Origin of the sequence: Microcoleus sp. MOSTC5 (assembly GCF_036701825.1) — a bacterium.
GTDB lineage: Bacteria > Cyanobacteriota > Cyanobacteriia > Cyanobacteriales > Microcoleaceae > Microcoleus > Microcoleus asticus.
Window position 1 is genome coordinate 1 of record NZ_JAUBRK010000048.1, and the last position, 57671, is coordinate 57671.

Sequence of the window (57671 nt, forward strand, 5' to 3'; positions counted from 1 at the left end):
TGAATATTTGCCAAAATGGAATTACCGTGCTGTTCCGACAATTGAGTAAATAGTGAAGTTATTAAATTTTCATTCCTAAGTTAGAAGAGAATGATTAGCTGCAACCTTGCCATTAACCATCTTACAAAATAGTCGCTGCCGTCACATACAACGTTTTTTGGCGTTGCTGGATTAAGGTATGATAAGCGCGATAGAGCAATCCTAAATGAGCCGTAATTTTTTTACCCCACCCCAGCCCACCCCTTACTAAGGGGAGGGAGTAAGAAATTCACAAATGATTTAGGATTGCTATATATCTTCATCTCACTCGATCGTAATGATTAATTGAATAGGGAACGGGAACACTATTAAACTTAAGATGTTGTTTCAACATCAATAAACTGACGACCGCAATCTACACAAATGTGATGAGTGTTTACCTCGGATCTTACCGTTCTTACGGAAGTCTTGGGAACAGCATTCAGGACATTGCATCAGGTTTGACCTCCATTTATAGCACCATTATGCAACCCCGAAAATATTTCCTTCTTGCTTCTTCCCTCTTGCTTGTTCCCTCTTCCTTCCACATCCGATATTAATCACCGACTTCCCCGACAACCTCCGCAGCAGCCTGAGTTTCGAGCCAGAGTTTGAGCAGCAAGAACTCCGCCCGATCGCCCAACACAGTCGCAAACACGCCGTCAGCCCCCTCAGACGCGTCAGAAATCCACGTACCGCGCAGAGTCACTTCTACAAAGTCAGCATCAGCAACACAAAGGGCGATCGCATCGTTGTCGTCTCGGTGGGCCTCAGATTCCAATAGAGACAGCGCCGACAAATTCGCCGGCAGCAAAAATGCCGCAGTGCTCGGTTCGACGCTGATGCTTTGACCAACTCGCATAGCCAGCACAACTCGCAGCGCCACTAACTGTTCGGGAGATTGAGCCAAACGCTCGAGGTTAAAGCCCGTTTCAGTGTAAGTCAACTTCAGCATATTGACAGCCCTAAATTTGAAATTGAAAGTTGAAAATTGGTAATTGAAAATTGGTAATCGGAAATTGGTAATCGGGAATTGCGCTGCATGGTATCATCACCTTGATTTTTTGCTCCAAAATTACCTAAAAGCGGAGTTTTTTTGTCAAAAAACCAGGTTGATTCGGTAATAAGTGCGTCCCTGAAAGTTGGTAATTTGTAATTTGTAATTTGTTTTAAGTTTTAAGATTGCCGCGCACAGCCCACAACCTAAATTTTGTTACCAATTACCCATTACCAATTACCACTTACCAATTACCTATTCCCCAATTTGGTATTCGTGCCAAAACAGTTCGGCAAAAGCAACAGTGGGGTGTATGGGGGCCTTCGGCTTAGTTCGCAGAGACATTCCAGCTTCTACGGGAGTTCGATCGCCCTTACGGGAGTTGCACCGTTCGCAAGCAGTCACCACGTTGTCCCAAGTATGCGGGCCGCCCTTCGATCGAGGCATCACGTGATCTAGCGTCAAATGTCGGTTGCTACCGCAGTATTGGCAAGAATGAGCGTCGCGGCGCAGAACTTCCCGGCGATTGACCGGGGGTACTTTCCACAGGCGTTCCCTGTTGCCAAAAGTCAAGCGGATTTGTTCGGGTACGTGGATGCTGCTGCTGGGCGATCGTACCAGCCAGCCGTTGCCAATGCTAAAATCCAGAGGTTCAGCCTTGCCTGTTACCAAAAGTACGATCGCCCGTTTGATGTTGACACGGCTCATTGGTAGGTAATTCTGAGAAAATACCACCACAGATTGCCTCAATACATCAGTTACTACGGTCACGGCTTGCTCCTCCTCATCAATTTGGGATTTTAGATTTGGGATTTTAGATTTGGGATTTTGAATTTTGGGTGCTTCATCAGCATTGGCTACATCTGGTTTTTTGCCAGTTCCCCAAGCCGATCGAATTTTTCAAATATCAAATCAAATGCCCCCGCTTCTCTTACTTAGAAGCGGGGGCTAGAAAAACTGCTAAAGGCAAATTTTCATCCTGTGTTGGTACAGTAGTTTAGCTGTACCTCCCGCTTCGCGTCTCTCGATATGGCTGTGCCACTTGCAGACCGTGCCGGTCTACCTCGTTGTAATTAATTTCTGCAATTTGTCCTAATCCACTATAACCGGGTTTATTTAGGCCCTGGCCCGCCCGCGAGGTCGCTGCAACAGTCGCAAAACCCGTCCTAAAGACGTGCCGTAACGACTCGGAGCGACCCGTGGGGCGATCGCACTTCAGTTGATAGGTGGAGTAGGTGGGGAGAAATTTCAAAGTCGGCAGAAGGTGGTTAAGAGGCTTTCAATCTAGCTGTAAACATACTACACTGATATTACACATATGTCCACCCGTCACGGAGAAAAAATTATGCATACCCTACCTAGAACCTCAACCACCGAAATGGAAGTCACCAGCATTCGACTAGAAAGAGAACTCAAAGAGAGACTTAAAGAGCTCGCGGGCAATCAAGGCTATCAAGCTTTGATTCGAGATTTGCTCTGGAATTACGTGCAGCAGAAGTCTGGAGAGTATCGGCAGATGTTTTCTCGATCGGATATTCGAGCTAGCATTAATGCCACAGCACAGCAGGAGGAACGCTGCGCGCTTACAGGAGAGTTGATTCGACCGGGCGGGCCGATGTTATTAGGCCTGACGATGCACGGGGAAATGGTGCCGCTGAGTATAGGGAGTATGGCTGGATAAACCAGTTTATCGAAAATTTGTCAGAGCGATCGGCCTGGGGCCTTCACCCCAGGCGCTGAAAATCATACTATTTTAGATTTTAGATTTTAGATTGGGGAATGGCTTATAAGATAAGAGTTGGAAGCTTGGCTAGAGTTGCATTGTTTTTGGGAAATGGTATAAAAATACTTCGGACAGTTTGTGATTGCCAACGGTAGAATAAGGGTTTCAAGACGATTCGGCAAGTTCGCTACCAACGGCAAATCGTGGGTTTAAGACTGCGAACTAAAAACAGTCCGGACTATTGTTATAAAATCCCGCAGTATTTAAACAATTTCTATTTAACCAACCACGAAGATGCGTTCGGCGCAGCCGTTCCCGTAGGGTAGAGCGCGAAGAAAGATGGAGAAGAAGATAGCTAATGTCAGCGGTTCGCAATTGTGGTAACGCAGATGCGGATGCTCCAAAACGGGCGGGCTAATGCTAAACTTTCCATCGGGCGTGCCGAACAGACGATCGTACATTTGATGAAAAAAATTAAAGTAATGCTGAAAAACCGCTACTTGACTGCTGCGAGTTCGATCGCCCTTCTCACAATTATTGCCGGCTGCGCAGCTACTGAATCGCCCCAACTTGCATCTCCCTCTCCTGTAGCTGAATCTTCCCCGCCGCCGGTTAAACCAAGTCAGCCTCAGCCCTTAATAATCTCTGTTAACAATCCAGAAACCCCCACAAATACCAAAATCCAGCAATATCTCAACGGGTTGACAGCACAAGGTTTTGCCAAAGAAGACCAAGGGATATGGATGCAATCTGGCAATACTTTGTTAGCCAATCATCAAGGTACAGTTCCTCTGTCAGCCGCTTCTATTACCAAAGTAGCAACATCTCTGGTAGCGCTGCAAGAATTCGGACCGGAACATCAATTTATTACCTTAATTGGTACAACAGGAAAAATTGAAAACGGCGTATTAAAAGGCGATTTAATTGTTCAGGGAAACGCCGATCCGTTGTTTGTTTGGGAAGAGGCGATCGCCCTGGGTAACGCCTTAAATCAAAAAGGCATCAAGCGAGTCACTGGCAGTTTGATAATTGTCGATAAGTTTTACATGAATTTTGAACTTGATCCCCTCAAGTCGGGAGAATTGCTCAAACAAGGATTGAACAGTCAAATCTGGCCGAGCGAAGCCGCCGCCCAGTATCAAACACTACCTCCAAATACGCCGAAACCCCAAATAGAAATTGAGGGTACTGTAAAAGTTTTGCCAGCACCTCCCAACGGCGTTCAGCCTTTAGTAAAACATTATTCTTTACCCCTCGCCGAACTGATCAAAAAAATGAATCAGTACAGCAACAATCTCATGGCAGATATGCTAGCTGATACTGTCGGCGGTGCTAAAACAGTCGCGGAAAAAGCAGCAGCAGCAACCGGAGTTCCTCCCGCAGAAATTAAACTCGTCAACGGTTCGGGATTGAGCGAAGAAAACCTCATTTCTCCCCGGGCTGCTTGCGCCTTGTTTATCGCTTTAGAACGCTATCTTCAACCTTACAGCATGACAGTTGCTGATGTCTTAACTGTAGTTGGAAAAGATAAAGGAATACTGTCAGAACGGCCGCTTCCCAAATTAGCAGTAGTCAAATCTGGCACGTTGGATAATGTTAGCGCTTTGGGCGGAGCGCTGCCAACTCAAAAACAAGAAACAGTGTGGTTTGTGATTATGAATCGCGGGGCAAATGTCGAGACATTTCGCACTCAGCAAGAGGTTTTGCTGAAAAGCTTTTTGAATGAGTGGGGAAGTGTTCAAGTTTCGCCACCCGAATTAACGCCAAATCCTGCTAGAAATAGTAAGGTATCTCGCAGCGAAATCATCAATTAATCGGGTTTGTAGTAAGGACTTTAGTCCTTGATTTTTAAGTAGCGTAAGGTGCGCCACAAGCACCTAGCCAGCTCAGGAGTGCGATCCTCTTCGAGGGCTGCGCTAACGACGTATTTGCGTCATTTTAGGTGTTGGCGATCGGCAATAAACAAGATTTATTACCGATCGCCAAATTCCGAGGAATGCCCTATTTAGAAAGGTGATGAAACACTCTCAGGATAGAAACACCAGATTATTATTACCCTAAAACTTCTCTGTCTCTACAGCTTGCGAAAATAGCCGTTGGAATACTCACAAGCATAGAGTACAGAGACTTTTTCAGGCTTGTCTACAAAAAACTCATCACAAGCACGTTTTACACCAGGCGATTTGAAAGGCTCAGCAGTATGTGGACGTGAAAACACCTTTTCATCATAATAAATGCCAAATAAGCAAATAGCTCCTGGCGTTAGACGCTCGTAAACATGGGGCAGTACATATTTAGTAGAGCTATATAGATCGCCGTCTACAATTGCAAAGCTGATCTTATCTGGAAGACATGAAGGAACAGTATCCTCAAACCATCCTTTATGAATATGTGGTAGATCCAGTCCAACAGCGGAAAAATTATTTTTGAATTCGTCGAGTCTCGCTGTCATCGAACCTCGATCGTATACTCCATCTTTAATATCGTCTCCTTGTAGTTTTGGAAGCCCTTCAAAGCTGTCAAACACATGAAATTGTTTCTCAGGCGCATACTCATGCAGAACTTCTTGGATCACAATGGAGCTTTCGCCAGCATTGCAACCGACTTCGACAACATCACCAGATACTTTGTATGCTGCTGTTTGGCTTGCCAAATGAAAAATATTCATTCGAGCTTCTATACTTGCCATACCAGGCGATTTGGGAATAACTTGACCGTTCAAATGCAATTTATTCAATACCCGATTAGCCAAACGATGGCGTTTGCGTGGAGTCCGGTGATCCCAATCAAAATAAGTTGCAATGAAAGTATTGTTCATTTCGTTTGCTAGATGAAATCGTGAATAGTGGTTTAGAGGATGGATGACTTCACTTAGAATCCTGGCATCAGCAGCATAGCGGTGGAACCGAATTACATAGTTTTGAATAGCGGTGGAAGAAACGTTTTGGAATCTGCTAATAGCAATGACTTTAAATAGAAGAACTGAAAATCCTATCTTTGCAAAGAAGTTGAGGAACACTCACTTCATTGAGACTAGAGATAGAGTACCGAAAGAAAATGTTGCTACCTGAGATACTCCAAATTGGTTTACTTCTATAGAATTGCACGCAATTATGAAATCAAGATGAAATGCCGAGCGCTGCAAAGCATGAAATCATCTCCCTTTCAGAAAAAAGAGGCAATTACTTGAATTCACATCTAAGCTAAAGCCTGATTCTGGGTAGGTTCTCACGTTTTGTCAATTCACCAGGAGGTAAATTATGACGACCAGCCCGCCGACTGAGTGCGATCCTCTTCGAGGGCTGCGCTAACGACGCAGTTGTGTCATCCCTGAGTAGGCGATCGGAAATAAACCTACTTTATTGGTAATCACTTGTTAAAAGAATGGGGAGTTTTCATGTTTAACTTGGCAATTGAATTTAGCCAACTGTGGCATCCTCGTTTTTGGCAATGGATTAGGGCTACATTATTCTGGCGTCTATTTATCGGTAGCGGCTTTGCTTGCGAGGATTTTATAGGCTATATTTTGGGATGTATTATGGACTGGGTTTTGGTGGTTTGCCTGAAGCATAAAATCCTGATAAGACACCAAAAATCCTAACAGGTTCGTAGTAAGGACTAAAGTCTTTTCTTTTGATAACCTCACATATCCTCTTTATCTGGGATCGATCGCCCTAGCGACTACAATGCCGATCGCACTTTCGCCTCTCCTAATATATCTCTGCAAGTCGTAAGCAACTGTTACCTCCCCAGCCGGCGAAGCGTGAATTAAACCCATATTGCCGTCAGCATTGCGGTAGACTAAACCCGTGTGGGTGACATCCAATCCTTTAACCTCCGTGGCTACCGCTACAACATCCCCCGGTTTTAACTGAGAATAAACACTTTTTATCCGATTTGTCGGGATGTAATTAACAGTAGTTTTGGCTAAGTCTGCTTCTTGGCTGACAATGCACTGATAAGTTGCTTCGTCTTTGACCATTTGCGGGTAACTGCTGCGGTGCTGGCTCATGAAATTTAGTGTTTTATTCATGGGCACTCCGCCTAATTCAGCGGTGATATTTTCCAATGTTTGCCGTTTTTGATTGTCGTTAATCCATTCGGAAAAATAATGCAATCTGCTGCAATAACCGTTGATTTTACCGTTTAAATACCGCTGTTCTTCTATGCGATTTACAAAATTTTGATAGTCGTAATCTTGTACTGCTACGCCCCTGGCGATCGCCAAAACGGTTTCTACAAACAAAACGCAATCAAATTTATTCAACGTTACAATCAACTTTTCTTCGCCGGATTTGTCCAGCAAACCCTCGGCGTAGGGCTTTCCTAGGAAATTATCCGCGATCGCCTGAACGATTTCTCCGATCGGTCGATCGTGCAAATTTTGTCGTTTTGCATACTGTACAACCTTTTCAAAACGTGCTATGTCTTCGGGTTGTGCAGCAGTTTCTCTCTCCGTATTATTGAAGTCAGGTCGTCTCGCCAGCACCTCCAGCAATTGGGAATAGGAAATTTCAGGTAAATTCTTGAAGTCCCAAAATATACTCGGGAAACTGGAAACAGTTTGGTTGTTTGTCACTTCCCGATTTGCGCTTTCTCCCGTCAAGGAAAACGCTACATCCGCGCCCTGTCCTGCTGTTTGTCGATCGACAACATATCCCGTAGCAGATAGAGACTGAAATGCCCAAACATCAGGTATCAAAGAATTATTCACGCCGACGATCGCAAATCCCAAAACAGCCAGACTCCAAAAATTTCTCATGTTTTTCAAAGGATTTTGCTTCAACTCAGTGCTATCCTGAAAATTTTACAATTACTCGAAGTCTCAATCAGCCTAGTAGACAGATAAAATTGGCAACAGCGGACTAGATCGATACACTTGTCATTTAGATGCCGCCCTATTATAAACTGATCGTGCGAGTTTGATAGCACAAAACTGTAATGCAAGTAGAACGCCGACGCCGCCCCATCGGGCCCCAACGCCCAATCGAGTCCCGACGCCAAAGCACCGAGCGTCCAGTCCAGTCCCGACGCCAAAGCACCGAGCGCCGAGTCCCATCTCGTCGCCCAATCCAGACCCGACGCCCCATAGACCTCTTGCAAAAGTCGCTCTCAATTCTTGAAATTATCTGGGTTAATCTGCGTTCATCTGCCTGGTATCTGCGGTTGACCGAGCGAGCAAAAATTCATGCAACAGGTCTAATCCAATCCCGACGACGCCAAAGCAGCGAAGGCCCAGTCGGACGCCGACGCCAAAGCAGCGAAGGCCCAGTGCCATCTCGTCGCCGAGTGAGGACGAAATTTTCTCGCTTAAAATACCGTAACATCATGTGCTTAATTGCCGGGGCGATCGCGATCGGTTGGATTGTCACAATACCGTTCAGAATTCGCCGTCCCCCAGAACCGCCAGTCATCTTGGCTCAACAGGCCGTCTCGCCTCAAGAAGCACTCTCGCCTCCGACAATTGAACCATCGGAAAATTTAGCCGATCGTCAAAGCGAGCCTACCTTTAGCTACAACATCAAGACACCTCCCAATCCAGTTTACTCTCAAGAATTGCAAGGGATTGTTGATGAAGCTGTGAAGATTGCAACCAGCAAAGGACTGCCTGCTGAACGGCTATCCATTAGCTTATTTGATGTCAGCAATTCCCAAAGTCACACCTTTGCCGGATATCAAAATCAAACTCTCCGATTTCCCGCTAGCGTTGCCAAATTATTTTGGATGGCAGCGTTTTACGCAGCCATAGAAAAAGGCATCATTACGCAAAGAGAATCTGCCTTTAAAAACGACCTTGAGCAAATGATTCGCATCTCCAACAACGATGCTGCCAGCCGACTTTTAGACAAAATCACAGATACAAAATCCGGCGGACGGCTCGCAGGAGAAGAGTTGCAAACATGGCTGAAAAAGCGCACTCAAATTAACACATTTTTCCAGTCAGCAGGCTACAATGATCTTCGTATAAGCACCAAAAATTATCCCATATACTATTTAAGACAAGAAGGGCCAATCGGTCGCGACTTGCAATTGCGGGGCGATGCTTCTCAGCCGATTCGCAATCAAGTAACTACCGACCAAGCCGCCAGATTAATATATGAAATCTATACTAGACAAGCGGTTTCTAGCGTCGCCAGCCGCAAAATGGCTTACTTGCTAACGAGAGACTTAGACCCCAAGGCGTGGAAAAAAGACCCTCTCAACTCGATACAAGGATTTTTGGGCGAATCTTTACCACCTAATATTTATTTTGGTTCCAAAGTTGGCTATACCTCCAAATCCCGCAGCGAAGCGGCATTTGTTAGAACTTTAGACGATCGCGCGATTTATATCTTAGTTGTTTTCGCAGACGATCCGGCTTATGCCAAGGACGAAACAGCTTTGCCGGCCATTTCCCGATACGTTTTCGATCGGCTAAACGCTCGCGGCCCCAGCACTTTGCCGTGAGATGGAATAGGGCGGGTTGACTGTTGACTGTTGACTGTTGACTGTTAGTCGAAAAACTGAAGGATGGTTGATATCCAATCCGGTAGTATCGGAATTATTCGTCTCTCTTTTCTCTTCCTCTGTTTTCTCGGCGTCAAGAGCGGTTTAATCATTCCAATACAACCGGATTTGATATGAGTATTGAATGTTGACTTGATTTTATAGCAACCGCCAAGACGGTTAGGACGTTGTTAATGGCTGAAACGATTGATTTTATTGCTTCTTCCTTCTTTCTTCTTCCTTCTTCCTTCTGCTATACAATTCCGGCGCAGTCAGAAGTGATCTTACGCACAAACAACGGTTTCTGCGAAAAATGGGTACTGGCGACCAAAGAAACCGATTTTTTGACCACAAATCTACGCTTTTAGGCAAAACCCGCAGCAAGAAACCCCGGCTTCTTATATCCTGTCAGCAAGTCTTAATTAGGTTTGTAGTTAGAAAGTCGTTTTTCTCTCGTCAGCCAAGCGCTGACTATCAACAATCAGTTAAATAATTGATTTACTGGACACAATTTAACTGGGGCGAAAGGATTCGAACCTCTGAATGGCGGGACCAAAACCCGCTGCCTTACCACTTGGCGACGCCCCAACGTCTTAACCTTCACTATCTTAACATTCTAACACAGCAATCTGTCAAGCATTTTGACAATAAAATTTAAAAAATGTTTTTGAAACCGATCGCCTGCAGGTTTATTCTTTGATCTTAGGGGGGCGAGCTACCGGGATTTCAATCCAGAACTCCGCTCCCTGTCCAGGTTCCGAGATACACTTCAAGCTGCCTCCGTGTTTTTCCACCACAATCTGGTAGCTGATAGACAAGCCGAGCCCCGTACCCTTGCCCACAGGTTTAGTGGTAAAGAAAGGGTCAAACAAGTGGCATTTAGCTTTTTCGACCAATCCCGGCCCGCTGTCTTGAATCCGAATCACCACAACTTGACCGATCGACTTTCCTGACTCACCAACCTCCGAGTCTCGATCCACCAACGCAGTCGAGATTTTGATCGTCTTGGGTGCGGGCTGATTTTCCAAAGAGTCGATCGCATTCCCCAAAATATTCATAAATACTTGGTTGAGCTGTCCGGGATAGCACTCTACCTTCGGGAAGTCGCCGTAGTCTTTAATTACCTCAATTCCCGGTATTAGCTCGTTTGACTTCAAGCGGCTCTGCAAAATCAGCAGCGTGCTGTCAATCCCTTCGTGAATGTCCACCGGCTTCATCTCGGCTTCGTCAAGGCGCGCGAAGTTCCGCAGAGACAGGACTATTTTGCTGATGCGTTCGGTTCCTATCTCTATTGAAGACAGAATTTTCAGCAAATCCGGAACTATGAAATCAACATCGATTTCTTCGTTTTTGTGGAGAATTTCGTGACAAGGCTCGGGGTAGTGCTTTTGATACAAGTGCAGCAACTCCAGCAGATTTTTCATGTACTGCTTGCAATAAGTCAAGTTGCCGTAAATAAAATTAACAGGATTGTTAATTTCGTGGGCGACGCCGGCGACCATTTGACCGAGAGAGGACATTTTTTCGTTTTGGATGAGCTGAGCTTCTTTCTGCTGCAAACTCTGCAATGTTTCCGTCAGTTGGCGGGCTTGAGTTTGAGCGGCTAAGGCGGCCGCCCGGGTTTGGGCGTAAAGTTCGGCTTGGTCGATCGCGATCGCCAGTTGATCCACCACCGCTTGCAGCAATTCCACTTCGCTCGTCGCCCATGAACGTCTGCTGCTGTAATGGTTGCAAACTACAGCACCCATTTGACCGGAGCGAGTCTTGAGCGGCAGCAGCAGGTTAGAAACAATCCCGAGACTGGTCAAAAAAACTCGCGTGGGCGGCTCTATGCAGACTGCTGTTGCCGCGTCGCCAATCCGGAGCGTTTGGCGCTGGCTAATTTTCTCAGCCAGCAGCGTTACTTGTTCGATCGGGTATTCTGTAAGCCGCTCTTTGAGTTCGGGATTTGCCGCCTCGTGGGTGATCGCAAAGCTTGGCTCCCCGTCTCGCGAGACTGAGTACCACAAAAAGTAGCACTGGTCAACCTGCAACAAGCTGCGAATTTCGTTGACAGCCGTATCTAAAATTTTGTCGAGGTCGAGGGAATTCCGCATCTGGCTGGCGAGGCCGAACAGCAGGCCTTCGCGGCGGCTCAACAATTCTTCTCGGGCGGTGACGCGATCGATCGCCACGGCGATGGCGTTAGCCACACAGCCCAGAACTTCTAGCGCTCCGTCGCTTGCCAAAGCGCTACTGCACAGAAGCATCACTCCCACCAGCCGCTCTTCGACAATCAGCGGATAGGCAATGGCGCAGAGAGACGGGTTCGACAGTAGGCACACAGGAGCCGTTTGGAGTTTTCCCGGTTCTGCTCGCACCCAATCTTCTCTATCCCCTGCCCACTCTTCGCTGCTGAGTCCTGAATTAGCCTGCAATTCTAACCGCTCTGTCTGCGGGTTGAACGTCCAGATGCTCGCCGCTGTGGCGTCGAGGTACTCTACCATTGCCTCGGTGCAGCGGTTGAGGATGGCCGATAGTTTCCCGCCTTGTCCGAGGACTGCACCTACTTTAGCTTGCAGGGCTCCCAAGCGCGATGGATCTTGTAGCGAGGCTGCCCTTAGTTGGCCCTGGGAGGTGTCCCGGGATCGGGCAACGATTTCTCGGATTTTTTTGGTATCAGGATAGATCCCGATGCTTGCTGAAGTTTCGCACAAATATTGAGATTTGCCGGTTCCCCCTAGCTTCGAGAGCTTTTTTGTTCGGTATATTCTGGTGCCGCTCTGTGGCGTCTGTACCGCACAGAAGCTCGATCGGTTCGAGCCACGAACTAACTGCGAGATTTGCTGGCTCTCAGAGGTGATATCTTCTACTTCTGGCAACTGTTTCTGGGCTTTGACTAATTGCCAGCGCAGCTCCACCAAACTCGCAACTTGCCGACTCAAAGCTTCGATAGCTTCTATGGTTTCTTTTGTCAAGTCTCTCGGCACGGAGTCCATGACGGATAGCACTCCCAGCATCTGCCCATCTGAGGTTACGACTGGAATTCCGGCGTAAAATTTCACGAAGGGGTAGGAAACGGTCAGCGGATGCTCGGCAAATCCCACGTCTGTGGAAGCGTCTCGGACAATGGCGGCGGGCGGTTCCATAAAGGAATTTGCAGGGGGTTCGATCGCAGATTCGGGAGCAACTGGCGGTTTTTGCAGGGGAATTGCCCGGTCAAATTCCGAGTTTGAGTTTGAGCCGACGGCGAACTCTTCGGGAGCGCGGTCGATCGCGCGATCGCAAAAATCCAGGTAACTATCGGCCAAAGTTCGATCGAGACCTAACTGCGACTTCAACCAGTGGCGGTTACCGTCAATCAAGCTCAAGAAAGCAATAGGAGTTCGGCTGATATGAGCTGCCAAACCGACCAAATTGTCCAAGCAAACCTCTGGATCAGAGCCAAGAAGCTGATACAAGTCGATGTTATGGAGCTTGAACACTTTTTTTACCAAGAGGCAAGGTGCTTTTATCATTTGTAACTGCCCGTCTAGTTGGTGGCAACCGCCCTTCTCAATAATTCCCTTAAAAAACAAGCTATGAATTTTGTGCTGGGAGAATGTGGGCGCAAGTCCCGCGCAGGCTGCTTGCGCCGAACTCAGACTAACCTCTTGACTGACAGGGAAACTTTGGAATTATGGGAGTTAGATCACCCCAGATCTAAGACTGTATAAATTATACTTCCAGTGAAATCTGCTTTTGAATACCTCCGGCTCTCTAAATCTAAAAGCCTCTGTTGGGAGGAAGCAGCTTTCCAAAATATATGGCGATTGCTTATCTAGAATTTTTAAATCTGTTTAATTACATTTTAACAGACTTGTTTAATCGTGGGTAGGTGGCTTGCTGGTAGATTTAAATCATTGGCTTGTGCCACAATACCAATGTCCTTTACCGAGCTGTGCCGCAGCCTGCTGTTCAACTACACTTAGGAGATGAACTACAAAAGATTGCTAATATGTTAAAATTTGTAACAATAGTTGGTCAAACTCGACCGTCTAGGGTGTATGGGCTGGGATGCACATTTGGCAACTGTTGTAATCCCCGATCGACCACTCTCCCAATCCCTTTTTTCGAGTTTTAGGTAAAAAAAACAGGGGTAAGGTTTCTACTAACGCTCCAACGGGGTTGGCAATTATTACCCAGAGACAACTCTCAAAGAATGACGGGGGGAATTATGTTTTGTATTTTCAAGAACTATAAATAAACAGGGAGAAAAATATGTGTGCAAGTAATAGTCAAGTACCAACTATTTTGGCAGTTGATGATAGCGTCGTGATGCAAGGACTTGTTAAACAGGCTTTAAGCAAAGAGTTTAGAGTTCTCGTAACCGACAATGCAGTGGATGCTTTGTCAACGATTTATCACGAACAAATTTCGGTTTTGTTGCTCGATGTTTCGATGCCTGGGATTGACGGATTGGAACTCTGCCGCACAGTGCGCAGCTTGCCTCAGTTTCAGAATTTGCCGATCGTAATGCTGACAGCGCGAGATGGAGCCTTTGATAAGGTACAGGGGCGTTTGGCGGGAGCAACCGAGTATTTAACGAAGCCGTTTGATGCTGATAAATTGCGCGAGGTAATTGGTAAGTTTATCAAAATCAAATAATCAGACTTAGAAAAAAAAGTTCAGTTTTGAGTAATTAATGAACTAAAAAGTTGCGATCGTCCTTTATAACCCGGCTTCTTTAACCCGTCGGGGGGCGGGGTATTCTGCACTATTTGGGGGGTTAGTCCTAAATTTTTAATTTTGTCAGGAGTAGAGGAGCGATCGCGCTGACAGGTAGAATATATTGGGCCGCACAGAGGGCGATCGCTTCTTTCGGCATTCCGAAAACAACGCAACTAGCTTCATCTTGAGCAATTGTCAAGCCTCCGAGTTGGGCGATCGCCAACATTCCCTCAGCACCATCTCTACCCATTCCTGTCAGCAAAACTCCCGCCGCAGCCCGACCGTAAACTTTAGCAACTGACTTAAATGTTACCGTTATTGAGGGGCAGTGTCCCGCGACGTGCTCAGCTTGAGAATAAATAAATCGCCCTTGAGAATCCAATTCTAAATGACGTTTTTCTGGCGGAAAGTAAACAATACCAGCTTGCGGTAATTCCCCCAAACCCGCTATTTTTACCGGCAGTTTTGATTCACAACCCAGCCAATCAACTAATCCTTTCAAAAAACCTTCACTGATGTGCTGAACGCAAATTACAGGCACTGGAAAATTAGCCGGAAGCTTAGAAATAATAGTGTACAGTGCTTGAGGCCCCCCTGTAGAAGCCCCTATAGCCAAGACTTTAATAGTTGGAGTTTTAACATTTTCGTTGGAAAATTTGTAATTAGAAACTGGTACTTGGTTGATTTTTACAATTGTGTTATTATCTTCTTTTTGCACCATTCTTTGATGCCGTGTAAATACTTTAACTCCTGAGAGTATTTTAATTTTAGCTATTAATTGATTGGCCATGCGAGCGTAATCTGATACCGACCCGCCAATCGGTTTCGGAAAAACATCCAATGCACCAGCATTTAACACTTGAAATACATTTTGAGTATCATCCGCTTGCACTGAAGCACTAATTACTAAAATTGGTAGCGGATATTTCTTCATTACTTCTTTCGTGAATTCTAACCCGTTCATTGGTGCCATGTTCAAATCAGTACAGATTACTTCTGGGTGAAGTTTAGGTATTAATTCCAGTGCTTTTAATCCGTTGGAAGCGGTTCCTACAACTTGGATTTCTGGCGAGGAATCAAAAATTCGTTTGAGGACGACCGTAACTACTGGAGAATCTTCAACTAACAATAATTTAATGGGCGATAACATCAGTTTATTGGTAAATTGGGAATGGTAAATTGGGAATGGGAAATTGGGCATTGATGCACTGGAGACTGAGCCTTGGGCATTGCTAATGGGTAGTCAATAACAAATGGCTAATAATTAATGACTAATGACTAATGACTAATGACTAATGACTAATGGTTAAACTAACCTTTTTAGTGTCTCTACCAGCACATCTTGATTGAACGTACCTTTAGGAATATAAGCATTTGCCCCGGCATCAGCCCCTCTTTTTCTATCTTCATCCGACGCCAAAGATGTCACTAAAATTATCGGCAACTCACTGTATTCTTTTTGCTCTCGAATCTTAACAGTCAGCGCCAAACCGTCTAAATTTGGCATTTGCACGTCAGAAATCACTGCATCAAAGTAGCGAGTTTTTAATTTATGGAAAGCATCCAATCCGTCTACCGCTGTCACAACTTCGTAACCCGCGCCTTCCAGGATGCGCTTTTCTTGAGTGCGGGTAGCGATCGAGTCTTCTGCTAAAAGTATAACTTGTTTTCGGCTGACCGTCTCAATGGGCGATCGCCCACCAGAAACCCCACGCGGCGAAACTTGCTGGCGTACAGATTTTATCAAATCGTGGGGATTGAGTATCATACAAACTTCCCCCGTCCCGAGAATCGTTGCACCAGAAACATTTCGCACCCGTTTCAGCAATTGACTTTGAGGTTTAATCACCACATCCTGTGCCTCAATCAAAGCATCTATAAATAATCCCAATCTTTCCTCCCCAACTTTCAGAACAATACAAGACATTTTCGGTGAATTTGAATTCAGGGATTCTCCCTCTACTTTTCTGTTGATATCTCTCCCGCTTTCCTGTGTCCACTCCCGATTTTTCGGAAGCCATGCTCTCTTGTTTAATTCTAGTATATCTGCCAAATAAGCAACTGATATGGGCTGACCATTGGCAAGTATAGTTGCCTTACCTTCCACGGTAAAAACATCAGAATAAGCAACCATTTTTGCCGTTTCCACAAACTCAATTGGCAGCCCGTAAGCAAGATTTTCAACCGCAACAATTAATATATTAGCAGTAGCTATAGACGTGCTGAGTAGGAGCCGCAAGCTGCATCCTTTTCCTGATACAGATTCAACTTGAATGCTGCCTTTTAGTGCTTCAACATTAGTCTTAACTACATCTAAACCCACTCCCCGACCCGAGATTTCAGTAACAAATGTTCTGGTGGAAAAACCCGGAGAAAAAATCAGGGATTGAATTTGGCTTTCTGTCATGATGGCGAGTGCTTCCGGCGTGCAGATGTTGCGTTTGAGAGCAGTTTGTTTAATGCGATCGAGATTCAGACCCTGGCCATCATCAGCAACTTCAATAATAATATTACTAGCAGTATGGTAGCCTTTAATTCGGAGAGTTCCGGCGGGAGGTTTGCCGAGCTTTTCGCGTCCAGCGGCAGTCTCGATGCCGTGGTCGATCGCATTCCGAATCATGTGCATCAAAGGGTCTTTCATTTCTTCTAAAATGCGTTTATCAACTAGAATTTCTCCACCTTCGATGATTAATTCAACTTCTTTTCCTTCCCGCTTCGCCAAGTCTCTAACCGCTCGGGGAAATAGATTAAAAATAGTAGACAAAGGCAGCAGTCTGAGAGTGCGAATTCCAGAGCCTAATTCCTCAGCAATTAATTCGAGTCTGGCAGTATCTTCATCAACTCGATTGTTCAAATGATTTACTAGATCTCCCAGACATTCTAAATGCTCTTCAGTCCGCTGGCAATAACTATGTAACTGCATGACGACCGCGTTTTTTTGAAACCCAGTTTCCTCAGCTTCTATCTGATTAAGAGCCAACCGATTTTGTAAAGCTTCTCGGCTCCAATCTTCCCACAAAGCGGTCAGCTTTCCGAGAGCAGCAAGTCGGTGTACTAGCCGAGTTTTGGTAACAGTAAGTTCCCCTGCTTGAGTCATTAAATCGTCTAGATTTTGGGTAGCAACGCGAATTGTTTCAATGCGGTAAGACGAACTAAAGGAACCGTTAACAGTGGGTTGAGAAGCCGATGGAGAAGCCGATGCAGCAGCGGGCCCAGCAGCGGCAGGCAAGTTTTGAGCTTGCTGCAGCAATTCTTGCTCGGATGGTAGCGTCAACAAAGAGAAATTATTATATAAATCAGTGGCGAAAGAAGTTTCACTGTTTGTTTCTGGTGGCGGCGTTTCCGAATCAGTAAATTGCATTTTTACTAATTCTTGTTCCGGTACTTGTGAAGATGCTGGCTCTGCTGTCGGGGGGACTAACTGGGGCTGGTTAGAAGCACCCATCATGCTAGCGAGCACGTAAAATGTATTGACGCCGGAATCTTGGCCCGTGACGGCTTCGTTAACGAGTTTGCGCATGGCGTCTAAACCTTGCGAAAGTCGATCGCTAATATCTAGATTTAGTTGAGTTTCTCCGCGCTTGACACCTCCCAAAATATGCTCTATTTGATGAGCTAAAGATGCTACATCTTTTACTCCCAGCATTCCAGCATCGCCTTTAAGAGAATGGGTTTCCCGCAGCAATTCTTCTAACTTAGCTGTGTCCCTCGGGTGTTGTTCCAAGTACAGCAATCCATCGTCTAGTTTCTGCAAGTGTTCTTGACTAGCGATTTTAAATACATCTCGGAGTTCTTCATCTTCAATCATATATATCTTTCGGTAATGGGTTATTGCTAATTGAGAAGCGGTAATCGGTAATCTAGAAGTTGTAATCGGTAATGGGTAATTCTTTCTTCTATCCGTTACATTTTTTGTCGAACATCTTCCAACATCTGACTAAACTACTGCTTTTAAATTTTGGGCTGCTTGGTTGAGTTGAGAAATGCCGAGTTTGACTTGAGAAATTCCGGTGGCAGTTTCCTGAGCAGCGAGGTTAAGAGAGTTGACAACTTCAACTACATCCTCAATGGCGCTCGCCTGGTTTATTGCTGTACAAGAAATTTGTTTGCTGTTCAAAACAATGCGCTCAATCGATTCTGCCACCCCAGCAAATGCGTCAGCAGTTTTTCTGGCAATTCTTACTCCATTTGCTACAGTTTTTGTGCCATTATCCATCACCGTTTCTGTTGAAATAATCGCTTTCTGGATGTCTGCAACTAAAGCATTAATCTTGCTAGCAGATTCCTTGCTCCGATCGGCTAATTTGCGAATCTCGCTGGCAACAACAGCAAATCCTTTGCCGCTTTCACCTGCTCTCACTGCTTCGACAGCAGCGTTGAGGGCAAGCATATTTGTTTGGTTTGCTAACTCGCTGACTAAACTGGAGATATTGCCAATGCGATCGGTTTGCTCGCTTAAACGCAAAATTTGCTTTTGAATTGCTGCTACCGTTTCTGTCAAAGTTGCCATTTCTTTCAAGGTATTGTCTACAGCTTGACTGCCTCCTGCTGTGAGTTTAAGGGCCTGTGAGGCCCCGAAAGCAGCCGCTTCGGCTTGTGAGGCACAAGCTTTGCTTGATTCCCCCAATTCATCCATTGTAGTAGCAGTTCGATGGACAGCATATAGTTGTTGGCTGGCGATGCGTTCCTGCTGTTCCACGGTGACACCAATTTGCGAGGAAGAAGAGGCGATCGCCCGCACAATTTCATTAACCGAGCCAGTAGTTCGACTAGCTAAAAAAGTGGCGATAACGCTAACAATAGCAGCCGTCATTCCAACTCCAGCAATCAGAGCATACAGCATATCTTCTTGGGGAGCAAATACATTTTTTGTATCGTTGGCAATAATCACGCTCCAACCCAATTCGGGCATATTTTTTAAATTTTCAATAGGAGCATAAGTAATCAGTTGCTTAGATCCATCAATGCGATTGATATCGATAGCACTGTTAATCTTTTTTTCGGCTTGCAATTTGGCAAAAACATTAAATACTGACTGTGCATCTCTGCTCACATCATCAATTTCTGTTGCTGAAAAAAACTTGCCATTGCCGTCAATCAAATGGTATTCCTCTTTTTGAAATTCCTCCGAGTATCTGATTAATTTATCTGTGTTTTCGTAAAAACCCTGGTCTAAATAAGTTGTAGGCGTGCGAGTTCTGATAACGGCAATAGTTTTTCCTGTATTGATATCGACAACTGGTGCCGCTGCAAAAATGGCGTATTTGCCATTGATAAATGACTTCCTGGGCTGCACAACAGTAGGAAGATTAGTTTTAGTTACTTTTTGAAAATAGTCGCGTTTTCCGAAATCTATAATCGGTTCTCCGCTCGATTGCAAAATAGTATTCCCCTGGAGGTCTGCGACTGCAATACTGTCGTAGCCTTCCCCTCCATTTATATATTTATCTAACAGAGCTTGTTTTTGAATGGTTGATGTTTTTTTACTGACTCTGGGGTCGTTCAGTATAGCTAAACTAGCTAGTTCATTAACGTCTAGGTAGCGTTCAAAAAGAAAGTTGCTGACTTCATTTGCTGTAGCGATCGCCCGTAATTCTTGGTACTTAATTACGTAGTTAGTCATGTTCTCGCTGGCAAATAAATAAGTCATCGCTCCTGTCAATAGAACTGGGATTGTACTGAGGGCGATCGCAAAAACAATCGCTTTAACTCTTAAAGACCAGTTTTTAATTTTTTTTATCATAACTTCATAACTGATAACTTATACTATTTGAGATTTGATATTTGAGATTTGATATTTGGAAATGACTAATGAGTATCGGGGCTGGGAGCTTGCCTGCTGCTGCATTTTTGTGGCAAACTATCATAACTGATAACTATTCTAAACAACTGCTTTTAAATCTAAAGCAGCTTCATTCAATTTTTGAGTGCCGACTTTAGTTTGAGCGATACCGCAAGCCGTTTGTGCCGCTCCTTGGTTGAGAGAGTTCATCGCTTCCACCACTTGTTCGATCGCGAGCGCTTGCTGTTTGGCATTCAGCGAAACTTGCTGAGAACTCAAAACCACGTTGTTAATTGCATTAGCCACTCCGGCAAATGCCGCAGTGGTTTCTGATGCAATCTTCACCCCAGCTTCCACAGTTTTAGTACCTTCATCTGTCACCATTACTGTTAAATTAATCGCTTTCTGAATATCAGCAACTAACAGATTAATTTGCGTGGCAGATTTTTTACTGCGCTCGGCAAGTTTCCGAATTTCTGATGCCACAACGCCGAACCCTTTGCCGTGCTCGCCCGCCCGTACAGCTTCCACCGCAGCATTTAGCGCTAACATATTAGTTTGATTTGCCAAATCGCTAACTAAAGTTGAAATATTCCCAATTCGATCAGCTTGCTCGCTCAACTGCATAATTTGCCCTTGCATATCTTGCACTTTAGTTTTCAGCGTTGCCATTGCTTTTAAAGTTTCTTCGACAGCTTTTGTACCTATGCCAGCTAAACTTAAAGCTTGCATTGCTTGAGATTCGGCAGTTTCTATCTGCTGTGAAGTCGCTCTAGAAGATGCGCCCAATTCGTCCATCGTCGTAGTAGTTTGATTGACTGAAGCTGCTTGCTGGCTTGCCATGCGTTCCTGTTCTTCAACTGTTGCTGCAATCTCAGTGGAAGAACTGGCGATCGAACTAATTGCGCGATCTATAGTTCCAACAATTTGTGACGAAATCAGCCAAGCTAGACCCGTACCAAACAGCACTAACAGCACCGAACCAATTACCAGCGTCGATACCAAAAAGTTTAAAGCTTCCTTAGTCATTTGCGTTTTTTGCTTAACCAGATTGAATTCTCTTTCCCGAAATTCCCGGTTCACTTTCAAAAAGTTCTTCACAAAATTTGTGTACTTGCCTGTATTAAATACAGCGGTGGCTTTCGCTGTCTGATTTTGCTCCAATAAGCGAACAATGTCTTTGTTAGAACCCTCATAATATTGGTTGACTAGCTCTCGCATCCTGTGCAAACGCATTCTCTGTTCTCGATCTTTAACGGTCGGCTCTACATTATTCGCCGACTGCCGAGCCAACTCTGCACCTGCGCGAAAATCCGTTAAAAACTCCTGATTTTTATTATTAATTAAATACCCGCGTAGCCCCCGTACCATTTGCTCAGCACCTAGGGATATCTTAGTTGTTTCTCCGACTACCTGCTGTACCCTTTCCGTTTCTTGGAAAGTTTTAAACACCTGATTTGTAGTAGAAATAACTCCTACGGGAAACCCTAAGTATATAGCTGCTGGCGCTAGATATCCGAGCAGCACCTTGTTTCTAATTTTTAAATTGTTTATTTTAGAAAACATCTTTTTTTCCTCAATTTAAGATAGCATTTCTCTTAGTAATGTTGTGACGATGCGATCGTGGTTGGGAGTCGCGCGTTGGCAAAAAAAATTAATCGGCGATTTCTAGGATCGAGGCCGTACAGTGACATTAGAAAATACTATCATAGCTCTGTTCTATTACCCTGTTTTCTTTAGCTTTGGGCTGCGTGGACATCGTTTGTGCAGCGCGACCCTGATTCGCGGGTAAAATCATGTCCCTCTAAATACTTGTCGGCAGCGCGGCGGTTGCAACAACAGAGAAAAACACTCTCAGATAAGAACGATTGCTTCACTTCACTGCGTTGCGTTTCGCTACGCGACATCAAACGCAATGATAGATTGTAAGTAATTTGTCGGCTGTGATATAAAATATTGTTTTAAACTGATATTTTGCACCATTTTGAGCAAAGCCTAACATGGTATAACATTGGTTCTCTGGGCGGAAGTGTAAAAACGGATTTAGGATAACATTTTTTTTCAAACCTCCTCATCAACAACAACTCCCCCTTTTGTCAGCAGTTTACGCAAGTTGAGAACAGCGATAATTTTTTCTTCGTAAAAAGCAGTACCCCGAAGATATTCGCGGTTAGCCGAATTTAGTGCAGCGGGAATAGTCGCAAGCTCTGCCACATTCAAATATATAATATCTAAGATTTCGTCAACAGCTATACCAACGACCAAATCTTCAATTTCAACAACGATCGCCTTAGATAGGGATTTTGTATCCGCCGACATATTTAAAACATTCCGAATATCCACTAGCGTCAGAATCTCGCCGCGCAAATTCATATTTCCAATAATGCGATCGGGAGTACAAGGAACCGGAGTTACTTGGTTAATCTGAGTAAATTCGCGCACTACCTTTAGATTAATACCAAAGTATTCGCCGTTCAAAACAACCACAACCAGCGACAGATTAATTTCCGCAGAATTTTCGCGATCGCCCAATAGCCTCAAATTGTCAGCTCGCTCTCGAAAAATCGCTTTTTCTTCCGGCGTAGCATTCGGACAAAAAACCTGAGGCTGGCTCAAAACTTTAGCATCTTCCGCTAACAATTTTGGCTCTATTTCTAACGGCAAATTTGTGCCATCTACCTTGCCTGCTGCCGCCCAAGAGCCTGCACCGCTTGCAAAAACTGGCATTTCTGGCTCTGTTTTGTCGGGAGAATATCGAATTAAACGATCGAGATTGAGCAGCATGATAATATCGCCTTCACAGCGGGCAAATCCAGCTAAAAAACGATGCGGCGCCCCTGCCTTGTCTCCCCCGTAAGATAGCTGCGGAGTTATTGCCTCTTGGGGGATATACTTAACTTCGCTAACTTCATTGACAATGATGGCAACTCGAAATCCTTGCCATTCTATGACGATCGCGCTATCTGTCAAACAATATTTTTGCCAGAGATATCCCAAACGGAGATTCAGATCCATCACGGGCAGAATTTCGCCCCTGAGATCGATCGCCCCGACAATATCTTGAGGCGCTTCGGCGATTGGTGTAAACTCCGGCAGAAAGAAAATTTCCCGAACGCAGCCGACTTCTACACCGTAGAGCAAACCGTTCTGTTTAAATATAAGATACGGCTTAGTTTCCATATTTTCCCTGAGACTTTATTTACTAGGACTTGCGAAAAAAAAACCCGTTTCTACTATTCTATTGGGTTGGGCAGCGAGGCATCTACAAAGAAACCGGGTTTTTAGCTTGTCCCGGCGGGTCACTTTTGTTGGCTGTACAATTTTACCAATTTTTTTTTAACATCCATCAATACTTGACTCGCTGTCATTTTTCCCTCCTGATCGATCGGAGTATCGGGCGGTAGTTTTTTGAGTAGATCGCAAGATGAGTTGTACATTTTAATAGCTATACTTAGGTTACCTTCTTTATCGTATATATTCCCGAGCTCTAAATAAGCTAAAACAAAAAATGGGCAAAGATAAATAGTTTTTTTCAAGAACAATTTAGCCTTTTCCAAGTCGCCCTGTTCTTCCGCAATGTGAGCTTGCAAATAATAAGGAAATACTGACATAGCATCTGCTTTGCTAGCTCGCTTGCAGTGTTCGATCGCCGGAGAATACTGACCTAAATTTGCATAAATTCTAGCCAATAAATAATTTGCATCAAAAGTCTGAGATTGCAGAGATAACGCCTGTTTAGCATTGTCAATCGCCTCAGTATAATCTTTATTTTTCAAGCATTTTTGTGCTTCTAAAATTAGCATTAAATAAGTTTTTTGCGAGTTTTTTTCTCCAATAGGATGTGAAAATGCCTCATCCTTACGCGCCAAACCTCCCTCCACATAGGGAGTTCCCAGCGTATTTACCAACCCAGTATCTGCTGTTAACAGCGACCCGATATCCCCAAGATTGCCGTTAGCAAAACTAGCTAGCAGGGTTCGCCTCGGTAGCAACTGACTGCTGTCGCCGTCAACTCCTCCTCCCTTTCCCGATTCCCCAAGCGCCAATTTTGCCTTGGATGCTGATGCAATCCAAGACTCTATTTTACCTGGTTCCTCCCCTAGGACATTCTTGGCTTGATAAACAACCGACTCCGGGAAAACCTTTGGTTGAAAATCGTGCATCACGTGATTGTGAACTTCAGCGTGACCAGTCATTAAATATCCTCCAGGTCTCAGCGTCTTGGCAAACTTTCTCAAGACCTGTGAAATATATCGATCTTCAAAATAAACAAAAACATTTCTGCACAGGATCAAATCCATGTTATTAATATCTGTGTAAATATTAGGAAAATTATTTGTTACTAAATTTACACAGCTAAAGCTAACTAATTTGCGCAAATTCCGGTCGATTTTCCAATCGATTTTCAGCCTCTCGAAATACCGCGTTTGCAGTTCCGGGTCAACCAAGCGAAACGACCAAAGGCTGTAAATTCCTCGCTGCGCTTTTTCTATTACTTCTTGATTGATATCTGTACCTAAAACTAAAATATCCCATTTTTCCCAATCAGGAATTAGCTGTTTTAAAATAAAAACTAAAGAATAAGGTTCTTCACCTGTCGAGCAGCCGGCACTCCAGACTCGCAGTGTTGGCTTAATTCCCAATGTCTCGTGCAATTTTATTTTACGAGCTATCAATTCAGGGAAAATAACTTTTTCCAGCAGCGAAAACTGTCCTTTGTCCCGCATGAAATAACTTTCGTTGGTTGTCAGCAGCAACGCGAGTTCTTGCCATTCGCTTTGACTTTCCAGACTCGGATCGGCTAACATTTGATAATACTTCTCGGGAAAGGGTATTTTTACAGCTTTCATCCGAGTCAAAAGTTTTTGACATAAACCCGATCGATCTTGCGGGCGAATTTGTAAACCCGTGTGCGCCGCAATTAATTGAATAAATAAGTTAATTTGTGCATCATTCATATCAACCCTGCTAAATGTGTTGAGATATAATCTGCTATTATCTGGAATTGGTAATGGGGGATTGGCTAGGCATTTGAGCCGATCGCACTCACAAATAAAGATACCTACGCAAATAATATCATGTCCGGTCGATCGACCCCACGATTAGGGTCGGGGCGAGTAGACGCTTAGCTGCTGCCCCTTTTAAAGATCGGGCGCGAACCCTCCCGACAAAAATTATCGTCAATTTAGCTGGCACGATCTCAAAGGCAAAAGGTAGAAAACAGAAGCCAGGAAAAAATTCGGCCGTTTGCCTTCTACCTTCTGCTTTCAAAGGCACCAATCTCCAACTTTACGCTGGATAAATGCGCAGGCGGCGATTCGGTTCTTCCCCAAAACTGTGGGATTTCAGGTGATAGTGTTCCACAAGTTCGTGCTGCATTTTGCGGACGTTGGGAGAACGGGGCAGGAGTTCCACCGGCTGTCCCTTGGGAATGACAATTTGCTCGACTGCCAAGCGGGTTTCTTCGAGAGCTTCGAGCTCGTCAGAAGAACCGCTGCGGGCGAATAAGGCGAGGTCTGCCACTTCCGGGGTACCCGGGTCATCCATGTCCAACAGGCGCCGCAAAGCTCTCGCTACGTGGGGAATAGTGCCGGCCTTAATTGTGTGCAGGGGAACTTGGCGAGTTTTGGCCAAGTGCCTCAATTTCGACTGGTTGCGAACGTTCGATCGCAAAGCCAAAACCACGTCAGCACTCTCAATATCCTTCGTCAGCAGCACCGGCAGGTTCAGCGTCGAAATCACCTGTTCGAGCTGGTGGCGAGCTATGCCGTAAGGATAAACGTGGAGGGGCAAATCTTCGCCGTTAGGGCCGACATTATGGGAATAGCGTCCCGGCTTAGGTACCGGCTCGACGGACAGGGATTCTTCGAGCAGTTGCTCGAAATACCGAGTCTCAGAAACCGGCGCGCTTTTAACAGCCAAGTTCTCGCTGGGAGCGGGCATCGGCACCATTTTGCCAGCACTCCGCCACCCTGAGATCGGTGTGACCGGCCGGATTGCCGAAACCGCAGCCGGGCCGCTCGAAGCTGTTATCCCTGGAAACCGGGCGGGGGGAGCGGCCGACTCGCGCTCGATAATTACCTCTCCAGTCTCGCTGACGCTTCTGATTTGCTGGTTCGGTTCGCGTCCCCGCAGCAGAGTGTCGATCGAATCTGCAACTCGCTCGTGGATCACCCAGCGCTGGCGTTCCAGCATTTCAACGGCAATTTCAAAAGTGGGCGGTGCTTTGCGCTCCAAAACCGTCTTTTGAGAACCGCGGCGCCTTGCTTCGTCATCTCCCAGCGTCACCGCTTGGATGCCCCCAATTAAATCTGCCAGAGTCGGGTTTTTCATCAAGTTTTCGAGCCGGTTCCCGTGGGCGGTACCGACCAACTGCACGCCCCTTTCGGCGATCGTCCGAGCCGCCAAAGCTTCGAGTTCCGTGCCGATTTCATCAATCACGATCACTTCCGGCATATGGTTTTCCACTGCTTCGATCATGACTTGGTGCTGGAGTTCGGGACGAGAAACTTGCATTCTGCGAGCTCTGCCGATCGCCGGGTGCGGGATATCTCCATCTCCGGCGATTTCGTTGGAGGTGTCGATAATTACCACCCGTTTTTCCAAGTCATCGGCGAGCACGCGGGCAATTTCTCGCAGGGCCGTGGTTTTGCCCACTCCGGGGCGGCCGAGCATCAAAATTGACTGACCGGTTTCCACCAAATCGCGGATAATGCCGATCGTCCCAAACACAGCGCGGCCCACCCTCAAAGTCAAGCCGATAATCTCGCCGCTGCGGTTGCGAAGGGCGCTAATTCGGTGCAGGGTTTGCTCGATACCGGCTCGATTGTCGCCGCCGAAGTGGCCGACTCGCTCGATGCAATAGTTGAGGTGTGCCTTGGAAATCGGTGTTTGGGAAAGAGGTTCGGCCAAGGATGGAAAACGAGCTTCTGGTTGGCGGCCCAAATCCATAACAATCTCAATGAGATTGTTGCGCTGCGGGTGCTGCTCTAAAGGCTGCCGGATCTCATCTGGCACGATGTCTAATAATCTGTTGAGGTCGTCTGTAATCTGCATTCGCCTCGATGTGTTCGGTGACGTTTTCAACTTTTTAGTCAGTTGTCAGTTAACAGTTGTCAGTTGTCAGTTGCCAGTTGCCAGTTGTTTTTTACTTGTAACTAATGACTACTGACTAATGACTACTGACTAAAATTCTTTGAGCTGGGAAACTAGAGAACGAGCTAAACTCACGGCCTCCGAGAGAAGTTCTGGGACGGCTTCGAGCTGAGGTAGCCGAGATGTTTGAACTCCGGCTGCTGGCCGCGCGACTGCCACCGGAACCGCACAGGCTCGATCGGTCTGCATTGTTTCTAATTGTTCTAAAATTGGCGACAGCAAAACCCTGGCATAGCTGCCGTAAGCTACACCTGCAATGTACGGGACAGGGGGAACTGACAAATTTTTCCCGCCATCCAACAGCAGTCCGCCGGCTCTCAGCTTGCTGACAGTGTGAGCATTAGTGCCGCCGGCAAGTTGCACGTATCCCGGCAACTGGGCCGCCAAAACTTTTTGACCGAGTTTGACCGCGGCTCTAGTAGTTCCTGTTCCGATATCTCCGCTCATCGGCCTACCGTCGGTTTGCCAAATTAGGGGACAAGGAAGGGGGGAAATTATTTGATAGAGTGTCCGCAAATAATCAATCAAACCGTCTCCATCGGGGCAACTAATTGCTATTAACTTGAGTTGATCGACCCAGGGAGCTATGCTCGACCAAAGTCGCCCAAAATCTGCCTCTCTGCCTACTTGCGTGTGGATTTCTAGGGCGTCCGCACCGGATTGCAAGATTAAAGGTGCGATCGCGGCGGGAGCAGACACGTAAGAACGAGTATAAATTAGTTGGCTCGGACAAATCGGCAGACAGCGACCGCAGCCATAGCACTGCTGGTCTATCACCCCGGAAAAACCACTGCCAGCACTCTGAAAAACGATTGCTTCGGCTGGACATATTTTTTCGCACGGCCGCCAGCAGTCCGCCGGACAATCGGCTGGGTTGAATTCGGCTTTGCGAAAATGCGGGTCTTCCCCATCATTTAAACTCACCATCAGCAACGGCAACCCTTTGCCGCCAAACCTGCGGTTGTGAGTTCTTGCCTGTAATTCGCTGGCCACTTGTAGGGCTTCTTTCGCTGCGGTGACGGCGGCGGGATCTGCCGCGACATCGATACAGTCAGCGCCTGCTAAGGTGTAAGCCAAGGTGAGATTCCGTACAGCAGGCAGGTGTTGAAAGCTCGCCCCACAGATCAGCTTGAACCAATGGCCACTTTTTAATGAGTTTAGGGGATGATAATGTTCTGTCACCCTTATATGCTAATCCTTTCAGCTAAAAATTACGAGGTGCAAATTTCTACTTAATTTTAAAATTTAGGCGGGTACAAGCTGGAAACGCTACTGATAGCAGTAGCTCTTGTGCTATTGGCTCTATATGTAGAGTTCTGCCTTAATTTTTTTTCCTAAATTTGATTTTTTTGAGAACGGCTGCTGAGGGGCGATTGGGAGATTGGGCGATCGGCTTGAGTTACACACAGACTTTAAATTATATCATAGTATGGTGATTTAGGCAAGGAAAAAGTACGCTAGAGATTTTTTTTGAAGTTGCCGTGCAGTGGCAATTGCCATAAAGTTCGATCGAGCTTTGAAACCAATCGACCAACCGCAGATGAACATTCTCATCCCTGAACAGAAGCTAAATTCATCTGGGTTAATCTGCAATTCAACGAGCTGTACTACTTGCTCAGCCGTTTGTAAACCGTAGCCAAAGCATGGCTATCCCCCACATTTCCCGGAAACAAAACAACTGGCAAATTGGGAAACAGAGGATGATTAGCCTCGGTTTTCACCACCGAACAACCTGCGATAATTTGACCGATTTGCCTGACACTTTTCAGCGACAAACCTGTACTCAAAACATCATTGGAAGTAATGCCGCCCTTGCTAATCAAAAACCCGATATCTGCCGGTAGTCCCCGCACGATATCCATCAATAAAGCAGAAACCGCCTCTCCAAATTTTAACCTGACTTCCGCATTTTCAAATTCGAGTTCCTTGCGGCTGGTATAAATTACAGGCGTTTTGCCATCGGCATGAGCAGTGCGGACTTTTTCGAGAATTTCATCGAGCATTTGGGTGCGATACTCGGGTGAATCTTCTAACAAGTGAGATACATCTATTTCAATGCTAACTATATTGGGTTCTTTTAACAAGCGCTCCAATTGTTCCGTAGTTTTCTTAACGTGGGAACCAACTATTACTGCACCCGGTTTGCCATCCCTCACGTATTTTGCCATTTCGTCGGCTGCTACTGGCTGCGGGCCGAGGTTAGCTAAGGATGTTAAAATACTCGCTGCGCTGCGGAATAAAAACTTTTTGCCTTGACTGACTGCATTGAGAATGTGTTTGGCAAATGTGTCTAAATCGCCTTGGCTTTGGCCGTCAACAACCGCACATTGGTTGTCTGTCATGTCCATCAGTCGATCTAAACTTCCGTAGCGAATGTCTGCGAGTAAAATGCGATCGACTGCATCAGCAGGGATGCGACCTTTGGTTTTTTCTTCTACATAGTCTGGCAGGTAACTGTGACTGTACCCGAAGACTGAATCTTTGGCAAATTCGGTTTCGTGTACTGGTGTCGGGACGCTGTTAACTATTAGGTAGTGCACGCTGTGGCGGGTAATTCTGCCTCCTTCAAAAAAGGCGGGAATTAGAAAATGGGCGTCGAAGGGGCCGAGTTCTTCGGCGATCGCGTCGGTTTCGATGGGATAGTGACCGCGCAGGGTAGAATCGGAACGGCTAACTATTAGGAAGTCTTCGATTTTTTCGCTGGCGATCGCCCTTTTTAGATTTTGGCACACTTCGCGGGTGACGGAGGCTGCTTTTTCTGGAGTTAGCGATCGAGTATTTGTCAGTATGAAGAAAATCGGGCACTTGTCCCGCAGCCCCAAACGCAGGGTGTCTTCGTCCCAACGTGTCAGCAGCAAGCAACTGTGCACGGTTTGAGAACCAGTCGGATCGTCGTCGAGAACTATAATCTTGGGTTTAACAGAAGACATACTGACCTGGTTGTTAACATCACTTTTCCAAGATATCCTTACCTGTTACGTAACAGGTAAAAATTTACAATAATTATGATATTTTTTTAACTATTCTCATAACTCCTAATTTGGAGAATGTGTTTGAGTTCGATCGGTTCATTAAGGTGCGCGTTGCTACAAAATAAGGTGCGCCGAGGCGCATCCTACTAATATTTTCCTTTTTTTAATTAGCACCGTTTCGATCTTGCAACTTTTTCATTTCTGCTTGAACTCCCACGGCTACCTGCAAAGCTTCGTTGAGCAATCGCCCTTGCTCGCTGGCTCGATCGCTAATTTGCAGGGCATTCAAACTTTTCAAATTATTGGCAAACAATTCGGAGTTAGTATCGACAAATTTTTTGTTTTCCCTGAGAATTCTCTCGGTTTTCAAAGCTCGAACTAAATCGTCTCTGATTAGCTGCAAGGCTTCAATAACTTTTGCTCGATCGCCTATTTTGACTTCCGCATTGCCGGCATCTTCTATCCGATCGTTAATGGCGATCGCTTCGATTATACCATTATAGCGATCGACATCATCAAAAAGATTAATTAAATGTTGGTTTTGCCGGCTGCACTGAATTTTCCACGCATCCTCAAAGATTAAACCGACGATCGCAGCGAAGTGGAGGGCGAACCACAACAAATAAGCTCTAGGAAATATCGCAACTAGCAGCCAACAACTGATGAGAACCAAAACAATTAAACCGACTGTTTTCAAAGCTTCGCGGGCAAACTTAGTCGCTGTCGGCGGCCGGTATACGCGATCGGGCCCGACGCCTGTGAGGTGCTTGAGCTCACCAACAGTAATTTCTAATCCCTGAATGTCAGCTCGCATAAATCTTCACAAATATTTGTTAATTATAAAGTTTTGTAGTAGAACAAGGGGCTCGTCTACAATAAACCTAACACTTTTTTCAACCAAAACTGCACTATGTCCGCACGTCCTATATACCTCGACAATCACGCCACAACCCCCGTAGATCGACGGGTACTTGATGCGATGCTGCCGTATTTCACCGAACAATTCGGCAACGCAGCCAGTATCAACCACGTCTACGGCTGGGAAGCAGAAGCAGCGGTAAAACAGTCACGACAAATCATAGCAGAAGCGATCAATGCTTCTCCAGAAGAAATTGTTTTTACCAGCGGTGCAAGCGAAGCAAATAACTTAGCGATCAAAGGCATCGCCGAAGCTTATTTTAGTAAAGGAAAGCACATTATCACAGTAAAAACCGAACACAATGCAATTCTCGACCCCTGTACCTATTTGCAAAAATTGGGGTTTGACATTACTGTTTTACCCGTGAAAAGCGACGGGCTGATTGATATAGGCGATTTGATCAAAGCGATTCGCGCCGAGACAATTTTAGTTTCAGTGATGACGGCTAACAACGAAATTGGTGTCATCCAGCCGATCGCAGAAATTGCAGCAATTTGTCGCGGAAATGACATTCTTTTCCACACAGATGCGGCACAGGCGATCGGCAAAATTCCCCTCGACGTAGAGGAGATGAATATCGATCTAATGTCCTTGACAGCCCACAAAATCTACGGGCCAAAAGGGATCGGTGCTCTCTACGTCCGCCGCAACAAACCGAGAGTGCAGCTAGCGCCACAAATGCACGGAGGAGGCCACGAACGGGGAATGCGATCGGGAACTCTCTACCCACCGCAAATAGTTGGGTTTGCCAAAGCAGTAGAATTGGCAATTGCAGAAATGCAGTCGGAAACCGAACGAGTGGTTAATTTGCGGCAGCGTTTGTGGGAAAATTTGAGTGAATTGGGCGAGGTTTTTCTCAACGGTCACGCTACGAAGAGATTGCCGGGGAATCTCAATATTAGTGTAGCCGGGGTTGACGGTCAAGCGTTGATGTTGGGTTTGCAACCGGCGGCGGCAGTTTCTTCGGGTTCTGCTTGCACTTCGGCGAAAATATCTCCATCTCATGTTTTAGCAGCGATCGGGCGATCGGACAAATTAGCTTATGCTTCAATTCGGTTTGGTATTGGTCGGTTCAATACCGAAGCAGAAATAGATGCAGTTTCCCAACACGCGAGCGCAACTATTACATCTCTCCGACAAGCACAAAAAGTCAATCAATTTTAGATTTTAGATTTTAGATTTTAGATTGGAGAATTGAACATTAGGAAGTAGTTTTGAGTTTTGAGTTTTAAATTATTTAACTTAAAACTCAAAACTTTTCCTCTTTTTATCACGGAGTATAATTGGGATCAACCCATTATTTAGAACCAAATACCTCGCGCACCCGATAAATCGGTTTTCCCTGCGACTCGTGATAAGTCCGCATCATCACTTCCGCCAGCAAACCAAAACAAAATAACTGCACGCCAGTTAACAGCAAAACCACAGCCAAAATCAGCAAAGGACGGTTCCCAATACTTTGACCAAAAGCCAATTTCAGGAAAGTCAAATAAATCCCTAAAACCGTTCCCAACGTCATAGAACTCAGTCCCAAAAGTCCAAAAACGTGCATCGGTCGAGTCAGGAACTTTTTCATAAAAGAAATAGTTAGCAAATCCATCAACACCCGAAAAGTCCGCCAAATTCCGTACTTACTTTGACCGAAACGGCGGGCGTGATGTCGCACCGGCAGTTCCGCAATTCTCGCCCCTTCAATAAACGCCAAAGCAGGCAAAAAGCGGTGCAATTCCCCGTAGAGATTCAAGTCTGCTACCAACTCGGATTTATAAGCTTTCAAAGAACAGCCGTAGTCGTGCAAAGTTACGCCTGTAACGCGACCAATTAACCAGTTCGCAATTTTAGAAGGAATCAACCGGCTGATAGTATTATCCTGCCTATTTTTCCGCCAGCCGCTAACTAAATCGTAGCCTTCATCTAACTTTGCCAACAACAGCGGAATATCAGCCGGGTCATTTTGCAAATCGCCGTCTAGGGTAACAATAGCACGACCGCGAGCGCGATCGAAACCTGCCGACATGGCAGCAGTTTGCCCGTAATTGCGACGCAAAATTACAGCACAAAGGTCATCGCGAGTGCTGGCTAACTGCTGTAGAAGTTCAGCAGAACCGTCTTTAGAACCGTCATCTACACAAATAATTTGATAGCTGAGTCCAGATGGTTGGATAGAAGAGGCGATCGCCTCAATCAAATGAGGCAAACTTTCCACCTCATTATACACCGGCACCACCACCGAAACATCCAGAACAACCTCAGCCTCAGCTTGCTGTCTCGCCAATTTTTCCAAAAATAATGCAGCGTCCATTTTTTTATTCGATAATATTAACAGTCAACCGTCAACAGTCAACCGTCAACAACTAACTAGGTTGATAACTTGCCACAACTTTACCATATCCCCGCAATTGCTGGTAATAAGCTTGACTGACTAGATCGCCATCCTCCGACAAAACATCGATACCGATACCGTTGCGACCTTGTGCTTTCCCCGAACTGTGAATGTAGCGATTATCTCCGAGATACAATCCTACGTGATTTGCTTTTTCAGGAGTACCAAAAAATACTAAATCCCCCGGTTCTAAAGCAGTGATACTAACAGATTTAGTAAAAGCTTCCTGCTGATAAGCATCCCTCGGCAACCAAATGCCTGCGGCCACAAAAGCCGCTTGCATCAAGCCCGAACAATCATAATTTGGCCCGACTGTACCGCCCCAAAGATAATAATTGGATTGGTTCATAGCCTCACGAGCGAAAGTAATTACTCTTGGTAATTTTTCCTTGATATCTGCCTCAGAAAGCACCAGAGGATGATACACTGTTTCTGTCGGATCGAGCAACTCAACATCTCGAATATCCAGCCATCCCGGATAATCATCTTCGCACAGCCGCACCATCACAGCCGTTGTATCCCCCTCAACAACCGAGTCTATGCCATTTCTCCCCCCCGACCTAAGCTGGGGGGGGTCAACTACTCGCAAATGTCGCCCCAGCGCTGCTTGAGTTGCCAATCGATCGCACTTTGGGGAATCGTAAATATTTATGTGCGATCGCGCCCGGTACTCCTGAACATCAGATAATTGATAATTGGCCATTGCTAATTGCTCACTGTTTGCTGTTAATTGTTCGCATTTAACGATAGATTGCCATTAGCTGCTAGCCGTTAACCGTTAACCGTCAGCCATTAACCATGACATTTTTTCACAAAGACGAACAATTAGAAACCCTCGGCAGTAGCATTATAGACTCCGCATTGTCAGAATTTACAGGATTAAGTGGCGATCGTACAGCCATTACCTGGATAGTCTACGATCCGCCGGTGCGAGTCAATACAGGCGGCGCCCTGAGCCCAGAAGAATTTTGGAAATATCAACCGCGAGGTTTTAGCGCTAGAGCTTCCGAACGAATTTATCCAGCCAGCATCGTCAAATTATTCTACCTCGTTGCCATCTGGGAATGGGCGCAAAAAGGCATGATTCAAACATCGCCAGAATTAGAACGCGCCGTCCGAGATATGATAGTTGATTCCAGCAACGACGCCACCAGTTTAGTAGTAGACGCGCTCACCGGCACCACCAGCGGCCCAGAATTATCACCAGGCCCCTTTGAAACTTGGAAACAGCAGCGAAACATCGTCAACCGTTACTTTCAATCATTGGATTGGCCGGAATTAGAAAATATTAACGTCAATCAGAAAACCTGGTGTGAGGGCCCCTACGGTCGCGAGCGAGCAGTTCTGGGAGAATTAATGGAAAATAGAAATATGCTGACCACAAATGCAGCGGCGCGTTTGCTGCACACTATAATCGGCGGCGTAGCTGTTTCTGCCCAAGCATCGCAAGAAATGATGGGTTTAATGAAACGCAGTTTAGATCCAGCAGAATTAGAGGCAGATCCCGAAAATCAAGTAACGGGTTTTTTAGGCGGGGGATTGCCAGAATCAGCAAAATTGTGGTCAAAAGCAGGACTGACAAGTCAAGTTCGTCACGATGCTGCTTATATTGAAATATCGGGTTTGCGGCCGTATTTGTTGGTTGTATTTACAGAAGGGAAAGAGAATAGCAAGAATGAAGAAATTTTACCTTTTATCTCGCGGCAATTTGTCGAAGCAATGAAGGCACTGAATTAGACAGTTCTGGACGCAAAAACTGCTTTGCAACACTATTGTTAGAGGTAAGGTGCGGTATGCTTCGCCCTACAGATAGAGTTTATGCCTAAGTCCTAATTAAGTTATGGAACTATCGTCTTACTCTCATGCTATGCGTAAACGTTCAATATCCCTGATTGGTGGCGCACCGAACATACGAGAATACTCGCGGCTGTAATTGTGAGGCAGGGCTGCGATCGCCCGATGGCGTCGGGCCCCGCAAGCTACGATTTTATTTGCGATCGATCGACCCGATGATGTTGATATCAGCGAAATCATCGTCAGACCAACAGCCAGCCCTTACTAAAGCACCACACATAAATCGCCAAAAAGAAAAAGCAAATGCTAGGAAACACTTCTATTGAACAGAATCGATCGATGCGTCCCGGTTACGGACTTGCCGCTTTAAGCCGAGGCGAACCCCTCGTTCCCTGGGCATTGCAGCGCCGCGAATTGCGACCCAATGACATCGCCGTCAAAATTCTGTTTTGCGGCGTATGCCACAGCGATCTGCACGCAATTCGAGGGAATAGCCGTTTTCCTTTGGTTCCAGGTCACGAAATGGTAGGCGAAGTCACGGCGATCGGCGCGAATGTCACAAAATTCCAAATCGGCGATGCTGTAGTAGTGGGTACGATCGTCGATTCCTGCGGTCACTGCTCATCGTGCAAGCGACAGTTAGAACAATATTGCCTCGAAGGGGTGACAACAACCTATGACGGCATTGATAGGCACGACCGCAGTATCACGCGCGGAGGCTACTCGAACGAATATGTCGTCGATACCCATTTTGCCTATCACCTTCCCGCTGGTCTCGATCCGGCAAGCGTTGCACCGCTGCTCTGCGCGGGCGTAACAACCTGGTCGCCACTACGCCACTGGGAAGTAGGGCCGGGTAAAACAGTTGGGATTGTCGGGTTGGGTGGACTCGGACACATGGCGGTGAAATTTGCTCGCGCGCTGGGCGCTCATGTCGTCGTATTTACGACGACTCCAGGAAAGCTGGACGATGCGAAGGCGCTGGGAGCAGATGAGGCAATCCTGTCCACCGACAAGGCGCAAAGGGCAAGTCAAGCATCCCGCTTCGATTTTATTCTTGATACCGTTTCATCTCGCCATCCCCTCGACCCCTATCTGCGATCGCTCAAACTCGACGGTACGCTATGTTGTCTGGGCATTCCCAAGGACTTGGATTTTAGCCCCGTCTTTCTGACGATCGGACGGCGGCGGTTAGCAAGTTCAGGTGTGGGAGGGACGCTGGAAACGCAGGAGATGCTGGACTTCTGCAGCCAGCACAACCTCGCAGCCGATGTCGAAATCATTGCGGCGGAGGATATCAACGAGGGTTTTGAACGCCTGGAGCGAGGAGATGTACGCTATCGTTTGGTAATCGACATGGCTACGCTCAATGCGCCAACCGAGGACATTGCCCGATCGTGAAACCGCAAGATGTGGCAATGCCAGAATTCCGCCGATTGTGCATTCGGGCGAATGCGATCGCCCGATCGATCTTATTTGCGATCTGCCAACCTGACTGTGTTGATATCAGTGAAATTATCGTCAGATATACAGCAAGTCCTTACTAATGAAAAAAAGAGCTTAAATCACATGGCACATCTTCTTCAAATTGATGCAAGTCCGCGCGGGAATCGATCGATCTCGCGGACGCTTGGACAAGAGTTTATTGACAAATGGATAGCGGTTTATCCCAACGATACAGTGACTTATCGCGATCTCGGACATCATCCTGTTCCCCACGTCACCGAAACATGGATTGCTGCTGCATTCTCACCATCCATCGAGCATACGCCTGAACTAGCAGATACCATCCGCATATCAGATGAGTTAGTGGATGAATTGATTGCAGCCGATCGCTATTTGATTGCCACACCGATTTTCAACTTCACGGTTCCATCCACTCTCAAAGCATACATCGATCAGATTGTGCGGATCGGTCGCACCGTTGTGATGGATGGAAATAATTTCCAAGGACTCTTGCAAGACAAAAAAGTCTTAGTAATTGCGTCTCAAGGAGGTAATTATCAATGTGGGACTCCCGATGCGGCACTCAATCACCTCGAACCTTATTTAAGGACTGTTTTTGGCTTTATGGGGATTACTGACATGAGCTTTATTTACGCTCATAGTTTGCATAAACACCCTGAAGCCCGCGAAGAGGGACTTGCCAGCGCTAGGGAATCTATTCAAGGCGCGATCGATCGTTGGTGACATTTAGATAGCAAAGAAATCGAAACATGGAAGAATTCGATATGAAAGAAAAACAAAAAATTCAAGGGGATGATATCAAATTCGGTAGCATCGAAATTAATATTACTAATAGCCCGGACACCGCGAGTGCCGTGTCCCTACAATTAATCCGGGTAGTCCAAGGGCACTGCCGTGTCCTCTATATCATTCCAGTGTGTAACTGAAATTGATATGACGAATCTCATACCCTCGATCGATCAAATATTAAATAGAACGGAGAGGGGGGGATTCGAACCCCCGAAGGATGATAACACCCTTAACAGATTAGCAATCTGCCGCTTTCGACCACTCAGCCACCTCTCCCGATGACAGCAACTAATCATAGCACACACATCTAGCCTTTGGCAACCCCTAAATTCAAATAATCCTCAATCCCTGACGCTGTATGGAAGGAAGAAGGGCACAACACGAATTTTGACACGGATACAGGATGTAAGAGGGAAGAAAAAGAAACTATTCGCAATGCCCGATGCCCGATTCCCAATTCCCGAAATCAAGACTACTCCCCAAAGCCCCTAGCCTTCAAGTGTTTTTCCCAACTAAAATTGGAACTCAAAAAGAACCTCTTAGTATACAAATATCCCAAGCGGTACAGGTGAGCCTTGCGATCGGCATCGAGATTAAAATCCGTCGTTGTCACCCCAGCTTCAGTCACATCAATATTAATCACCCTGCCTTTATCCATCTCCCGCTGGTGATAGCGGTCTCTTGCTTTCATCATTGTTCTGAACATCGCCGCCAGCATCGACAGGGGAGTATCAATCTTAACTTTAGTCTCAATGCCGGTATCGACCAATCGAAACCCAAAGGTAAACCAGCGGGGCATAGCGGGAGTCGAACCGACGGATTGTTTGTCATAAATCCACAGGGGGAAATTGCTCAAAATTCCGCCATCGACAATTAAGTCATCGCCCAGTTTTCCCGGTTCAAAAAATAGGGGAATACTCATCGACAACCGCACAGCTTCAGCTACGCTAAAATCTTCGGGATTTGCGAGTCGCAACTGCTGGTATAAAGCATCTGAATCGGCAGATTCCTGCCGTCGCAAGTCGTCGGGGATCACCAACATTTCACCCCGACTGAGGTTGGATATTACTACTTTTAATTCCCGGTCTTTTACGATTTTTTTGACATCGGCAAAAGTGTGCAAGTTACCTCGACCGAGCATTGCTTCCAGCCACTGCCGGAACGGTTGCGCCGAATATTCTCCCATCTGACGGCTAACTGTTAAGAAAAGTAGAGTCCAAGCAGGAGATTGCAAATCGTCTGCAGGGTCGCCGTTTAAAATTAGAGGACTGTTTTTTTGAGTTAAAAATATGCTGTAATCGAGCTGTCCTAAAATTTCCTCTAAATCATCAATTGACAAGTCGGTTGCCAAGACTGCGGCAGTAATTGCACCGGCAGAAGTGCCTGCCAATTTTCGCCAGCGGATGCCCAAATCGTTGCAGCATCTGAGTGCTCCTAAAAACGCAACTCCGCGCACGCCGCCGCCTTCAAAAACTCCGTCGGCAAAGATTTCACCGGTTTCGTCGGGAGGCGGAAATTTGCTGAGAATTGTTTGTTTTTCGGTGGCGGTGATCCTGACACCGGGTTCTTGTAAAATTTGCTGCGGATACCACTTGCTCATGGGAAATACCTCGGATAGAGTTGCGATTTTAGATTTTAGATTGATATCTATTGTTCTTGATTTTTGTGGGCATTCATGGCTTCTTTGACGTGTTCTTGAACTTGCGATCGCACTTGTTCGTAAGCCACCGACGCGCACCAAGGCCGGAGAGATAAAACAGTTGTGTCTGGAGTAATCTCGGCTACCAAACAAGTCGGGGGCGGATTCTCCAAAACCAGCGGGTGAGAGTGGGCAATTTCTAATAACTCAGCTACAGTTGGACGGATCGGTCGATCGCCAATATCAATTTTCAAGTCTACTCGCCTCGTTCCCATTGCCGTTGTATTTTTCAATGTACCGTTAAACAACTGATTGTTCGGGACAATAATTTTTATGCGATCGTCTGTCACCACGGTTGTTGAAAAAATCCCGATGCTGTCCACCACTCCCTTAACATCGCCAGCTTCAATCCCATCTCCGACTTCAAAGGGGCGCAAACTAATCAACATTACCCCAGCAGCAAAGTGCGACAAAGTATTTTGCCACGCCAAACCGATCGCCAAACCCGCCGCACCCACCACCGCAACCACACTGGTAGTTTGAATTCCCAACTGACTCAAAGCGGCGACTACTCCCACTACCAAAATCGTAATTTCAGCAGCTTGAACTAAGAATTTCCGCAGCGTGGCTTCGGTGCGACTCAGTGCTCGGCGAGTCACGCGCCCCGCAAAGCCGATCGCAAATCGCGTAATTAACAAAATGCCGATCGCCCACAGCAGTTGAGGTACTATTTTAAACCCCAATTCTACGAGTTTTTTCGAGAATTCTTGAGCTACTTCCAAGGCTTGTGTTCTTTCTGCATTTAGCTGAGAATAGAAGGTTTGGGCTATTGGTAAAAACGTCTGAATAACTGTCATGTTAATTTTAGATTGGTAATTGGTCACTTGTGCTGAGTGTAGCCGAAGTATGGGGCCTTGGGTATTGGTAAACGCAGTCTCAGTTTTCTGCATTAGTCCCAGAGTCCGACAGGGGTTTTCAACTCCTGTCTCATAACTAAAGTCCTCTAAAATAAGACTAAAATCAATAATTTTATCGCTCAAACTATTGAGTCGGTTTAAACGGAGATATTGCACCATTATCAATAACCCTTATATGGGCGGGCTCTCCTGCCCACCCCACAAGAAAATGCACTTGTTGTGGAACAGGCATCTTGCCTGTTCTTGACAATGAAGCAACATCTCAGTTTAAACCCACTTTAGCGATGAGGCAGGGGTTTAAACCCCTGCCGGACTACTGTTAATAGTTTACTGCTACGCGGGGCAATCGATGTTTAAAACCGCAGAGAATTTCCCACGAAATAGTTCCTAAAGTCGCCGCCCAATCGTCAGCAGTAATTTGATTTTCCCCATTTTTGCCCAATAGCGTCACCACTTCACCCACTTCTAAATCGGGAATATCAGTTACATCCAGCATTAATTGATCCATCGTCACGGCTCCCACTTGCCGCACGAATTGACCCCGGACTAAAACCTGCATTTTATTAGAAAGATTGCGCGGAATACCATCTGCATAGCCGATACCAATTACGGCAATCTGTGTCTGACGCTGAGCTATAAATTGATAGCCGTAACTGACGCCTGTTCCTGCTTCAATTGTTTTCACTTGCGTTACCCTAGCTTTTACCTGCATTGCGGGCTTCAAATTGGCGCTCGACTGCAAGTGAGGAGCTGGATAAAGACCGTAGGTAGCTAAACCGACTCGTACTAAATCGTAGTGCAAATCGCGGTCAGCGAGGGCGGCAGCAGAGTTTGCCAAGTGGAGGCGAGGGGGGTTAATTCCTGCTATTTTAATTTGCTCGATCGCCCGTTTAAACCGCTGGTGCTGCTCTCTCATCACTGCGGGATCGGGACTGTCCGCTGTCGCCAAGTGAGAGTAAATGCTGGCTAATTTTAAATTGGGCAAGCGCTTGACTAATTGTACAAATTCTGTTGCTTCTTGCCAGGGCGTACCCAAGCGAGACATTCCCGTATCTAACTTAGCGTGAACTGGCAAAGATTGGTTGAGAGTGGCGAGAACTTCAGAAAAAATTAGGGCTTGTTTGGCAGTACAAATAGTGGGCTGCAAGTGCCATTGGGCGATCGCCTTTACCTGTTCCGGTGTATGGGTTGCCCCCAACAGCAAAATCGGCGCTTCTATCCCAGCTTCTCGCAATTCTATTCCTTCGGGAATTGTCGCCACTCCCAGCCAACTAGCACCTGCTTGCAATGCTATTTGACTGACTGCAACAGCACCGTGTCCGTAAGCATCCGCTTTCACAACTGCCATCAGTTCTGTGTGGGGAGATAAGAGATTTTTAAGCTCTTTTACATTGTGAGTTAAAGCTGCTAAATCCATTTCTACCCAAGCCCGCTGGCAAAGTCCCCCGTCACCGTCCCCCAGCACCGTCTGGCGGGATTCTTTTGTCGTTGATTCTGCGGTTGTTTGTTCCCTACTCCACATTGTCGATCGCTCCTACTTGCTTGCACGCTTAAAAACTGCTCTAAAAGCTGCTCGGATATTTTACCCTAAGTTTGATTATAATAAGACTTTTTTTAATCAATGTTATACAAGTTTAAAAAAAGAATGCAACTGCAGGCAAGCTGCAAACCCATATTGCATCAGTCATTCCCAATCTAAAATCTAAAATCTAAAATCTAAAAGGGTATTAACTGGTGTATCATAACACCAAAAATACCCGGTAAAAACTATGGACGGACTGGCCTACCTACATTTAGCTGAAACTTGGGAAACGGCTGCGGGTCAAACTCGATCTACCAACTCAAAAAAGCACCTGAATTTAGCCTATACTTCTTTACTTTTCTTTACGCTCGCTCTCACAATTTTAAATTTAGTCAATCCCGCACTCGCCATCAAAAAAGGCGATTCAGGCCCAGAAGTAGCCCAACTCCAGAAAACTCTGCAAGCAGCAGGATATTTTAGCGGTAAGACTACAGGATTTTACGGTTCTATTACCCGGGCTGCTGTGAAAAAGTTCCAAGCAGACAACAACCTGAAAGTAGACGGAATTGTCGGCCCTAAAACCTTGTCAGTGCTGAAAGGTAAGCCGGAAATCGCCAGCATTGAAGCTGCGGAAAAACAATCGCCAAATGTCGATCGACCTTCGCCATCTCCTAGCGCCACAGAAAACACAAACCAACCCGAAGATACAACTAACAATCCGCCTCAAGAACCTCTATTTCAAGAACCATTTTTACCACCATTTAAAACAGAAAATCCCGAGGAGAAACCAGAAAGTGAATCGCAACCCCAAAGGCTAATAAATCCTCCCGACAACACTCAAGGAAAAATGACCTTGAAAAAAACAATTTACGGCAACATCTCGCCCAAATCAATAGTTTATTCGGGAGATGGCTTGTTTTTTGCTCAAAACATGATGTACAGCCACACAATCACAGTTTACGACAGGAACTTTAAATTAGTCAAGACTATTCCCGATACAGTAAACTTGTCGAAGTTCGGCTTTTCTAAATTCAAAGGCAATTATCAAGGTTCTCCCGTAGAAGCTGCTTTTTCAACTGACGGCAAATATGCCTACGTATCCAACTATCAAATGTACGGTTCGGGGTTTAGGAATCCCGGCAGCGACAGGTGTTCTCCAGCGGCAAAACACGACCAAAGTTTCCTGTACCGCATCAATACCGAAACTTTGAAAATAGAAAAGGTAATTCCTGTAGGTGCAGTTCCGAAATTCAATGCTGTTTCACCTGACAATCGCTTCGCGCTCGCGAGCAATTGGTGCAGTTGGGATTTGAGCGTAGTTGATATCAATAAAAATCTCGAAGTTGAGCGGGTAAAACTGGGTGCATATCCTCGGGGTATTGTTGTCACTCCCGACTCAAAAAATGCCTATGTTGCCGTCATGGGTTCTTCCGATATTGCAAAAGTGAATCTCATAGACTTTTCGGTAGAATGGCTGAGAAATATTGGCAATGCGCCGCGTCATTTGACGATCGACCCCAACGGAAATTATCTTTATGCGACTTTGAACGGTGAAGGAAATGTGGCAAAAATTGACCTAAAAACGGGTGAAGTGGCGAAGAAAGTTAGGACGGGAAAAGCGCCTCGCAGCATGACGATTTCTGATGATGGAAAACTACTTTATGTGGTCAACTATTTCTCGAATACTGTTAGCAAAGTTAGGACGATCGATATGAAAGTGCTGCAAAAAGTGAATGTTAATTCAAGTCCGATCGGAATTACTTACGATCCGGAAACTAATCAGGTTTGGGTAGCTTGCTATTCGGGCAGCATTATGGTGTTTCAAGATTAATTTAGCTGCTTCGCAGTAAGGGCTGGAGTCCTGACTGCAAACAATAGCGATTAAATGTGATTTTGGGGCGGCCTATGAGCAACGCCCCTAAAATACTATTTGGACAACTTTAAAGGCTTCACAACATACTCCGAAGACTTAGCAGGTACTTGACCTTTTTTGGCCATAGCTTGGTAAATCATGGCTGCTACTTCAGCGCGAGTTGCTATTCTATTCGGCTGCAAAAGTGTGCGCTTCGGGTGGTTGACAACAATACCAGCTTCTGTGGCTGATGCTACTTTGTTAACTGCCCATTTCGGCACCTTTGCCCTGTCTGTATAAACTTGTAAAGTTTTGGTTGCTTTTGTTGATGGTTTCAGGCTCAAACCGCTTGCTAAAGCTGCGATTACTTCGACACGCGGAATCTGTTTTTCGGGACGGAACTCATTGTTTGGGTATCCTTTAAGATATCCTGTTTTGACAGTGTGGTCGATCGCAGGAGCGACCGGACTCTTGTCTTTTACGTCTTTAAAATCAATCGGTTTTCGGATCGGTTCTTTGTCGTCGGACATTCGCTGAATTAACCGCGCTAGTTCGGCTCGCGTCATCGGTTCGTCGGGACGAAATTTGTTGTCGGTGGAATCAGCAAAAATTTTCCGAGCGACTAAAGCTACAATGAACGGACGCGCCCAATATTTGTCTGGAACATCGGATAATATAACGGGCCCAACTTTGGGTTTAGTCGCTTTCGGTTTGGTAATTGCTGGAGCGGGAGTCGATCGCACAATTGGCTTGGGAGGAACAACGACGATCGCCCCCACCGGAGGAGTTGCCGGTAAAATCGGCCCTAAAGGTGCCACAGGTGCGACATCCGGTTCTGAGGGAACCAGGGTTGTAGCGGGAGATCGCAAATCCGAATTCGGCGGTGCAGGCGTTAATATTCCCGGGCTCGCGGGCGTAACAGCAGGTTGAGAAAAAACGGCTGGAAATTGCCAATTTCTGGCATTCAATCGATCGGGATTTTTACCTGTTACCCAAAATAAAATTGCTCCCATCGTGCCGAAGGCAACCAAGATAGCAATCAATTCATCCAATCCTAGAGGGTTTCTTTCCCCTGACGGGGGTTGTGAAGAAGACATATTGTCACCTACATATCAATGTAGAAATTAAATCACATATTTTTTGGGTCTGGTAGTGACTGAAATAAATAAATCAACTATTCCAAAGTTCTCACTGTCAATACTTGCGGTGGCGTGGAATCGGGAGGATAAATAAAATCAACTTTTACCGATCGCGTTTCTGTCGCAGCTAACCTCAACTTTACCATCGGTTCCACAACTTGACCGACACGGTGCCACAAATGCACGTAGCGAGTTACATCGTAACCTCCATCATCTCGGTAGCGCAGCCGCACAGTACCTCGAAAATAAGGAAAATCCAGCGGAGGTTGGCGAAACCGCAAGCCATTTTTTGAGAGTTTATCTTCTTTTAAAGGCGTTTCCAAACTCACCGCTATTGTTTGCGGTTTCTGTGCCGTGTTATGCAGTGGCAGACTCAGATTGTAGTGTACGCCGTAATTGCCGTGGGCTTCGTAAGCGGTGTCGGGATAGCGCGCCAGCATTTTTCCGGCTTGCACTTGTTGGGTTCCCAAAGTACCCCCGCGCAAGGTAGAGATCGCATAGGATATAGCTTTTCCAGTCTGGGGAATTGCCAGATTTTTAGCATCGCGATCGACTAATTCCGCTTCCCATCCAGAACCTTGCTGCACCCCTGCCACGCGGCCGTAAATCAGGCTTCCCGAAGTCGCGTCGGGGGGAGTCGGGGTTTTGTGGCGGGGGCCTGCCAAACCGCCATTATTCAGCAATTGCTGCCATTCTTCCAGAGTGGGCGCGCGATCGCCCCCATCAGCATTTTGAGGTGCATACATTGCCAAAGTAGCGGCATAAACCTTGCCGCTACTTTTGAGGCGCACAAAGGTAGAACGACCATTTATCGGCTTTTCCAGACCCCGCACGGGAATAGGGCGATTCATCAACAATGCGGTTTCTCCCGGTGCAATCAGCAGTTTTTCCGGAAAATCCGGCTGCCGCATTCCCCGCAAAACGCTATCGACAGCGCGAATCCCAGGGCCGGAATATACTTCGCCGTTGGGACTCTCACTTAGTGCTGGTTTTTGTTTGAACGGTGCGTCTGGTTCCATCAGGTAACTGGCTGCCTGTAAGACTTCCACCGTCACGGGTTCGGAGCTGGGATTGTAGAGCAAAGCTCCTATATACAGCGTGCGTAAATTCGGCGGAGTGTGAGAAAAGTGGTGAGCAAACAGGTTGAATTGCCCTTGAAAGGCAAAGTTCAGGTGAGCTGCGGGGACTTTTTTGCCGTCTGGGGGAAAGGTTGAGAGCAAAATGCCTTCTTTTTTGACCCATTCGGGACTGTCGCTGTTGAAGAGGGGGATGCTGTCGAGTTGTCCGGGGAGCTCGCGCACTTCCGTAGCTTGTACAATTTCCTCGGGTGCTGGTTTTGCGGGAACAGATTGTACGGGTTTTTTGACGTACAACAATCCGCCGACTGCACAAAGGACGATCGTAGAAATACCAGCAATTCGAGAAAAGAGATTTGGTTTCTGAATCATCAAAGTTAACTGTCAGCCCAATCTCTGTACATCTTCGACCGACAGCGACAGCGCCTGAGCCACTTGCTCTACGGTTAAACCCATTGCCAGCAGTTGGGGAATCGCATCCCGTTGGGTTTGTTCTGCGCGATCGGCTCGCTCTCGCTCAGCGTCAGCGCGTTGGCGTTCCTGTTCGGTATGGAGGCGTTCTAGTTTAGCTTGTTCGCTACCAGTTAACAACAAATTCCCCTGATTATCCCACCAACGCAACCATCGCTGATGCTGATTTTGATAGCTACCTTCCCACACACCTAACTCTACTCCCATCAGGTCGATCGGATAATGCCCGCGATCGTTTGGTTGCAAACGGCGATAACGAGTATTCACCCAGTTATAGACTTCCAATTCGCTCGTTTTAATGATGTATATCGCATAGTAAGGAATGTGAATAATCTGCTCGTATACCCAAAACTTTCCGGGTTTCTGGTTGATACCTTCTGGTAAGCGAGATAAGGGAGTATTGTTTCGTTCTTCTGAGCCATTACCACTAGCAAATTCGATCGCAATCAATGGCACAATATACTCGCGCCAAATCACGTAAGAGCGGCGAATTTCCCCATCTATTAGGGGCGGAACGTTGGGAACGTAGAACCAGTCAGGCGCTTCGGCTCCCTTTTCGGGAGGGTCGGTTTCGCGCCAGTAAATGCCACAATCTTGCCCTATAGCATATTGTCCGTCCGGGTGGAGGGTTTGCAGTGTAGTTTCCAGGGAGTCGGTGAGTAGGATACTCTGGGGATGTGCTAGAAAGTTATGTACAAAAGTGCCGTCGGAGTCAGGTAGTTGGGTGTGATCGGGAAAGGCCGGGGGTAATGTTGTGGGGTTGAGGTTTTGGGTCATGTCAGCTATCCGATGGTGAAAGGACAGATGCTTTATTAATTACAGCGCAGTCTGCGGTATTTTTCTATAAATTATGATAGATTAGGTATTGTACCGAAACGCCGATAAAATTCTAAGTTAGACGGCTCGAAAAATTGAGTAGATGAGTTATTTTTAGCTTATGCAAACAGATGTTATTTCCAACACACGAAATCTGATTCTACCTCAACCAGTTTCCACTCTGGAAGTTTCACCCACAATAGAAACTCAATCGAGTGTTGTCATCGTTGGAGCTAACGGTTCAGGGAAAACACGCCTTGGGTCTTGGATTGAGCTGGAGTCCCCACAAAAATCCTTCGTGCATAGAGTCGGAGCGCAAAAGTCCCTTTTGATACCAGATTTTTGTTCTACATCCTCCATTGATATTTCTGAAAACACTCTTCTCTATGGTTTACATCAACCTAACGTATCTTCGGAACATCTACAGAGTTACAAAGATTCTTACAAATGGGGATCTAAACCAAGTACTCATCTCCAAAATGATTTTGATAAACTGCTTACCTACCTATTCACAGAAGAGTTTGATAAGAGTACAAAATATCGTCAACTTAAAGCTAAAGGAATCTCAGAACCCCCTCCAGAAACCCGCCTTGACATAATTAAACGTATTTGGGAATTTGTTCTTCCACATCGCGAGCTTAGTATTGGAGCCGGGAAAATTGAAGTAAGTTCCAGAAATAGTACAGGAAGTTCATATCATGCGTCTGAAATGAGTGATGGGGAGAGAGTCATCTTTTACCTTATTGGACAGTGCCTTGCCGCGAAAACAAATGGAATAATAGTGATCGATGAACCTGAAACTCATATACATAAAGCTTTGCAAAGTCGGCTGTGGGATGCAGTTGAGGCAGAAAGACCAGATTGCCTTTTCGTGTATTTGACTCACGATTTAGATTTCGCAGTAACACGCTTGGATGCTATTAAAGTTTGGCTGAAAAGCTATGAAAATAATCAGTGGGATTGGCATTTAATACTTGGGAATGAAGATGTCCCTGAACGTCTTCTCTTGGAAATTATTGGAAGTAGGAAACCTATTTTATTTGTCGAGGGCGATCTAGGTAGTCTAGATTATTTCTTCTTCTCACGCTTATTCAAAAAAATTACCGTTACTCCATGTGGTGGACATGAGCAAGTTATTAATTCAACTTGCTCATTCTCAAAACTTAAAAATCTTCATAATCTGGAGTGTAAAGGCATAATTGACCGCGACTTTAGGACGGACGAGAACGTTGAATATTTGAGGCAACGAGGTGTATTTTGCCTTAATTTCTCAGAAATTGAAAATTTACTGCTTTCAGAAAATGTCCTAAGTGCTGTGGCAACTATGTTAAATAGAACTGAAGATGCGGCTCACCTCATTGAACAAACTCAACAGTTAGTATTCAATCTCATGGAAAATCAAAAGGAACGCCTTGTTTCAGCGATTGTTGCAGCGCGTATCGAATATATTTTATCTAGATTTGACGCCGAAGCTTGTGGTGAACCAGGACTAATCAAAGCGTTGGATGATGTTACAAATGGTATCGACATTCCGGGTTTGTATGAAGAGACAAATAACTTGGTAGAAAATATTCTTAGAAATAAAAAATATTCTGAAGCACTGCGTTTATATAATAATAAGGGAATCTTAAATCAAGTATCCAGTTTGTTCGGGTTCAAGGCTAACAAAGACAACAATGAGTTAGTAAACTACATAAAGCGGCTAATCAACAGTAGGGATAATAGAATGATTATAGAGGCATTTCTACAAGCAACTCCTGAACTGGTAAGCCTCAGTTGATTTAGCCCCAAACACTCCAGAGTACGATCGATTAGATGTACTCAGCACCTTAGTGGAAGCCTACGAGAAGAAACACATTCCGATCGCAATCCCCGATCCGATCGAAGCGATTTATTATTACATGGAAACTCGCGGATGGTCTCGTCGCGATTTAGAGTCATGTCTCGGTAGTCGGGCTAGGGTATCCGAGGTTTTATCTCGTAAACGTTCCTTGACATTGGAGATGATTTGGAAGTTGAATCAAGAACTGGGGATTCCTGCTGAAATTCTCATCCAACCGTATAAGTCGGGAAAAATCCCCGCGTAACAATATAACTCGATCTACCTTGGTAGTTGTAGGGTGTGTCGCTGCAGGAAACTTCCCACTAAGGCGCAGATATTCGAGGGCGACGCACCCTACATTCTTACCGCCTTCTGCCACTCCCGAAAGAGCCGCTCCGACTTGGTTGACGAGAACTCCTGCCACTACCAAAACTCGGACTCCGCCTTTGCTGCGGGGAAGTTGAGTTGGGCGATCGCCTCAAAGTGCTGCCGCCGTAACCCGAACCGGTCGATCTATTATTGGCATTTGGACGTACTGAGGGTCTTACTGGCTGGTTAGATGTGGGCGATCGCAGGCGGCCGGTAGTCCTTAAAACTTGACGGTTTCTCACCTCAGGAGGCGGAGTTCGGTAGCGAGTTTGATATTGGTTAACAGCTTGGCTGTAAGTATTGCCATAGCCGCCATATCCTGTCATAATTCCCGGCTGATAGACTGGCGGCATATAATATTGCGGTCTAAATAACAAACTGCCGATCGCCTGACCGGCTATAGCCCCAGCAAACGGTGCCCAGAAGCCAGATTGCTGTCTCACTACTACGGTTTGGGGCTGACCGGTTTGAGGGTTATTGACAGTTTCAGTCACGTTGTGAACGTACTCAATTTTAAAATCTTCTGTCAAATGCAAAACCGCTTGATTGTTATTCACATTTAGATAACTTTTCTTGCCTGCCGATATTTCTTCATCCGTTAAGCGAGCCATTTGCAAATCCGTAGTGCGGTAAACTGGGGGACTGCCGGCGGGAGTATTCAGCAACATCAAACTGTATTCACCATTCGCATCGTCGTAGGTAGCTTGCTGTACGGGATATTGACCTTGAGCCAAGTTATTGTTGGCAGCAGCAGGACGCACCGTGTTAACATTACTATTTGGAGCTGGATTGGCAGGAGGTTGTGGGGTAGGAGAACCGCAGGCGGTTGCCGTCCATAACAAAGTTAAAGCCATTAAATAAATTGTCAGTTTTCGCAGCATCATAAATAGTTATTGGTAATTAGTAAGGAAAAAGGAAGAAGCAAACAACTTCTAGCCCGGCTTCTGTGAATTGCGTGTCCTGAATCAAGGTAATTGGTAATTATCAACGACTCGATTTACATTCTATCGCTAATCCAGCTTGCAGTCAGGACTTGATTTCTTATTTATTCCCAGCTTGAGGAATTCCCTCCTCACTACAAACCTGTGTTATTTTCCCTCTTTTGCGATCGTCCGCTTGGGGTGGACATCGTTTTTATCGGAGCGAATTCTCTTCGCCGCTTCGATCCTTGGGGTTTTTCTAGTTTTTAAAGGGGAATGAGTTCGGGGAAATTGACCAACACTTGGTCGTTGGTAAGTTCGTCACCCAACTGTGCGGGAGAAAAGTGAACTTGCACAGCTCGGAGCCTGTGCTGGTAATTTAAATTAATCAGTGCTTTTAAACCGACTTTCAGCGCGCTGATGTCAGCTAGGTCAGTTTCTAGGGCAGGAATTTCGCCTTCATAAGCAACTGTCAGCATCACTACGACATTTCTAGTTACCGGCAAAGACAAGGGGGCATTTTTATCGTAAACAGATGTGCTGTATTGAGGCTCGCTGAGATAGCGCTCGGCTGAATCAGTGAAAAGTTCATCCACATAATCGCCGGCTTCGCCTTCATTCCAAAAAACATCGCCTTCATTGGCTGCTGCTTGCCAGTAGCTGTCGTACTGCAACAGGTGATTGCAAATTTCTACAAGACCTTCTCCTAAAACTGCTAGGTCGCCATCGGCATCAATTGCTTGTCTGGCGGTGCGGTTGAGAACTCCTAACAGCGGTGCAACTTCTTCGCCTGTTAGGTGAACGAACACCCGGCAAACTGCCAGTCGAGTTTTACCTGTAAATTGATTGAATCGATCGCGCCAAGCATTCATAACCTATAGTTGTAATCTGTAGGGCTATATTTCCCACCGTAGCAGGGGATTTGAACTTTTGCCGTCTACCCTCAGATTGATATGAAGAGTATTTCTGGTGATCGCCTCCGCAGCTTACTGTCTCGCTTTGAGTCATCTAATTTTATCGCAGTTTTCAATCGGATCGAATACAGTAGGGAAACGGCACTGCCGTTTCCAGACGGGTATCTGCGATTTTTAATAATAATTGGTAAAAATTTGAGGGTTGTAGCAAGACTTTTTGAAATTGATATTAATTCGGCGTTCCTTTGCTTCGCCGGAATATGATATTGGGTGCGATCGATTCATTTGTCAATTGTTTGCAGTGCTTCGCGATCGCCATGACAGGAAATTGTAGGGGTAGATAATTTTACCTCAAAAAACCTCCAATCTTGCAAGATTGGAGGTTTTTTGAGCGAATACTTTGGTTTGAAATAACTATTTGACGATCGCGTTTTGGACTTGTTCGATCGCAATTTCAGAACTCAACTCGGCAATTGGCGAAACTGGCAAATCCAGCTCGCCGCCTGGAGCTTCTGGGTGTTCGCGAACGGCTGCAACCGCATCTGCTGACTCAGCTACAGCACCGGCAGCCGCCAAATCGAGCAACACCGGAACTTCCAGGTATTCAGAAACACCTGTATCTGCGATCGGATCGATCTGCTCTTCAAAAACTTCAAAATTATCGGTCATCGCAGCGCAAGCAGCAGAGGCGCGCTTGCCGGCACGGTAGCTCATGTAAGCCGCACCGCCACCCAAAACTCCAGCCAAACCTAGGAAACCGAGAGCTCCTGTTTTGTAGGATTTCCACGGATTCATTCCATCCGAACCGCCGGAACCCAGGATCGTTGGCCCCGAACCTGATTTAGTCGCCCCAGATTTGCTGTAGGAACAGGGGTAAGCAGATGCGGCGTCACCGATAGCGATGCTGCTTGCGATCGCGACGACGGAAGCAATGCCAGCTAACACTTGAAACTTCTTCATAAAAAAAAATTCGGTAAGTGGGAAACGAGCAACTGGGAAACGAGCGCGGCTTTAGCCTGCTCGTGGGAAACAGCTCGGCGGTTTCAACCGCCTTGAATCTTTCCATTACACGGGGATTGCTTAATTCGGTGTAATGAATGTGATGTACTTTCACCCTTGACAATTACCATGTCAAATTTGGCAACCCCGCGAGCGCATAATGTTTGCTCCTTGCGGAGCCTCCCTTTCGGGGTGATGTTAGCTTCGACAATGTTAACGGCCGGTACTATATCTAGGACACTGACTTAACCCAATAAATCTGTTTAATCCTAAATTTCTAGAGCAAGGAACTAGCTTCGCATCCCTTGGTAGGTCTTTAAACTCTTACCGTTAACGTAGTGCAAGGCACTTAGTCTGGTCAACTGTGGTTTAAGTCTTAGGCTAGAAGCCCAGTGTGTCTTTAGACCTGGGTCGTTGACGGTGTTCTGGAGATTGTAAAGGACAATTAAAAAATTAATGGTAACAGCTCTTTACAAATGTATCAACTCTGCGCGCCGCCAAAATCGCGGATCGATCGCAAATGTCAACTATAGCCTGACGCAATTCAAATTTAAAATTGCCAGCTTAAAAATCTGCAATGGTTGCTCTGTAAGCGTTTTGAGTAAAAGAACCGAAGAAGTTAAAGTATTGTGAACCAATATGCACGATCGCGCCCAAATTAGAACATCTGAGGTGAGACAGTAGAAAATTTAGTTACAGACTGGCAAACACTTGGTGACAAACTACTTTTAAGGCTACTTTTGAAAAGGCTTAGTTATTGGAAAAACTCTTATTTTTATGACAGACAGCGGGAATCAAGGCATTGAGCGAGCCCCTCGCCGATTGTTGGTGACGGGCGGGGCTGGATTTATCGGCTCGAATTTTGTGCATCACTGGTGCAGCAGCTATCCGGGCGATCGAGTAGTCGTACTCGACGCTTTAACCTACGCCGGAAACAGACAAACCCTGGCAACTTTGGAAGGAGGAGAAAATTTTCGGTTTGTGCAAGGGGATATTTGCGATCGAACCCTAGTCGATACCTTGCTCAAAGAAGAAAACATCACCACAGTTGCCCACTTTGCCGCAGAATCCCACGTTGACAGGTCAATTATCGGGCCCGCCGCCTTTGTTCAAACAAACGTTGTCGGAACCTTCACGTTTTTAGAAGCCTTCCGCAAGCATTTTGAAGCAATTGATGAGCCCTCTCTCAAAGCAGAAATGCGCTTTCTCCACGTTTCTACCGACGAAGTTTACGGCAGTCTCGGCCCCGATGACCCAGCCTTCACAGAAACAACTGCCTACTCGCCCAACAGTCCCTACTCAGCTTCCAAAGCTGGCAGCGACCACCTCGCCCGCGCCTATTTCCACACCTACGGCGTGCCGACAATTATCACCAACTGTTCCAACAATTACGGCCCCTATCACTTCCCAGAAAAGCTCATTCCATTAATGTGCATCAATATGCTATTGGGCAAACCGCTGCCAGTTTACGGCGACGGTCAAAACGTGCGAGATTGGCTCTACGTGCTCGACCACTGCCGCGCTTTAGATGTCGTTATCCACCGCGGCCAGCCTGGGGAAACCTACAATGTTGGCGGCAACAACGAGGTAAAAAATCTCGATTTAGTAAAAATGCTGTGCCAGCTAATGGACGAATTAGCTGAGGATTTACCCGCGCGTCCTTGCGAACAATTGATCTCATTTGTCAAAGACAGAGCCGGGCACGATCGGCGTTATGCTATTGATGCCAGCAAAATTAAAACAGAGTTAGGTTGGACTCCCTCAGTAACAGTTGAAGAAGGTTTGCGGCAGACTGTGGAATGGTACTTAGCCCATCGCGAGTGGTGGGAACCCCTGCTTTCGGAGGAATATCAAACTTACTACCGGAAAGTCTACTCTAATTAATCTACTCCTGGACGCACTGGCCGCGAGAAACGGGAACGGGTAAAAACCCGGTTTTCAAGCTCAAGAGTGCGTCCAGAAAGGTTTTTGTCTTGCCTTCAAGCTTTACATTTAAACTACGGGCGCAGAAACTGGGTTTGACGGAGGAAAATCTTTCGTGGAGTGCGATCGGTCAGAGTAAAAAAACCCGCTTTGTTTGGTATGAGCGCCTAACTTCAGATTTAATTAGGTGGAAGTAATTATCACAAAAATTCACTTTTGTCAATTTTTGTGAAGATTTACTTAACAATCATCCCAAAGGCATAAATTCAAGTGTTTGTGGCGGATAATTTGTATAGAGTTACCAGATTGAGAAAGCATTTTAGAAGCTTTTAGTAAAAACAAAAAGCAGCAATGACCGAAATAAACTCGCTCAAGCACATCCAAGAACCTAAATACTGGCTGTTAGGCATCGCCTCCGGTTTGATAGTCTTACACCTAACTCTGACTTCCAGAACCAACGACACTGACCTGTTCGGTACAATGTTACTGTTTTGGGGAGTCGTAGCATTTCTCATTTGGGAAAGGCACGAATCCTTAACTTTTGAAAGCGGAATTTTCGCCAGCTTCTTTGGGTCATCGTTAATTGCTTTAATATTGCTCAAAAGTTCGTCGATATCGGGATACGACTTTTTTATCAGAGCAACCCCTTTTTTGTCGGGAGTCAGTCTCGCATTGCTGGCTTCCGGCACAAAAGGACTGAAACAATATTGGCAGGAACTTCTAATTCTTGGCTATACAGCGATTCCTCCCGGGTTGATCGGAGTATTCGTTGATGTCGCCAAATTAACAGCTAAATTTTCAGCTTTCATCCTGCACTATCTAGGCTTTGAAGTTGTGCGGAAAGGCGTTTTCCTAATCCTGGAAAAGGGCAGCGTCGAAGTCTATCACGGCTGTTCGGGGGTGAATGCGATGCTACAATTGTTAGGAATGGCTCTGGTTTTCTTGCTGATGTTTCCTACAACACTTGGTCAGAAAATTGTACTGCCACTCGTGGCAATAATTATTGCATTTGTAGTGAATGCAGCGCGAGTTGCTCTCATGGCAGTGCTGGTATCGCTATCTCAACCCCAAGCATTTAAATACTGGCACGAAGGAAATGGTTCGGTAATCTTTTCGATGATTGCTGTATCTATTTTCGGGTTATTCTGCTGGTTTGCTATTTTGAAAGATCAACCCCAAAATAAGGAAGAACAGAATTGCTAATGGCTATTACCTCTTGGAAACCAGTTAGGCTTTCCCTGTTGGCTATTACTTTGGGAGGGGTTTTGTTGGTTGCCGGGAAATTGGTTTTCTATCCATCTGCCGGCAACACTCTGGCAACCCCGTTTGAGTTTCCAGAGTCGGTGCCTCTAGGCGATTGGAAAATGCAAAAGAGCGCGCCGCTGAAACTTAGCGACAATTCAGAATTCAAAGCTGCCAGGAAATATGAATATCAAAAAAATAGCATGGCTCTAGAAATAGAGATGCGCTATGCGGTAAACACCATTGGGGATGTGGAAGGTATGATGAAAGGACATACTGTTCTCAAGTCGTCTCCTGGTAAACTAGCATTAGTAAACACTCAAGGCGCGGGTTTTCACGGAATTTTGCAACAGCAAAATCGACTGTATTTGAGTTCGTGTATCAATCCTAGCGGCGGTGCTACAGTCACTTCCCAACAGTTTAGATATAATCGAAATACTCGCGATTGGAACCCGAACCGCATTCTGTTTTGGTTGTTGGGTCGGGGAAATATTCAAGACCGGCGCTGTTTGTGGACTCAGATGTCTGTGCCTTTGGATAAAACAACTCCAGAAGATGCAAAAAAAATTCTAGAGAATGCTTGGGTTTCTTGGTATGGGTGGTGGCAGCCGCGATTTCCCGAGCCTTGAGTCGAGTCAGTCGATTTTAGATTTTAGATTTACTCCACAGGTGAATTTGGAAGCTTGAACAAGAGTCTAAAATTTTTGACTCTCCACGAGAGGAGTACGTGGCACGGTATCCGTTTTTGGGCGGAGTCAAGAGAGATTTTTCTTAACAACAATTCTGATTATTTTATGAATGACGTACAAAACGAACAAGGTTTTTCTATCTACAGGCTGCGTTGGATTGGCTACGGTCTATTAATTCTGTCTGTATTAGATACGATTGCAGTTCTTATACCAGCAAATTTTGGCAATCGCGTCTGGGAATTGCAGACAATTGGGGCTGTAGTGGAACGGGTGCCAGTTCCTTTACTGGCAATGGCGCTGATATTTTTTGGAGAAGGGTACGACCGCAGAGGTTTGGAAGACCTTTTTTTGAAGGTTTTGTCTTGGGTTTGTCTGCTGCTAGGTCTGGTTTTTCTGTTGATGCTGCCTTTGGGAATTTTTGGTACTATCTACGTCAACAACCAAAACAACCAGCAAATTACTACTCAAGCAAACCAACAATTAGCTCAGTTGCAGCAGGTGGAAGAACGGCTGAATAAGGGTACTCCTGAAGATTTAAGGAATTTGGCGGGGGAACTTACCCGTTTGGGGGTACAAGCGGATGCGCAAAACCCACAGCAATTGAAGGAGCAAATTCTTTCGAGAATTACTCCGGCTAAGGAACGGTTACAGACGCAAAGCGCTGCGGTTCAGTCAGGCCAGCGCTTGGGGTTATTTAAAAATGCTGTTAAGTGGCTGCTGGGCGCGCTGATTTCTAGTGTTTTGTTTTTTACTTTGTGGCGCGGTACTGATTGGGCCAGATAATAGTTTTGAGATTTGAGTTGCGATTTGTGAGCTAGTAAGGTGCGCCTAGCGCACCCGGAGAGCGTTGTTGAGGACTAAGATGCGCCCTGTGTACGCAGCCGGCTTCTTGGTGGTGAAGAAGACTCTCAAACCCTGCAAATTTTGTTGGGGGGAGCGCTCGCTCTTTTTCTTTTCAAAAGATATCGGTAATAAATCTTGTTTATTGCCGATAGCCAACACCTAGAATGAGGCAAATCCGTCGTTAGCGCAGCCCTCGAAGACTATCGCACCTTGACAGAGCTGCTGGCATTGTGCAATCCACAATCTAAAATCCACAATCTAAAATCTAAAATCTAAAATCTAAAATTGATTGATGGTATTTTCTAGTTTGTCGGCAATGCCTTCAACCCAGTTTTCATCTTGTTTGGTGTAGCTGCGGGGCGCGTTAGCACCTAAGATTAAAACGCCTTGAGTGCCGATAGGTTGACAGATAACTCCTTGAGTATTTTCTGGCAAATAGTCAAATTCAATTCGCCCGGGATAAATATTGAGATTTACTAAATAAACTGGTTTGTTTTTGTCGAACACTCGCTGCAAAATCGGCCCTGGTTTGACTTCGGGATTGATGCCTAAAATGCCGCGCCGCAATAAAACTTTTCCTTGATACAAAACTACGATCGACCTTGTGGCGGTATTTGTCAACAGCAAACGCGACGCCCAGGCTAATTCTATTTTCACCGCCTCCGGCAAATCCGGCGCAAATTCAAAACCTTCTTCGCCGATAAGTTTTACGGAATCCGGCGATCGCGCTTGCACCTGCTGCCACAGCAAACCTGTTAAAATCAGCAGAGCGCTGATAATTACTCCTAAAGCGTCCGATCGAGCTTGAGAATCTGTGATTTGCTCTGTCAGCAAGCGGTTGACCATTAGCAGCGTACCTGCTAACCCTCCTGCAACTAAGGGCAATTGCCGCAAAACTCTATTGGGATCAGATTTTGTCATTAGTCATCAGTCAGTAATCATTAGTCATTAGTCATTGGTAATTGGTAGTTGGTAATTTAACTAATGCCAACTGCCAACTGCCAACTGCCAACTGACTTTATCCTACTTCTCCAATTTCGACAATTCGCTGGAACAGATAGCCGGTGCCGCGGGCGGTGAGAATTAATTCGGGATTGCTGGGGTCGTCTTCCAACTTTGCCCTAAGCCGCGAGATGTGAACGTCCACTACGCGCGTGTCTACGTGGCGTTCTGGCGTGTATCCCCACACTTCCTGCAAAATTTCCGATCGCGAAAAAGGCTCTCCAGAACGGCTGACAAGCAGTTCTAACAAGCTGAATTCCATGCCCGTGAGCCGAATTCGTTCGTCGCCTTTGTAAACTTGGCGCTTGTTGGTGTCAATCCTAATATTGGTGACGTGGATGA

47 protein-coding genes and 2 tRNA genes (1 of these 49 running past the window's edge) are annotated in these 57671 nt (G+C 45.9%); 18 read left to right on the forward strand and 31 right to left on the reverse strand.

The genetic code is table 11. The features are described from left to right. Nucleotides 1-574: 574 nt before the first annotated feature. Together QUA54_RS23725 and QUA54_RS23730 are read right to left on the reverse strand one after the other, a co-directional pair. Nucleotides 575-973: an alr0857 family protein gene (locus tag QUA54_RS23725; protein WP_333416556.1), complete on the reverse strand. Its 399-nt coding sequence runs from the start codon at nucleotides 971-973 to the stop codon at nucleotides 575-577. Between the two features lie 297 nt (nucleotides 974-1270). Next, on the reverse strand, nucleotides 1271-1786 hold the full coding sequence (locus QUA54_RS23730; protein WP_172189167.1) for an HNH endonuclease: 516 nt from the start codon (nucleotides 1784-1786) through the stop codon (nucleotides 1271-1273). Between the two features lie 574 nt (nucleotides 1787-2360). On the opposite strand from QUA54_RS23730, the gene QUA54_RS23735 reads away from it, so the two are divergent. Beyond that, the gene (locus tag QUA54_RS23735; protein WP_039886507.1) at nucleotides 2361-2696 is read left to right on the forward strand and encodes a ribbon-helix-helix domain-containing protein; all 336 of its coding nucleotides are present in this window, start codon (nucleotides 2361-2363) and stop codon (nucleotides 2694-2696) included. A 524-nt stretch (nucleotides 2697-3220) separates the two neighbouring features. Continuing rightward, a complete protein-coding gene (locus QUA54_RS23740; protein ID WP_333416599.1) occupies nucleotides 3221-4552 on the forward strand; it encodes a D-alanyl-D-alanine carboxypeptidase in 1332 nt (443 codons plus the stop codon). A gap of 260 nt (nucleotides 4553-4812) precedes the next feature. Here QUA54_RS23740 and QUA54_RS23745 read toward each other — a convergent pair whose 3' ends face one another. Beyond that, nucleotides 4813-5556, reverse strand: coding sequence for a TylF/MycF/NovP-related O-methyltransferase (locus QUA54_RS23745; RefSeq protein WP_333416557.1), 744 nt, complete (start codon nucleotides 5554-5556; stop codon nucleotides 4813-4815). Nucleotides 5557-6111: 555 nt separating this feature from the next. On the opposite strand from QUA54_RS23745, the gene QUA54_RS34540 reads away from it, so the two are divergent. Continuing rightward, the gene (locus QUA54_RS34540) at nucleotides 6112-6339 is read left to right on the forward strand and encodes a DUF2809 domain-containing protein (RefSeq protein ID WP_445301580.1); all 228 of its coding nucleotides are present in this window, start codon (nucleotides 6112-6114) and stop codon (nucleotides 6337-6339) included. A gap of 54 nt (nucleotides 6340-6393) precedes the next feature. On the opposite strand, the gene QUA54_RS23750 is transcribed toward QUA54_RS34540, so the two are convergent. Next, nucleotides 6394-7500: an N-acetylmuramoyl-L-alanine amidase-like domain-containing protein gene (locus QUA54_RS23750; protein WP_333416558.1), complete on the reverse strand. Its 1107-nt coding sequence runs from the start codon at nucleotides 7498-7500 to the stop codon at nucleotides 6394-6396. A gap of 179 nt (nucleotides 7501-7679) precedes the next feature. Between QUA54_RS23750 and QUA54_RS23755 the strand changes: the two genes are divergently transcribed. Further along, nucleotides 7680-9185, forward strand: coding sequence for a serine hydrolase (locus tag QUA54_RS23755; RefSeq protein WP_333416559.1), 1506 nt, complete (start codon nucleotides 7680-7682; stop codon nucleotides 9183-9185). 233 nt (nucleotides 9186-9418) lie between these two features. Beyond that, nucleotides 9419-9592, forward strand: coding sequence for a hypothetical protein (locus QUA54_RS23760; RefSeq protein WP_333416560.1), 174 nt, complete (start codon nucleotides 9419-9421; stop codon nucleotides 9590-9592). Between the two features lie 148 nt (nucleotides 9593-9740). Here QUA54_RS23760 and QUA54_RS23765 read toward each other — a convergent pair. After that, nucleotides 9741-9812 (reverse strand) — tRNA-Gln (locus QUA54_RS23765). Between the two features lie 101 nt (nucleotides 9813-9913). Further along, nucleotides 9914-12688, reverse strand: coding sequence for a GAF domain-containing protein (locus QUA54_RS23770; RefSeq protein ID WP_333416561.1), 2775 nt, complete (start codon nucleotides 12686-12688; stop codon nucleotides 9914-9916). Nucleotides 12689-13463: 775 nt separating this feature from the next. Here QUA54_RS23770 and QUA54_RS23775 point away from each other — a divergent pair. Continuing rightward, nucleotides 13464-13850, forward strand: a complete 387-nt coding sequence (locus QUA54_RS23775) for a response regulator (protein WP_172184656.1) — start codon at nucleotides 13464-13466, stop codon at nucleotides 13848-13850. Nucleotides 13851-13977: 127 nt separating this feature from the next. Here QUA54_RS23775 and cheB read toward each other — a convergent pair whose 3' ends face one another. The 10 genes from cheB to QUA54_RS23825 all read right to left on the reverse strand — a co-directional run bounded on the left by cheB (nucleotide 13978) and on the right by QUA54_RS23825 (nucleotide 30636). Further along, a complete protein-coding gene (cheB, locus tag QUA54_RS23780) occupies nucleotides 13978-15063 on the reverse strand; it encodes a chemotaxis-specific protein-glutamate methyltransferase CheB (protein WP_333416562.1) in 1086 nt (361 codons plus the stop codon). A gap of 156 nt (nucleotides 15064-15219) precedes the next feature. Continuing rightward, nucleotides 15220-17721 carry a hybrid sensor histidine kinase/response regulator gene (locus QUA54_RS23785; protein ID WP_333416563.1) on the reverse strand — a complete coding sequence of 834 codons (2502 nt, stop codon included), beginning with the start codon at nucleotides 17719-17721 and terminating at the stop codon, nucleotides 15220-15222. Between the two features lie 129 nt (nucleotides 17722-17850). After that, nucleotides 17851-19656: a methyl-accepting chemotaxis protein gene (locus tag QUA54_RS23790; protein ID WP_333416564.1), complete on the reverse strand. Its 1806-nt coding sequence runs from the start codon at nucleotides 19654-19656 to the stop codon at nucleotides 17851-17853. Nucleotides 19657-19794: 138 nt separating this feature from the next. Then, nucleotides 19795-21261: a methyl-accepting chemotaxis protein gene (locus QUA54_RS23795; protein WP_333416565.1), complete on the reverse strand. Its 1467-nt coding sequence runs from the start codon at nucleotides 21259-21261 to the stop codon at nucleotides 19795-19797. 495 nt (nucleotides 21262-21756) lie between these two features. Then, nucleotides 21757-22875, reverse strand: a complete 1119-nt coding sequence (locus QUA54_RS23800; RefSeq protein ID WP_333416566.1) for a chemotaxis protein CheW — start codon at nucleotides 22873-22875, stop codon at nucleotides 21757-21759. A gap of 119 nt (nucleotides 22876-22994) precedes the next feature. Then, on the reverse strand, nucleotides 22995-24653 hold the full coding sequence (locus QUA54_RS23805) for a CheR family methyltransferase (RefSeq protein ID WP_333416567.1): 1659 nt from the start codon (nucleotides 24651-24653) through the stop codon (nucleotides 22995-22997). Between the two features lie 331 nt (nucleotides 24654-24984). Beyond that, on the reverse strand, nucleotides 24985-26751 hold the full coding sequence (locus tag QUA54_RS23810) for a R3H domain-containing nucleic acid-binding protein (RefSeq protein WP_333190230.1): 1767 nt from the start codon (nucleotides 26749-26751) through the stop codon (nucleotides 24985-24987). A 129-nt stretch (nucleotides 26752-26880) separates the two neighbouring features. Continuing rightward, the gene (gene ldpA / locus QUA54_RS23815) at nucleotides 26881-28032 is read right to left on the reverse strand and encodes a circadian clock protein LdpA (protein ID WP_333416568.1); all 1152 of its coding nucleotides are present in this window, start codon (nucleotides 28030-28032) and stop codon (nucleotides 26881-26883) included. Nucleotides 28033-28457: 425 nt separating this feature from the next. Further along, on the reverse strand, nucleotides 28458-29780 hold the full coding sequence (locus QUA54_RS23820; protein WP_333416569.1) for a four-carbon acid sugar kinase family protein: 1323 nt from the start codon (nucleotides 29778-29780) through the stop codon (nucleotides 28458-28460). Between the two features lie 205 nt (nucleotides 29781-29985). Next, entirely contained in the window at nucleotides 29986-30636 is a 651-nt protein-coding gene (locus QUA54_RS23825) for a hypothetical protein (RefSeq protein ID WP_333416570.1), read from the reverse strand. 96 nt (nucleotides 30637-30732) lie between these two features. Here QUA54_RS23825 and QUA54_RS23830 point away from each other — a divergent pair, with 96 nt between their 5' ends. After that, complete coding sequence (locus QUA54_RS23830) at nucleotides 30733-31905, forward strand: IscS subfamily cysteine desulfurase (protein ID WP_333416571.1); 1173 nt, start codon at nucleotides 30733-30735, stop codon at nucleotides 31903-31905. A 133-nt stretch (nucleotides 31906-32038) separates the two neighbouring features. Here QUA54_RS23830 and QUA54_RS23835 read toward each other — a convergent pair whose 3' ends face one another. Further along, nucleotides 32039-33043, reverse strand: a complete 1005-nt coding sequence (locus QUA54_RS23835; protein ID WP_333200361.1) for a glycosyltransferase family 2 protein — start codon at nucleotides 33041-33043, stop codon at nucleotides 32039-32041. A gap of 52 nt (nucleotides 33044-33095) precedes the next feature. Continuing rightward, nucleotides 33096-33827 (reverse strand): C40 family peptidase, encoded by a 732-nt coding sequence (locus QUA54_RS23840; protein ID WP_333416572.1) that lies wholly within the window; start codon nucleotides 33825-33827, stop codon nucleotides 33096-33098. Between the two features lie 95 nt (nucleotides 33828-33922). Between QUA54_RS23840 and QUA54_RS23845 the strand changes: the two genes are divergently transcribed. After that, the gene (locus tag QUA54_RS23845; protein WP_333416573.1) at nucleotides 33923-34861 is read left to right on the forward strand and encodes a serine hydrolase; all 939 of its coding nucleotides are present in this window, start codon (nucleotides 33923-33925) and stop codon (nucleotides 34859-34861) included. 123 nt (nucleotides 34862-34984) lie between these two features. On the opposite strand, the gene QUA54_RS23850 is transcribed toward QUA54_RS23845, so the two are convergent. Continuing rightward, nucleotides 34985-35158, reverse strand: a complete 174-nt coding sequence (locus QUA54_RS23850) for a hypothetical protein (protein WP_333416574.1) — start codon at nucleotides 35156-35158, stop codon at nucleotides 34985-34987. A gap of 63 nt (nucleotides 35159-35221) precedes the next feature. Between QUA54_RS23850 and QUA54_RS23855 the strand changes: the two genes are divergently transcribed. From QUA54_RS23855 to QUA54_RS23865, 3 genes are read left to right on the forward strand one after another with little or no spacing between them, the layout of a single operon-like run. Then, nucleotides 35222-36319, forward strand: a complete 1098-nt coding sequence (locus tag QUA54_RS23855; RefSeq protein ID WP_333416575.1) for an NAD(P)-dependent alcohol dehydrogenase — start codon at nucleotides 35222-35224, stop codon at nucleotides 36317-36319. Continuing rightward, entirely contained in the window at nucleotides 36316-36465 is a 150-nt protein-coding gene (locus tag QUA54_RS23860) for a hypothetical protein (protein WP_333200369.1), read from the forward strand. The genes QUA54_RS23855 and QUA54_RS23860 overlap by 4 nt, the downstream gene beginning before the upstream one ends. 22 nt (nucleotides 36466-36487) lie before the next feature. Continuing rightward, nucleotides 36488-37108: an FMN-dependent NADH-azoreductase gene (locus QUA54_RS23865; RefSeq protein ID WP_333416576.1), complete on the forward strand. Its 621-nt coding sequence runs from the start codon at nucleotides 36488-36490 to the stop codon at nucleotides 37106-37108. A 253-nt stretch (nucleotides 37109-37361) separates the two neighbouring features. On the opposite strand, the gene QUA54_RS23870 is transcribed toward QUA54_RS23865, so the two are convergent. The 4 genes from QUA54_RS23870 to alr form a co-directional block, all read right to left on the reverse strand. Further along, a tRNA-Ser gene (locus QUA54_RS23870) sits at nucleotides 37362-37450 on the reverse strand. A 196-nt stretch (nucleotides 37451-37646) separates the two neighbouring features. Next, nucleotides 37647-38774 (reverse strand): patatin-like phospholipase family protein, encoded by a 1128-nt coding sequence (locus QUA54_RS23875; protein ID WP_333416577.1) that lies wholly within the window; start codon nucleotides 38772-38774, stop codon nucleotides 37647-37649. Between the two features lie 47 nt (nucleotides 38775-38821). Beyond that, nucleotides 38822-39670: a mechanosensitive ion channel family protein gene (locus tag QUA54_RS23880; protein WP_333416578.1), complete on the reverse strand. Its 849-nt coding sequence runs from the start codon at nucleotides 39668-39670 to the stop codon at nucleotides 38822-38824. A 379-nt stretch (nucleotides 39671-40049) separates the two neighbouring features. Beyond that, nucleotides 40050-41252, reverse strand: a complete 1203-nt coding sequence (gene alr, locus QUA54_RS23885) for an alanine racemase (protein ID WP_333416579.1) — start codon at nucleotides 41250-41252, stop codon at nucleotides 40050-40052. A 247-nt stretch (nucleotides 41253-41499) separates the two neighbouring features. Between alr and QUA54_RS23890 the strand changes: the two genes are divergently transcribed. Further along, on the forward strand, nucleotides 41500-43083 hold the full coding sequence (locus QUA54_RS23890) for a peptidoglycan-binding protein (RefSeq protein ID WP_333416580.1): 1584 nt from the start codon (nucleotides 41500-41502) through the stop codon (nucleotides 43081-43083). A 95-nt stretch (nucleotides 43084-43178) separates the two neighbouring features. Here QUA54_RS23890 and QUA54_RS23895 read toward each other — a convergent pair whose 3' ends face one another. The 3 genes from QUA54_RS23895 to QUA54_RS23905 all read right to left on the reverse strand — a co-directional run bounded on the left by QUA54_RS23895 (nucleotide 43179) and on the right by QUA54_RS23905 (nucleotide 46567). Then, nucleotides 43179-44201: an S-layer homology domain-containing protein gene (locus tag QUA54_RS23895; RefSeq protein WP_333416581.1), complete on the reverse strand. Its 1023-nt coding sequence runs from the start codon at nucleotides 44199-44201 to the stop codon at nucleotides 43179-43181. Between the two features lie 77 nt (nucleotides 44202-44278). Further along, nucleotides 44279-45691, reverse strand: a complete 1413-nt coding sequence (locus QUA54_RS23900) for a DUF3370 domain-containing protein (protein ID WP_333416582.1) — start codon at nucleotides 45689-45691, stop codon at nucleotides 44279-44281. Between the two features lie 12 nt (nucleotides 45692-45703). Further along, nucleotides 45704-46567 (reverse strand): Uma2 family endonuclease, encoded by an 864-nt coding sequence (locus QUA54_RS23905; RefSeq protein WP_333416583.1) that lies wholly within the window; start codon nucleotides 46565-46567, stop codon nucleotides 45704-45706. 160 nt (nucleotides 46568-46727) lie between these two features. On the opposite strand from QUA54_RS23905, the gene QUA54_RS23910 reads away from it, so the two are divergent. Both QUA54_RS23910 and QUA54_RS23915 read left to right on the forward strand, forming a co-directional pair. Beyond that, nucleotides 46728-48386, forward strand: a complete 1659-nt coding sequence (locus QUA54_RS23910; RefSeq protein WP_333416584.1) for a DUF4435 domain-containing protein — start codon at nucleotides 46728-46730, stop codon at nucleotides 48384-48386. Nucleotides 48387-48438: 52 nt separating this feature from the next. Next, the gene (locus tag QUA54_RS23915; RefSeq protein WP_333416585.1) at nucleotides 48439-48693 is read left to right on the forward strand and encodes a helix-turn-helix domain-containing protein; all 255 of its coding nucleotides are present in this window, start codon (nucleotides 48439-48441) and stop codon (nucleotides 48691-48693) included. A 97-nt stretch (nucleotides 48694-48790) separates the two neighbouring features. On the opposite strand, the gene QUA54_RS23920 is transcribed toward QUA54_RS23915, so the two are convergent. The 3 genes from QUA54_RS23920 to QUA54_RS23930 all read right to left on the reverse strand — a co-directional run bounded on the left by QUA54_RS23920 (nucleotide 48791) and on the right by QUA54_RS23930 (nucleotide 51591). Further along, on the reverse strand, nucleotides 48791-49681 hold the full coding sequence (locus QUA54_RS23920; protein WP_333416586.1) for a hypothetical protein: 891 nt from the start codon (nucleotides 49679-49681) through the stop codon (nucleotides 48791-48793). A 302-nt stretch (nucleotides 49682-49983) separates the two neighbouring features. Next, nucleotides 49984-50589, reverse strand: a complete 606-nt coding sequence (locus QUA54_RS23925) for a DUF1517 domain-containing protein (protein WP_333416587.1) — start codon at nucleotides 50587-50589, stop codon at nucleotides 49984-49986. Between the two features lie 456 nt (nucleotides 50590-51045). Beyond that, nucleotides 51046-51591: a hypothetical protein gene (locus QUA54_RS23930; RefSeq protein ID WP_333416588.1), complete on the reverse strand. Its 546-nt coding sequence runs from the start codon at nucleotides 51589-51591 to the stop codon at nucleotides 51046-51048. 816 nt (nucleotides 51592-52407) lie between these two features. Between QUA54_RS23930 and rfbB the strand changes: the two genes are divergently transcribed. The 4 genes from rfbB (at nucleotide 52408) to hpsJ-A (ending at nucleotide 56267) form a co-directional block, all read left to right on the forward strand. Continuing rightward, nucleotides 52408-53514, forward strand: a complete 1107-nt coding sequence (rfbB, locus tag QUA54_RS23935) for a dTDP-glucose 4,6-dehydratase (RefSeq protein WP_333416589.1) — start codon at nucleotides 52408-52410, stop codon at nucleotides 53512-53514. A gap of 390 nt (nucleotides 53515-53904) precedes the next feature. Further along, nucleotides 53905-54756 (forward strand): cyanoexosortase A, encoded by an 852-nt coding sequence (gene crtA, locus QUA54_RS23940; RefSeq protein WP_333416590.1) that lies wholly within the window; start codon nucleotides 53905-53907, stop codon nucleotides 54754-54756. Further along, complete coding sequence (locus QUA54_RS23945) at nucleotides 54756-55424, forward strand: cyanoexosortase A system-associated protein (protein ID WP_333416591.1); 669 nt, start codon at nucleotides 54756-54758, stop codon at nucleotides 55422-55424. Before crtA ends, QUA54_RS23945 begins: the two co-directional genes overlap by 1 nt. A gap of 165 nt (nucleotides 55425-55589) precedes the next feature. Continuing rightward, nucleotides 55590-56267, forward strand: coding sequence for an HpsJ-like protein, cyanoexosortase A-associated (gene hpsJ-A, locus QUA54_RS23950; protein WP_333200404.1), 678 nt, complete (start codon nucleotides 55590-55592; stop codon nucleotides 56265-56267). A gap of 339 nt (nucleotides 56268-56606) precedes the next feature. On the opposite strand, the gene QUA54_RS23955 is transcribed toward hpsJ-A, so the two are convergent. After that, a complete protein-coding gene (locus QUA54_RS23955; RefSeq protein ID WP_333416592.1) occupies nucleotides 56607-57248 on the reverse strand; it encodes a cofactor assembly of complex C subunit B in 642 nt (213 codons plus the stop codon). 97 nt (nucleotides 57249-57345) lie between these two features. Then, a protein-coding gene (gene rpaB / locus QUA54_RS23960) for a response regulator transcription factor RpaB (protein WP_071587789.1) crosses the window boundary here: on the reverse strand, nucleotides 57346-57671 show its final stretch. It continues 406 nt past the right edge of the window; the window shows 326 of its 732 coding nt (coding positions 407-732); its start codon lies off the right edge, out of view; it ends in the stop codon at nucleotides 57346-57348.

What these genes read in the sequence shown, in the direction of transcription:
- QUA54_RS23725 (WP_333416556.1), bottom strand. Translation starts at nt 973, where the DNA reads ATGCTGAAGTTGACTTACACTGAAACGGGCTTTAACCTCGAGCGTTTG.
- QUA54_RS23735 (WP_039886507.1), top strand. Translation starts at nt 2,361, where the DNA reads ATGCATACCCTACCTAGAACCTCAACCACCGAAATGGAAGTCACCAGC.
- QUA54_RS23740 (WP_333416599.1), top strand. Translation starts at nt 3,221, where the DNA reads ATGCTGAAAAACCGCTACTTGACTGCTGCGAGTTCGATCGCCCTTCTC.
- QUA54_RS23745 (WP_333416557.1), bottom strand. Translation starts at nt 5,556, where the DNA reads ATGAACAATACTTTCATTGCAACTTATTTTGATTGGGATCACCGGACT.
- QUA54_RS23750 (WP_333416558.1), bottom strand. Translation starts at nt 7,500, where the DNA reads ATGAGAAATTTTTGGAGTCTGGCTGTTTTGGGATTTGCGATCGTCGGC.
- QUA54_RS23755 (WP_333416559.1), top strand. Translation starts at nt 7,680, where the DNA reads ATGCAAGTAGAACGCCGACGCCGCCCCATCGGGCCCCAACGCCCAATC.
- QUA54_RS23760 (WP_333416560.1), top strand. Translation starts at nt 9,419, where the DNA reads ATGGCTGAAACGATTGATTTTATTGCTTCTTCCTTCTTTCTTCTTCCT.
- QUA54_RS23775 (WP_172184656.1), top strand. Translation starts at nt 13,464, where the DNA reads ATGTGTGCAAGTAATAGTCAAGTACCAACTATTTTGGCAGTTGATGAT.
- cheB (WP_333416562.1), bottom strand. Translation starts at nt 15,063, where the DNA reads ATGTTATCGCCCATTAAATTATTGTTAGTTGAAGATTCTCCAGTAGTT.
- QUA54_RS23785 (WP_333416563.1), bottom strand. Translation starts at nt 17,721, where the DNA reads ATGATTGAAGATGAAGAACTCCGAGATGTATTTAAAATCGCTAGTCAA.
- QUA54_RS23790 (WP_333416564.1), bottom strand. Translation starts at nt 19,656, where the DNA reads ATGATAAAAAAAATTAAAAACTGGTCTTTAAGAGTTAAAGCGATTGTT.
- QUA54_RS23795 (WP_333416565.1), bottom strand. Translation starts at nt 21,261, where the DNA reads ATGTTTTCTAAAATAAACAATTTAAAAATTAGAAACAAGGTGCTGCTC.
- QUA54_RS23800 (WP_333416566.1), bottom strand. Translation starts at nt 22,875, where the DNA reads ATGGAAACTAAGCCGTATCTTATATTTAAACAGAACGGTTTGCTCTAC.
- QUA54_RS23805 (WP_333416567.1), bottom strand. Translation starts at nt 24,653, where the DNA reads ATGAATGATGCACAAATTAACTTATTTATTCAATTAATTGCGGCGCAC.
- QUA54_RS23810 (WP_333190230.1), bottom strand. Translation starts at nt 26,751, where the DNA reads ATGCAGATTACAGACGACCTCAACAGATTATTAGACATCGTGCCAGAT.
- QUA54_RS23820 (WP_333416569.1), bottom strand. Translation starts at nt 29,780, where the DNA reads ATGTCTTCTGTTAAACCCAAGATTATAGTTCTCGACGACGATCCGACT.
- QUA54_RS23825 (WP_333416570.1), bottom strand. Translation starts at nt 30,636, where the DNA reads ATGCGAGCTGACATTCAGGGATTAGAAATTACTGTTGGTGAGCTCAAG.
- QUA54_RS23830 (WP_333416571.1), top strand. Translation starts at nt 30,733, where the DNA reads ATGTCCGCACGTCCTATATACCTCGACAATCACGCCACAACCCCCGTA.
- QUA54_RS23835 (WP_333200361.1), bottom strand. Translation starts at nt 33,043, where the DNA reads ATGGACGCTGCATTATTTTTGGAAAAATTGGCGAGACAGCAAGCTGAG.
- QUA54_RS23840 (WP_333416572.1), bottom strand. Translation starts at nt 33,827, where the DNA reads ATGGCCAATTATCAATTATCTGATGTTCAGGAGTACCGGGCGCGATCG.
- QUA54_RS23845 (WP_333416573.1), top strand. Translation starts at nt 33,923, where the DNA reads ATGACATTTTTTCACAAAGACGAACAATTAGAAACCCTCGGCAGTAGC.
- QUA54_RS23850 (WP_333416574.1), bottom strand. Translation starts at nt 35,158, where the DNA reads ATGATTTCGCTGATATCAACATCATCGGGTCGATCGATCGCAAATAAA.
- QUA54_RS23855 (WP_333416575.1), top strand. Translation starts at nt 35,222, where the DNA reads ATGCTAGGAAACACTTCTATTGAACAGAATCGATCGATGCGTCCCGGT.
- QUA54_RS23865 (WP_333416576.1), top strand. Translation starts at nt 36,488, where the DNA reads ATGGCACATCTTCTTCAAATTGATGCAAGTCCGCGCGGGAATCGATCG.
- QUA54_RS23875 (WP_333416577.1), bottom strand. Translation starts at nt 38,774, where the DNA reads ATGAGCAAGTGGTATCCGCAGCAAATTTTACAAGAACCCGGTGTCAGG.
- QUA54_RS23880 (WP_333416578.1), bottom strand. Translation starts at nt 39,670, where the DNA reads ATGACAGTTATTCAGACGTTTTTACCAATAGCCCAAACCTTCTATTCT.
- alr (WP_333416579.1), bottom strand. Translation starts at nt 41,252, where the DNA reads ATGTGGAGTAGGGAACAAACAACCGCAGAATCAACGACAAAAGAATCC.
- QUA54_RS23890 (WP_333416580.1), top strand. Translation starts at nt 41,500, where the DNA reads ATGGACGGACTGGCCTACCTACATTTAGCTGAAACTTGGGAAACGGCT.
- QUA54_RS23895 (WP_333416581.1), bottom strand. Translation starts at nt 44,201, where the DNA reads ATGTCTTCTTCACAACCCCCGTCAGGGGAAAGAAACCCTCTAGGATTG.
- QUA54_RS23900 (WP_333416582.1), bottom strand. Translation starts at nt 45,691, where the DNA reads ATGATTCAGAAACCAAATCTCTTTTCTCGAATTGCTGGTATTTCTACG.
- QUA54_RS23905 (WP_333416583.1), bottom strand. Translation starts at nt 46,567, where the DNA reads ATGACCCAAAACCTCAACCCCACAACATTACCCCCGGCCTTTCCCGAT.
- QUA54_RS23910 (WP_333416584.1), top strand. Translation starts at nt 46,728, where the DNA reads ATGCAAACAGATGTTATTTCCAACACACGAAATCTGATTCTACCTCAA.
- QUA54_RS23920 (WP_333416586.1), bottom strand. Translation starts at nt 49,681, where the DNA reads ATGATGCTGCGAAAACTGACAATTTATTTAATGGCTTTAACTTTGTTA.
- QUA54_RS23925 (WP_333416587.1), bottom strand. Translation starts at nt 50,589, where the DNA reads ATGAATGCTTGGCGCGATCGATTCAATCAATTTACAGGTAAAACTCGA.
- QUA54_RS23930 (WP_333416588.1), bottom strand. Translation starts at nt 51,591, where the DNA reads ATGAAGAAGTTTCAAGTGTTAGCTGGCATTGCTTCCGTCGTCGCGATC.
- rfbB (WP_333416589.1), top strand. Translation starts at nt 52,408, where the DNA reads ATGACAGACAGCGGGAATCAAGGCATTGAGCGAGCCCCTCGCCGATTG.
- crtA (WP_333416590.1), top strand. Translation starts at nt 53,905, where the DNA reads ATGACCGAAATAAACTCGCTCAAGCACATCCAAGAACCTAAATACTGG.
- QUA54_RS23945 (WP_333416591.1), top strand. Translation starts at nt 54,756, where the DNA reads ATGGCTATTACCTCTTGGAAACCAGTTAGGCTTTCCCTGTTGGCTATT.
- hpsJ-A (WP_333200404.1), top strand. Translation starts at nt 55,590, where the DNA reads ATGAATGACGTACAAAACGAACAAGGTTTTTCTATCTACAGGCTGCGT.
- QUA54_RS23955 (WP_333416592.1), bottom strand. Translation starts at nt 57,248, where the DNA reads ATGACAAAATCTGATCCCAATAGAGTTTTGCGGCAATTGCCCTTAGTT.